The sequence below is a fragment of the Pseudomonas sp. BS-2016 genome (genome assembly GCF_001806145.1).
Lineage (GTDB): Bacteria > Pseudomonadota > Gammaproteobacteria > Pseudomonadales > Pseudomonadaceae > Aquipseudomonas > Aquipseudomonas lundensis.
In genome coordinates this window covers 229,031-286,231 of the sequence record NZ_MLCT01000019.1, presented here as the reverse complement: position 1 = coordinate 286,231, position 57,201 = coordinate 229,031, and the positions used below count along the sequence as shown (strand labels likewise).

Sequence of the window (57,201 nt, the reverse complement as noted above, 5' to 3'; positions counted from 1 at the left end):
GGCTTTCTTGAATTCACCGTCGAAGACTACCTTGCCACTGGTCAGATAGAAGGCCGCTACGAGATTCAGGTCAATAACCTTGATCCGCGCTTGCGCCTCGCTCAGTGCGACAAGGAATTGACAGCCACCCTCGAAAGCCCGGCGCAACCCATGGGTCGCGTGACGGTGCGTGTGCGCTGTGAGGGTAGCTCGCCCTGGACCATTTTTGTCCCGGCACAAGTAAAGTTATTTCGCGAGGTGGTGACCGTGCTCCACCCCCTCAAGCGCGGCACGATCATCAGCGATGACGATGTGGTGTTGCGCGAGCGCGACGTGGGCCTGATCACGCAGGGTTACATGACCGCCGTGGAACTGGTAGTTGGGCAAAAACTCTTGCGACCCATGGTCACCGATCAAGTGCTGACCCTGACGCACCTGGAGCAAGCGGCTGTGGTGCGCAAGGGCGATCAAGTGGTGATCAATGCCCGTAGCGGCACCTTGACGGTGAGAATGCCCGGCGAAGCCCTGTCCGACGGCGGCCTCAGTGAACAGGTGCGGGTGAAGAACCTGAACTCCAAACGGGTTATCAAGGCGCGCATTACCGGGCCGGGGCAAGTGGAGGTGGCTTTGTAGGACAGTTGGCATACGACTCTCAACTTTCCTACACTGTCGCTTGACGCAGATCAGTACGGTTGCGCGTCGCCGTATGATTAATCGTGCCTAAAGTTTTCTCGGGTATGGCCGAAAACATGGCAAGCGTCCAAATACCCAGAGGTTTTCCATCATGGTCATCGACTTCAGTCGCCTTAACAACGCCGCGCCTTTAACCGGCACTGCGCGCAGCAACAGCAGTCAGGAAGCAGGCAGCGCCACTAAATCGGCCCCTGCCACTCAGGAGCAAGCGGGCGTCAGCGCCCCGAGCGGTGAATCTGTGCACCTCAGTGACGGGGCACAACAATTGCAAAAAATCAGCGATTCGCTGCGCGATCAACCGATTGTCGACAAAGGCCGAGTGGCCGAGTTGAAACAAGCCATCGCCGACGGCACCTACACCGTCGACAGCAATCGGGTTGCCAGCAAATTGCTTAACTTGGAAGCCCAGCGCTAGCCCTTGGGGCAAGCGCCAGGCTTTTGGACGCTTAAATTCCAGAGCCAGCCATGCACGACACGACTTTATTGCAACTGATCAACGACGACTTCGCCCCTGCCGAGAAACTGCTCGCCTTGCTGCAGGACGAAACCATTGCCCTGCAAGGGCGCGACATGTTGGTGCTCGAAGACATTCTGGCGCGCAAACAGTCGTTGATCATTCTGCTCGATCAGCATGGCCGCAAGCGCAGCGAAATCCTGGCGGGGCTTGGATTGCCGGCCAACCGCAGCGGGCTTGAGCAACTGGCCAGCCACTCGGACCTCGGCCCGCAACTGCTCGCTCAAAGCGAGGCATTGAATCAGGTGCTGGCCGATTGTCAGGCCGCCAATGTGATCAACGGCCAGGCCATCCAGACCCAACAACTCATCACAGCCAATCAGCAGCGCATTTTGCACGGCGGCGAAGCCCATACGCTGTATGACGCCCGCGGCACCACCGCACTGGTCAACAAACCACGCGCTTTCAGCCAGGCGTGAGCCCGCGTGACCGCACTATCCTAAAGACGCAACATACTGGCAAAATGCCTCTTTTTTGCGTGTTGTTGTATTTTGTCTGGAGATTGATGAACCGTGTCCCATGCTGAAGATGCTCCGCAGCCTCCCAAGGTGCTTACCACACCTTTGGAAATTTCCGCCCATTTGCGGATGCTACAAGAGAGCCACGACCCGCTGATCATCACCTTCCACGAACGCAGTCAGCGTTTTCAGAGCTATCTGGTCGAAGTTGATCGCGACACCGCGACCCTGGCTTTTGACGAAATGATCCCGCGCGACGGTGAGCGTTTCCTTGAAGCCGGTGAGCCGTTTCGCGTTGAAGGCTTTCATGACGGCGTTCGCATTGCCTGGGAGTGCACCACGCAACTGACCATTGACGACAAAGACGGCCACCGCTGCTACCACGGTGCGTTGCCGACCGAAATTGTCTACCACCAGCGCCGCAATGCGTTCCGCGCCGCCCTCAAGCTGGCGGATCTGGTGAATGTGAAAGTCGATGGCGACAAAATCAAATTCCCGCTGGAAGGCAAGTTGCTGGATGTCTCAGCCACGGGTTGCAAACTGCGCTTTGAAGGCGACGTCAGCGAGCGCCTGCAACTGGGGCAAGTCTACGAACGCTTCAACGCCGCCCTGCCCTTCGGCCCTATGACCACGCCCGTGGAATTGCGCTACCTGCATTTTGAAGAACGCCTCAACATCACTTTTGCCGGCATGCGCTTTCACAACATGAGCGGCGGCGTGCAGCGTCAGGTCGAGCGTTTCGTGTATCAACTGCAGCGCGATGCGCGACGGTTCGATAAAGACGACGACTATTGAGGCAGCGCCTCACCCTCTCCCACCGGGAGAGGGTGCAGATTTCACAGTGATTCAAACACGCGGCTGATCAGCGCCTTCTCCCTCGGGGTGAGGGCCTTCGGCGCTTTCAGGGACGGCCGTCGGTTCTACGTTGTCCTGCATCTGATCCTGCACCACCTGCTCATCGACCCGAGGGTCAAGCGCCGCCACCAAAGGCGAGCTGGACATGCTGTCCGGCATGGCCACGTGCTGCAGCGGCGCATCGTCGACCTGATGCAGGTTGGTCACCGCATTCGGACGAATGCGCCACACCAGCACCAGGCCCGTCAGGCTGAAAAACGCGTAGAGCATCTGACTGCCCAACACCTTCATCAATACCCCCGCCACCAACGGCCCGATACTGGCCCCGATGCCGTAGGTCACCAGCAGCATCGCCGTCAGTGACACCCGGCGATCCGCTTCCACGTGGTCATTGGCAAACGCCACGGCCAGCGGGTAGATGCAAAACTGCACCAGCGCGCTCAACCAGCCCGCAATAAACAGCACCTCCAGGGGGACTGAGGGCAGGATCGCCAGCGGCAGCGACACCACCGCCAGAATGAACGCGAACACGCGAATCAGCAGGGGCCGGTCATAACGGTCGGACAACCAGCCCAGTGGCCACTGCGCCAGCAACCCGGCAAAAATGCAGCAGCCCATGTACAAGCCGACCAATTCGGTGGACAAGCCCTGCTGCGTGGCATACAGCGGCGCCAGACCGTAGAACGAACCCACCAGCAACCCCGCCCCCAGCACGGCAATCAAGGACTGCGGCACCCGCTGGATGAAAAACTTCGGGTCCATCGGCGCAGGGTGCAACGGCGCCGGGTGAATGCGCCGGGTCATGGCCACCGGCACCAGGCACAGCGCAAAACACAGTGCCACCAGCATCAGCAGTTCCGGGCCAAGGGCCGGGTGGATGACCAGAATCAGTTGCCCGAGCACCAGGCCCAGGTACGAGGCAATCATGTACAGGCTAAAGACCACGCCACGCTGTTTGGCATCAGCCTGCTCGTTGAGCCAGCTTTCAATGACCATGTACTGGCACATCATGCCCAGGCCAACGATCACCCTCAGCAGCAGCCACACCGGCAGCCAGTCGGTGAGGCCGTGACACAGCACCGCCGCGCCGACAATACCGGCGCAGGTGGCATACGCGCGGATGTGCCCCACCCGCGCAATCAACCGGTGACCAATCTTGCCCCCCAGCACCAGACCAAAATAGTTGGCCGCCATGAGGGCACCGATCCACAGGCCGTCGACATTGTCGGCAGCCAGACGCAAGGCAAGGTAGGTACTGAGCAAGCCCGAGCCGATCAACATCATCAGCGAGGCGAAATACAACGCTTTAAAAGACTTCCAGATTTGGCGCATCGGCGTTCCCCGCGACTCCATGCAGTGGCGTGCGCGCTGCCCCAAGGCAGCCCGCACGCAGCAGGTTCAAACGGTTGAGCCGAAGCCTGTGCCGTCTGGACGATTAAGCCTGAGCCGCTAACACGCGGCGTTCCCAGGGTGTGATTTCATCAAAGAAGCTGGTGAGCTCCATCGTCTTGGACGCAATGTAACCTTCGATGAACTCCTTGCCGAACAGTTCCTTCGCCAAGTGACTGCGTTTGAGACGCTCCAGAGCGGCATGCAAGGTACATGGCAATGACAATGCCTCAGGCACCTCGAATTCCCCTTGAATCGCAGGGGTCGGCTCCAGTTGGTTTTCGATGCCGTGCAAGCCCGCTGCGAGGCTGGCCGCAATCGCCAGATAGGGGTTGGCGTCGGCACCCGGCAAACGGTTTTCGACACGCCGGGCCACCGGCGAACTGGCAGGAATGCGCAAGCCCGCAGCGCGGTTGTCGTGGGACCAGCACGCATTGTTCGGGGACGCGTACGGGTGGCAGAGGCGCTGGTAGGAGTTGACGTTTGGCGCAAACAAGGCGGTGAAGTCCGCCATGCCGGCCTGCTGACCGCCGATAAAATGACGGAACGTCGCGGTCGGTTGGCCCGCCGCATCACTGAACACGTTACGCCCGGTGCCCAGCTCCACCACGCTTTGATGAATGTGCATCGAACTGCCGGCGGTTTTCGCCAGCGGTTTGGCCATGCACACCACCGTCAGGCTATGCTTGAGCGCGACCTCTTTGAGCAGGTGTTTGAACAGAAAGGTTTGGTCGGCCAGCAACAGCGGATCGCCATGCAGCAAGTTGATTTCGAACTGACTGACGCCCATTTCGTGCATGAAAGTGTCACGGGGCAACCCGAGCGCGGCCATGCATTCATAGACTTCATTGAAGAAGGGACGCAGGCCGTTATTGGAACTGATGCTGAACGCCGAGAAGCCGACTTCACGACGACCGTCCAGGCCCAGCGGTGGCTGGAACGGCTGGGTCGGGTCGGTGTTGGGCGCAAAGACAAAGAACTCAAGCTCTGTGGCCACCACAGGCGCCAGGCCGCGGGCGGCATACCGGGCGATCACGGCTTTGAGCTGGCCCCGGGTCGACAGGCGCGAACTTTCGCCCGTCAGCTCGTCGGCGTCACAGATGGCCAGCGCCCGGGGTGGAGTGCTCCACGGCAGGCGATGAATGTGCGCGGCATCGGGCACCAGCGCCAGATCGCCGTCATCGCTGCCGTAAAAGCGCGACTCCGGGTAACCGCCCATGATGCATTGCAGCAGCACCCCACGGGCCATCTGCAAGCGTCGCCCTTCGAGGAACCCCTCGGCGGTCATCACTTTGCCGCGGGGAACGCCATTCAAATCCGGCGTCACACATTCAATCTCATCAATGCCGGTCAGTCGCTGCGCGAGTGAACCCTGGCCATCGGTCGTCATGACTCTTTCCTTGTTGTTGTACAAGCCGCGAACGGCGACCCGTACAAAATACGCACCACCTGTTCGGTATTTCAAGCGCGCGTGGGTTAAATCCCTGAAATCCTGCGCCCGGTTCCCTATGCATTTAGGGCGCAAGCCATTAGGGTGGCGATTCTACTTTTTCGCGCAGTGCCCGGTATGCCTAAAGACGACGCCCATTTAATCACCGCCCACGATGTGGCCCGCCACGCCGGGGTGTCGCGTTCTGCGGTTTCGCGCACGTTCACGCCGGGCGCCAGCGTTGCGCCCCACACACGCGACAAGGTGCTGGCCGCCGCGCAGGCGTTGGGCTATCAGGTGAACTTGATCGCCCGCACCATGAACAAGGGCTACAGCAACTTTGTCGGGGTGGTCACGGCCGGGTTCGAAAGCCCGTTCCGCGCCAGCCTGCTCAGCCCAATCACCGACGCCCTGAACAAACAGGGGCTGATGCCGCTGCTGATGAATGCCGACAACCCTCAGCAACTGGAGCAATCGCTGCACACGTTGTTGAGTTATCAAATTGCCGGGGTGATTCTGACCTCGGCCTCGCCGCCCCTGTCGGTGGTGCAGCACTACCTCAAGCATCACATCCCCGTGGCGATGATTAACCGGGGTCACGAACTGGAGGGCGCCGACATCATTGGCAGCGACAATCGCGGCGGCGGTCGGCTGGCGGCGCAGACGTTACTGGCCAGCGGTGCCAGGCGCCCGGCGTTTATCGGCCAGGGCCTGCACAATTTCAGCAGTCGCGAACGCTGGCTGGGCTTCAGCGAGGGCCTGGCCGCAGCAGGCATCACCCCGTTGGCGGTGCAGGATGCAGCCCCCGGCTATGAAGGCGGACTGGCGGCGGTCCGGCACTTGTTCAGTGGCGCGGTGCGGCCCGACGCCCTCTTCTGCGCCACCGACATGCTGGCCCTGGGCGCCATGGACGGTGTGCGTATTGAGCACCACCTGGCAGTGCCCCACGACGTGCAAATCATCGGCTTTGACGACATTCCCCAAGCCGCCCATCTGGCCTACCGCCTGACCAGCTTGCGTCAGGACAGCCGCGAACTGGCCAACAGTGCCGTCGCGGCGATTGTCGCCCGTCGGAAAAATTTTCTTCTGCCAACGCCGCACCGCTCTATCCCGGTCACGCTGGTCAGACGCAACAGCACTTTGGAATAATTGTTTTATTTTAACCTTGAATTGAATTTTTATTTCGTGTTGTATGGCCTCAACAGTGGGTCGTCCCTGCACCCTCTCTCCTGCAGCCGGACGACTCACTTTTTTTGAAACCCGATTGCACACGTGTGCAAACCTGAGGATGTCAGCATGCCGAACCGTCTTTCTGCCCTTCTGCCGCCCGAGCCACTCGCCCTTGATGAACGCTACCGTCAGGCTCAGCGTATCGCGGTGCAAGCGGCGCAACTGGGGCTCGACTATTACCGCCAGCGCGCCAGCCTGGAAGTCAGTCACAAGGCGGGCGTGGGGCAAGACGTGGTCAGCATCGCCGACCGCGAGCTTGAAACCTTCATCAAGCAGCAACTGAGCGAGCACTTCCCGCAGGACGGCTTTGTAGGGGAAGAAACCGGCGCCAGCGATTTGCAAGCACGCTGCATCTGGGTGGTCGATCCCATTGATGGCACCAGTTGTTTCGTCAACGGCTTGCACACCTGGTGCGTGTCGATTGGCCTGCTGGTGGACGGCGAACCGTGGCTGGGCGCCGTGGCCGATGCCAACCATGACGAACTGTTTCATGCTTGCCGGGGCCACGGCGCCTTTGTGAATCAGACCCGCATTGAAGTGAACCCGGCCACCGACCTGACCCAGGGCTTGACCGGGGTCGGCACCTCCCACCGGCGCGGCAAAGAACACTTTTTGCCGTTCCTCAATCGCCTGCTGGATGAAGGCGGCATGTTCATTCGTAATGGTTCGGGCGCATTAATGATTGCCTACGTCGCGGCAGGCCGTTTGCTCGGCTACTACGAAACCCACATCAACAGCTGGGACTGCCTGGCCGGGCTGGTGCTGGTTCGCGAAGCCGGCGGGCACTGCAGCGACTTTTTGCGCGACGACGGCCTGACCGACGGCAACCCGTTACTGGTCGCCGCCCCGCAGCTCTACCCTGCGCTGGCGCAATTGATCGGACCGTCGCTGAGCGCCTGACCCACAGCATTGCCTGACCTGAAACAGCGCGTGCCTGCAGGGCGCGAACTGAAAAACAATAAACAGGAAACCTTGCGCCATGATTTCTTTGCTCAATGCCTTCAAGGCAGCGCCCGCCCGGCCAGGCCCGGCCAACCCGGACATGGATCGGTTCAAGCGGTTGCGCTGGCAAACCTTTTTATCCATGTCCTTAAGCTACGCGCTGTTCTACGTGTGCCGCCTGTCGTTCAACGTGGTCAAGCCCGCGCTGGTCGCCCATAACCTGCTCAGCCCCGCGCAACTGGGGATCATCGGATCGGCACTGTTCTTCGCCTACGCCATCGGCAAATTGGTCAACGGGTTTCTCGCCGATCACGCCAACGTGCGGCGTTTCATGATGCTGGGCCTGCTGCTCAGCGCCCTCGTCAATGCCTGCATGGGCCTGACCACCAACACCGTGATTCTGACCCTGATCTGGGGCCTCAACGGCTGGGCGCAGTCGATGGGCGTCGGGCCGTGCGTGGTCTCGCTGTCACGCTGGTACAGCGACAAGGAACGCGGCACGTTTTATGGCTTCTGGTCGATTGCACACAGCCTGGGCGAGGCGCTGACCTACGTGGCCGTGGCCGCCGTGGTGGTCACGTGGGGCTGGCAGTATGGCTACGGGCTGGCAACCCTGATGGGGCTGGCCGGGCTGGCGTTGATCTTCTTTTTCATGGCGGACTCGCCGCAAAGCTGCGGCTTCCCTCCCGTGCACCATGAAGCGCAAACGCCCACCCCCGGCGACTCGCCCGCACCGAGCATCTTCAGCAAACAATTGGCCCTGCTGAAAAACCCGGCCCTGTGGTTGCTGGCAATGGCGTCGTGCCTGATGTACATCGGCCGTTACGCGGTGATCTCCTGGGGCGTGTTTTTTCTGGAGAATGCCAAGGCGTACAACACCTTGAGCGCTTCGACCCTGATCTCCATCACTGGCGTGTTCGGCATCATCGGCACCGGGCTCAGCGGCTTGATCTCCGACCGTTTTTTCAATGGCAAGCGCAACGCACTGGCCATGCTGTTCGGCCTGATGAACACCTTGTCGCTGAGCGCATTCCTGTTCGTTCCGGCGGGCCACTATTGGCTCGACGCAACCGCCATGCTGTTTTTCGGCCTGTCGATGGGCGCGCTGCTGTGCTTTTTGGGCGGCTTGATGGCCACCGACATCGCCGCCAAAGGGGCCGCGGGCGCTGCACTGGGCATGATTGGCATCGCCAGTTACGCAGGAGCCGCCGCCGGGGAAATCCTCACCGGGGTGTTAATCGAACACGGCACCACAGTGCTCAGTGATGGCAGCAAGGCATATGACTTCCAGACATTGTCGATTTTCTGGGTCTGCGCCTCACTGGTCTCGGTACTGATGACGGCCCTGTTCGCCCTGCACCTGCAACAGCGCAGGCCGCCGACCTTGCCCAAGCGCAAAGAAACCCTGGTGCCGGTGCAGCCCTGAACAGCCTGTTGATTTTGAAACAAAAAGTGACATATCCCTGAAACATTCACCCCGCATAGTTGGCAGATGCCAGCAAGGAGTTGTGTTAACCAAGCCCCTCAAATCCCGCGTATTTGTCTTGGATCTAACAACAACAATAAATGAGCCAACACGATGACTAACCCATTGAGCACGCCCCGAATTGCACACGTGTGCAAACCTGTTTACAACCACGCCCTGATGGCCGCCCTGTGTGCCGCCACCCTGCAAGGCAGCCTGTTGCTGATGCCTGGCGCGGCTCAGGCGCTGGAACTGGATTACCAGCACCAGTACAACGAAAAAGATCGCGATCACACCGACAAAGTGATGATCACCCAGGCCCTGGATAACGGTCTGGCGTTCTCTTTCCAGTTCGTCGCCAGCCCGGCCGAGAAAAGCAATGGCCAGCCGGGCCAGCCGTTTGAACACATGACCAAGGACTCCCTCAAGGGCAAGGTCAAGTACTCGCACAAACTCACCAAACACTTGAAGTTCAAACCCAAGTTCACCTACTCACAGGGCAAAGACAAAAAGTCCTACAAGCCTGCGTTGAAGTTCCCGTATGAACTGGGTTACGGCTTCTCGGCCACGCCCGGCTATTACTACAAAGTCACGACCTACAAAGACGGCAAGGAAACCAAACGCGACAACGTTTGGTCCTTAGGCGGTAAATACAAGACGGAACACATGTCCATCGGCGTGGCGCGCAAAGAGATCTACAGCAACCAGATCGCCTTCGATGGCAAAAAACGTAACTACAGCAACAAGCTGTATATCGACTACAAGCTGACCCACTCTTTCACCCCGTACGTTGAAGTGGCGGACGTCTACGTCGACAAAAACACCGACGAGCGTCAGGCCCGCTACCGCGTGGGCTTCAAATACAAATTCTGACCGCGCCCTGCCCTTCAATTTCTGCTGGAGACTGCGAATGAACGTTTCTCTCTCACGCCTTGCCCGCCTGGGCGGCCCCCTGTTGAGCGTCGCCCTGGGCCTGAGCAGCCCACTCACGGCCCACGCTCAAGACGAAGGCCATTACGTGCTTGAAAAAGCGGTGCAGGTCAGCCGCCACGGCATACGCCCGCAAACCGACACCGCCAAACTGGTGGAGGCCACACAGCGCCAATGGCCCACCTGGCTGGTCCGCGACGGTGAACTCACCGGCCACGGCTATCTGGCCGCCAGTTTGATGGGCGCCTGGCAAGCCGAGCAGTATCGCCAGGCCGGTCTGCTGCCAGCCGGCTGCCCGCAAAACGGCACGCTGTACGCGGTTTCCAGTCCTAAACAGCGCACCCGCGCCACCGCCGCCGCATTGATGGACGGCATGTTCCCCGGCTGCGGCGAGAAACCCCACGCCAGCGCGCAGTCCCTCGATCCGCTGTTTCAGACTGACAAGATGGACTTCGCCCGCGTCGACCCGGCCATCGCCAAGGCTGAAATCCTCACGGCGCTGGGTGGCGACCTGCAAGCGGCCAAGGCCCGCCTGCAACCCGACCTCGACCTGCTCAAGGCCGCTGCGTGTGTCGAGGGCAAACCGTGCCCGTTTTACGACGCGCAATGGGTCATCAAGCAAAACGATGAGGGGCGCCTGAAAATCAAGGGGCTGGATAAAGCCTCTTCGTTGGGCGAAACCTTCCGCCTGCAATACAGCGAGGGCAAACCCATGAGAGAGGTAGCGTTCGGCCACGCAGCCGATGCCAAACAGGTGATGGCACTCACGCGCTTGCACCGGGCCAAATACGACTTCGTCAATGACACGCCACACATCGCCCGGCGTGGCGGTTCGCAACTGATGAATCAGCTGCGCCTGGCGCTGGAGCAAGGCACGCCCCTGGAGCAGGCCGATCCACTGGGCAACCCGCCAGCGGCACCGTTGCTGGTGATCGTGGCCCATGACACCAACCTCTCTCAGTTACGCACCATGCTCGGGTTTCACTGGACGCTGGGCGAGTACCAGCCGGGCAATATCCCGCCCACCGGCACCCTGGCATTTGAGCGCTACCGCGACGCGGACAGCGGCGAGCGCTTCATTCGCACCACGTTCGTCACCCAGACGCCGGATCAAATGCGCCACCTCACGCCGTTGAATGCCGACAATCCGCCGCTGCAGGCTGACTTCAGCCTGCCCGGCTGCAAGGTCACTCAGGTCGGCACTTTGTGCCCGCTCAAGGATTTTGCCGAGCGCCTGAACACGGCCATCGACCGCACCGCCCTGACCGCGTACCGCTATCCCTGACAACGGGGGCGCGGGCTGCGACATTAAGTAGCCTGCGCCAGCGCACACAAAATGCCGCGCCTCTGGATTTGGCCGACTAGACTTTGTCGCCACTTGTGTCGGGGAAGAACCGGCTGGTTCCCCTGCGCCGCGTTGCCAAAAGGAAATCCCATGAAAGACTCCGCGTTCTCTGTCACCCGTTTCGCGCTTGGCCTGTTGCTGGGCAGTGCACTCACGCCCGTCGCGCTTGCCCAAACCGCCAGCAGCGATGGCTACGTGCTGGATAAAGTGGTGCAAGTCAGCCGCCACGGCGTACGGCCCCCGACCGCGTCCAATGAAAAACTGCTGACGCAGGTCACGCAGCGCCAATGGCCGACCTGGCTGGTGCCCTTGGGCAACCTGACCGGCCACGGCTACACCGGGGCGGTGGAAATGGGCCGCTATCGCGGCACGGTCCTGCGCAACGCCGGGCTGATCCCCCAGGGTTGCCCGGACGCCAAAACGGTGCTGGCACATGCCAGCCCCCTGCAACGCACCAAGGCCACGGCCCAGGCGTTACTCGACGGCATGTTCCCCGGCTGCGGCTTCCAGCCCACCTACGTGGCGGGCAAACAGGACGCCCTGTTCCAGGCCAATGAAATGAGCTTTGCCGCGCTGGACGCCGAAAAAGCCAAGGCGCAGATCCTCAAGGCACTGGGCGGCAGCGTGGAGGCCGCCCAGAAGCGTTACGCCCCGTTTGAAGAAACCCTGCGTGAAGTGGCCTGCTTGCCAGACGTGAACTGCCCCTACGGCCACGAACCCTGGAAACTGGTGCAAAACGAAAAGGGCCGTTTTTCGATCAAGGGCCTGAGCGCGGGCGCCAACATGGGCGAAGTGTTCCGCCTTGAATACAGCCAGGGCCTGCCGCTGGATAAAGTCGCGTTCGGCCACGCCCCCACGGCTGCGGACGTGTCGGGCCTGATGGTGCTGACCAAAGCCAAATACGATTACCTCAACGACATCCCCTACATCGCCAGCCGGGGAGCGTCGGAGCTGATGAACCAGATTGCTCTGGCACTCAAACAAGGCACGGCGCTAGCCGCCAAAAACGTCACCGACACGCCGCCTGACGTGCCGCTGATGCTGCTGGTGGCCCACGACACCAACATTTCTTACCTGCGCACCATGCTTGGCTTTGGCTGGAAGCTGGGCGACTACATTGAAAACAACATTCCGCCCGTGGGCACGTTGCAGTTTGAGCGCTACAAGGAAGTCAGCACCGGGGACTACTTCTTGCGCATCGCGTTTGAAGCCCAGTCGATGGACCAGATTCGCAACCTGACGCAGCTGCAAGGCCAGGCAAAACCGCTGAACAGCGAGTTCAAAAGCGCCACGGACTGCCGCACCACCCGCGTCGGCCTGCTGTGCCCGCTCAAGGCCGCGATGGCGACTGTCGAGCGAAACATCGACCCGACCGCGCTCACGCCCTACCGCTTTCAGTAAACCGTCACGCCACGCGGCAGGCGCAATGCCTGCCGCTTATTGCGCGTTTCGACTGAAGATGCGGATGACTTCGTCCAGATGGTCAGCCATTGCCTGACGCGCGCCTTGCGCGTCGTGCTGCTCCAGGGCATGCAGCAGGGTGCGGTGCTCGTCTTCGGAACGGTGTGGCATGTCGTCTGAGGTGTAATGGCTTTGCAGGCGCTGGAACAGACTGCCGTAACGATGGCCCAGCAAATGTTGAATCATCAGCGCATAAGCCGGGTTGTCAGACGCTTGTGCAATCCGGATGTGAAACAGGCGGTCGCCGGGGTGAGTGTGCGAGCCTTCGCGGTTGTCCTGCACGTTGCGCTCGAACGCCTCACGAATCCCGGCCAGCTCTGCATCACTGGCATTCACGGCCGCCAGCGCCGCGGCTTCGGGCTCAATCAAACGACGGGCCTGGAGCAAGGCAAACGGCGGAATTTCCGCGCTGAAATCCACCTCGATGCCCAGTTCCGGGTCCAGTTCTTGCCACTGATTGCGCGTGACTTGCGCCATCACGGGTTCATCTGACACGGGTTTGACTGGCGGCTCACACACTAAAACGCCATTGCCTACGCGCACGTCGACCAGCCCGATCACTTCCAGCGCAATCATGGCTTCACGCACGGACGCGCGACTGACGCCCAACAACTTGGCCAGTTCACGTTCGGCGGGCAAGCGGCTGCCGGGTGGAAATTCTCCACTGTCGATCAGGGCGCGCAACTGATCTGCGATCTGTCGATAAAGCCGTTGGTTATCAATCACTTGAAAAGGCATGTCGGTTTTTGTCCTGCTCAATTCGGCGCTCTGCACGCCACGCGGCCGTAAAAAGGCGCTTGTTGCGGTGCAACGTGCATGCTACAAAAGGTTCAATGGCCTGACCATTGGATGGGTAACGTACAGCGATCATAACGCAAAGCGCCGCCCAATCCTTCCCCGGTTTTGCCAGGCGCACGCCTACAATGGCCTGACCATTGGGCCAAATAACAATAATGAACAGTGTCACGGAGCATCCATGGATCTTTCCGGCAAACGCGTCCTCATCACCGCGGCAGCCCAAGGTATTGGCCAGGCCAGTGTGCAGGCCTACCTCGCCGCTGGCGCCGAGGTCTTCGCCACCGACATCAATGCCACCGCCCTGGACTCACTGCACGGCGCGCACAAACACCTGCTCGACGTCACCGACCCGCACGCCATTGAGCGCCTCGCCGCCGAGCTGGGCCCGCTGGACGTGCTGTTCAACTGCGCGGGGGTGGTACACAGCGGCAACATCCTCGAATGCAACGACACCGATTGGGCCTTCGCCCTCGACCTGAACGTCACGGCCATGTACCGCATGATCCGTGCGTTTCTGCCAGCAATGCTGAGCAACGGCGGCGGTTCGATCATCAACATGGCGTCGGTGGCGTCCAGCATCAAAGGCGTGCCCAACCGCTTCGCCTACTGCGCCAGCAAAGGCGCGGTGATTGGCTTGACCCGCGCCGTCGCGGCCGATTTCGTCAGCCAGAACATTCGCTGCAACGCCATTTGCCCCGGCACGGTGGACTCCCCCTCCCTGCGCCAGCGCATCACCGAGCAGGCCCTGCGCGAACAGCGCAGCGAAGCCGAGGTGTACGCCGCGTTCGTCAGCCGCCAGCCCATGGGCCGTATCGGCTCGGCGCAAGAAATCGCGCAACTGGCGCTGTACCTGGGGTCCAGCGCCAGCGGCTTCACCACCGGTACCACCCAGATCATTGACGGCGGCTGGAGCAACTAGCCCACCGCTGCGCCCTCTCTTTACCTCTTCAAGGAGCTTTTATGAAACTGCTGCGCTTTGGCGAAAAAGGCCAGGAACGTCCAGGCCTGCTGGATGACAACGGTGAGCTGCGCGATTTGTCTGCCGTGGTCACGGACATTGCAGGCCAGGCCTTGAGCCCCGACAGCCTGAACCGCCTGCGAGACATCGACCCCGCCTCGTTGCCCCGCGTACCCGGTTCGCCGCGCCTGGGTGCGTGTGTCGGTCAAGTCGGAAAATTCATCTGTATCGGACTCAATTACGCCGATCACGCCGCCGAAACCGGCGCACCGATTCCGGCCGAGCCGGTGGTGTTCGGCAAATGGACCAGCGCCATTGTCGGCCCCAACGACGACATCGAAATCCCGCGTCATTCGCACAAGACCGACTGGGAAGTGGAACTGGGCGTGGTCATCGGCAAGGGCGGCCGCTACATCAGCGAAGACGATGCGCTGGAACATGTGGCCGGGTATTGCGTGATTAACGATGTGTCCGAGCGCGCGTTTCAACTGGAGCTGGGCGGCACATGGGACAAGGGCAAAGGCTGCGACACCTTTGGCCCGCTCGGCCCGTGGCTGGTGACGCGCGATGAAATTCCCGACCCGCACCAGCTCGACCTGTGGCTGGAAGTGGATGGCAAGCGCTATCAGAACGGCAACACACGAACCATGATTTTCCAGATCCCGGCCATCATCAGTTACCTGAGCCGATTCATGAGCCTGCAACCCGGTGATGTGATTTCCACCGGCACCCCGCCCGGCGTCGGGCTGGGCATCAAGCCCGAGCCCGTGTACCTGCGCGCCGGCCAGCAGATCCGCCTGGGCATCAGTGGCCTGGGTGAACAACACCAACGCACGGTAGATGCCGACTGACAGGGAGTTGAGCCATGACCACCATTACCGCCGTACGGGTCGAAGACATTCGCTTCCCCACCTCGCAGTCGCTGGACGGGTCCGACGCGATGAACCCGGACCCGGATTATTCCGCGGCCTATGTCATCCTCGAAACCGACACCCCCGGCCTTGAAGGCCATGGCCTGACGTTCACCATCGGCCGCGGCAATGAAATCTGCTGCGCTTCGATCAAGGCGCTGGCCAGCCTGCTGGTGGGCTTGAAACTGGACTGGATCGCCGAGGACATGGGCCGTTTCTGGCGTCACGTCACCAGCGACAGCCAACTGCGCTGGATCGGCCCGGACAAGGGCGCTATCCACTTGGCCACCGGCGCGGTGGTCAACGCCGCGTGGGACTTGTGGGCCAAGGCTGAAGGCAAACCGGTGTGGCGCCTGGTGGCCGACCTGAGCCCCGAGCAACTGGTGCGTTGCATCGATTTTCGCTACCTCACCGATTGCATCACCCCCGACGAGGCGCTGAGCCTGCTGCGCGAGCGCGCCAACGGCAAGGCCGAACGCATGGCGCTGCTCGAAGCCCACGGCTACCCCTGCTACACCACATCCGCCGGCTGGCTGGGTTACGCCGACGACAAGCTGCGCCGCCTGTGCCAAGAAGCCGTGGATGCGGGGTTTTCCCACGTCAAATTGAAAGTCGGGCATGACCTACAAGACGACATCCGCCGCGTGCGCATCGCCCGCGAAGTGTTGGGCCCGGACCGCAAATTGATGATTGATGCCAATCAGGTGTGGGAAGTCGACACCGCCATTGATTGGGTGCGCGAATTGTCCTTCGCCAATCCGTGGTTTATCGAAGAGCCCACCAGCCCGGATGACGTCGAAGGACATCGCACTATCCGACTGGGCGTCGCGCCGGTCAAAGTGGCCACCGGCGAGATGTGCCAAAACCGCATCGTGTTCAAGCAACTGATCATGCGCGAGGCTATCGACGTGGTGCAGATTGATGCCTGCCGCCTGGGCGGGGTCAACGAAGTGCTCGCGGTGATGCTGATGGCGGCCAAGTACAACTTGCCGGTGTGCCCGCACGCAGGCGGGGTTGGCCTGTGCGAGTACGTGCAGCACCTGTCGATGATCGATTACCTGTGCATCGCTGGCACCCATGAAGGGCGAGTGGTGGAGTTTGTCGATCACCTGCATGAGCATTTCGAAGACCCGTGCGTGATTCGCGATGCCGCGTACATGCCACCCCAGGCACCGGGGTTTTCGATCCAGATGAAAGCCGCATCCCGCGAGCAGTATCGCTACCGGGGTTGAAACCCAGTCATCAGCGGACGGAGCACAACAATAATGTCGTCCCGACACTCACTACGGCTGGATGCCCACCAGCATTTCTGGCGCTACGACGCGGCACGCTACCCGTGGATCACGGGCGACATGCCAGCGTTGCGTCAGGACTTTCAGCCCGATGATTTGCGGCCCTTGCTGGACCGGGCCGGGCTTGATGGCTGCATTGCCGTGCAGGCACGCGCCTGCAAAACCGAAACGGATCGCCTGTTGATACTGGCCCACAGGCATCCCTGGATACGGGCTGTGGTGGGCTGGACCGACCTGCGTTCGGCCCGCCTTGAGCCGTCCCTTGAACAATGGGCAGATGCCCGCGTGCTACGCGGGTTTCGTCATCAGTTGCAAGACGAACCCGTGCCCGCCGTGTGGATGCAGGACGCAGCGTTTAATCGCGGGCTCAGCACCCTGCAACGCAAGGGTCTGGTCTATGAAGTCCTGATCAAGGCGCGGGATTTACCTGCCGCGACCCGGCTGTGCCAACAGCACGACGGGCATCACCTGGTGCTCGATCATCTGGGCAAGCCCGACGTGCAAGCGCAGGGCCTGCGGGAGTGGGCGCAGCAACTCGCGGGGCTGGCGGCGCTGCCCCATGTCAGCTGCAAGCTCTCGGGGCTGATGACCGAAGGTGACTGGCAATCGCGCGACTGCAGACCCTTACTGCCCTACCTGCACACCGCGCTGGAGCTGTTCGGCGCCGATCGCCTGATGTTCGGATCGGACTGGCCGGTGTGCCTGCTGGCCAGCGACTACATCAGCACCTGCGCCCTGGTTGAGCAGGCGGTGCAGCCACTGAGCACGTCCGAACAGGCCGCCATTTGGGGCGGCACCGCGTGCCGTGTCTACGGGATTGAAGGAGTTAACCCATGAATCTGTATTTGCAGGACAAGGTGTTTATCGTTACGGGCGGCGGTTCGGGGATTGGTGCGGCCATTTCACTGGGGCTGGCCGATGAAGGCGCGATCCCGGTGATTTTCGGCCACAGTCCGTTGCCGGATGAGCTGGCGCGGGCACTGGACCAGCGTCAGGCGCAAAGCCTGTTCATTGAGGTGGAGTTGCGCGATGAAGACGCCTGCCGCACCGCCGTGGCCCAGGTACTCACACGTTTCGGACGCATCGACGGGCTGGTGAACAACGCCGGGGTCAATGATGGCGTGGGGCTGGAAGCCGGTCGGGCGGGGTTTGTCGAGTCGTTGGAAAAAAACCTCATCCATTACTACGTCATGACCCACTTGTGCGTGGATGCGCTCAAAGCCAGTCGCGGCTCTATCGTCAATATCAGCTCCAAAACCGCCCTCACCGGCCAAGGTGGCACCAGTGGCTATACCGCCGCCAAGGGCGCGCAATTGTCGCTGACCCGGGAATGGGCCACGTCGCTGCGCAATGACGGGGTACGCGTCAACGCGGTGATCCCGGCCGAGGTCATGACGCCGCTGTACGCGCGCTGGATCGACACCTTTGCCGACCCTACGGCCAAGCTGGCCAGCATCGTCGAGAAGATCCCCTTCGGTCAGCGGATGACTACCGCCGAGGAAATCGCTGACAGCGTGCTGTTCCTGTTGTCGTCCAGGTCTTCCCACACCACCGGGCAATGGCTGGTGGTCGATGGCGGCTACACCCACCTGGACCGGGCGCTGACATGACGGCGCAACGTCATTGCCTGGCCCTCGACCTCAAGGACGACCCGGCGCTGATTGCCGAATACGAAGCCCTGCACCGCCAGATCTGGCCGCAGATCAGCCAGCACCTGCTCGACAACGGGGTACTGGACATGCAGATCTGGCGACTGGGCACGCGCCTGTTCATGGTCATGGACACGGCCTGCGGGTTCGACCCTGAAGCCTTTGCCCGCGCCGCGGCCAGCGACCCGCACGTACAGGCATGGGAGGCGCTGATGTGGCGCTTTCAACAGCCCACGCCATGGACGGCCAGGCACCAGAAGTGGACGCCGATGGCACAAATATTCAGCCTGCACGCGCCCCACACGGGCGCCACGGGCGAAGCGCGAGACCTTTAACACCCGGCAGCAACGACACAACAACAATAAGCAGGAGATGCGTTATGTCACTCAAGCATTCCACCGTTGCAGCGTCGCCCCTTCCGGCGGCGGTTTCTTCTTATCGCCGGGCACTGATACTGGTGACCTGTCTGTTCTTTTTATGGGGGTTGTCCTACGGCTTGCTGGATGTGTTGAACAAGCACTTTCAAGACACGCTGCACGTCAGCAAGGCGCAATCAGGCTTGTTGCAAAGCGCTTATTTCGGCGCGTACTTTGTGATCGCCCTGCCCGCCGGGCTGCTGATGGATAAATACGGTTACAAGGCGGGCATCCTGCTCGGCCTGTGTCTCTATGCCATCGGCGCGTTGCTGTTCATGCCCGCGGCCTCGGCACAGAGCTTCGCGTTTTTTCTGTTTGCGCTGTTCGTGATTGCGTGCGGCCTCGGTTGCCTGGAAACCGCCGCCAACCCGTACGCCACCGTATTGGGCGCACCGCAAGGCGCCGAGCGGCGCTTGAACCTGGCGCAGTCGTTCAACGGGCTGGGGCAGTTTTTTGGCCCGCTGATTGGTGGCGCGCTGTTCTTCGGCGGTGCCAGCCATCTCGAATCCACGCAATCGCTACAGATGACGTACCTGGTGATCGCCGGACTGGTGTTGCTGGTGGCACTGCTGATTGGCCGCACCCCGTTGCCGGATTTGCGCGAGCAGGAAAGCGCCGTGCAACAGCGCAGCGACAAAACCCTGTGGCAGCATCGCGAATTCGTCACGGGGGTCATCACCCAATTTTTTTATGTCGGCGCGCAAGTCGGGGTCGGGGCGTTCTTCATCAATTACGTGACTGAGCACTGGGCGCAGATGAGCAACCAGCAAGCGGCGTACTTGCTCTCGGTGGCGATGCTCAGCTTCATGTTCGGGCGATTTTTCAGCACCTGGTTGATGGGCCGGGTAAACGCGCAGCGCCTGCTGCTGACCTATGCCCTGATTAACACCGGGCTCTGCGTCGTGGTGGTCAGCGGGCTGGAGGGGGTGTCGGTGATCGCGCTGGTGGCGACGTTCTTTTTTATGTCGATCATGTTTCCCACGCTGTTTGCCATGGGGGTCAAAAACCTCGGCCCGCACACCAAGCGCGGCAGTTCATTCATGATCATGTCCATCGTCGGCGGCGCGTTGTTGCCCTACGTGATGGGGCTGGTGGCCGACCATTCTTCAACGGCAGTGGCGTACCTGCTGCCGACAGGCTGCTTTTTGATTGTCGCGGCCTACGCCCGCAGTGCATTGCGCGCCCGGCCCAACTGACACCTGATGTTGTTGCACTCCACAAAAACAATAATCGGAGTTCTACATGTCCACTCCCGTGTTGAAACAAGCCCTGAGAAAGATCCGCTGGCGCATCCTGCCGTTCGTGGCGCTGATGTTCGCCATGGCCATCATCGACCGCTCCAATATCGGCTTCGCCAAACACGCCTTCCAGGCTGACACAGGCCTGAGCAACGCTGCATTTGCCCTGGGGGCCGGGATTTTCTTCATCGGTTATGCGGTGTTTGAAGTCCCCAGCAACTTGATGCTGCACAAGATTGGCGCCCGCGTCTGGCTGAGCCGGATCATGGTCACGTGGGGGCTGGTGTCGGCAGCCATGATGTTTGCTCATGATGAAACCAGCTTCTACATCCTGCGCTTCTTGCTGGGTGTGGCTGAGGCGGGTCTGTCGCCGGGGGTGGTGCTGTATTTGACCTACTGGTTCCCGCAGAACCAGCGGGGTTCGGCATACGGCATTTACTACTTTGGCGTACCGCTCTCGCTGATGATCGGCGGCCCGGTCTCGGGCTGGTTGCTGGAAAGCAGCCAGTTTGGCCTGACAGGCTGGCAATGGATGTTTGTGACGGAAGGGTTGGCCGCCTCGGTGATCGGCGTGGTTGCGTTCTTCTACCTCAATGACCGCCCGCGGGATGCGAAGTGGCTGAACATCGAGGAAAAGGCAGCGATCGAGCAGGCGCTGGATGCCGAACAGCGGCAAAAAGCCAATCAGGGCCCGTCGTCCTGGCGCGCCGCCCTGATCAACCCGGCCGTGCTGTACTTCACCCTGATCTATTTCACGATTCAGGTCAGTGTGTATGGCGTTCTGTTTTACCTGCCCACCCGGATTGCCGAGCTGCTGGGCACCGGGATTGGTCTGCACGTGGGCGCGCTGACCTCGATTCCGTGGATGGCCACGGTGTGCATGCTGTACGCGGTGACGCGACATGCCGACCGCAAGGGTCAGCAAACCCGCTATGCCGCCTGGATGCTGGCGCTCGCGGCACTGGGGATGGTCGGTTCGACCCTCAGCGCCAGCCTGCCGCTGGTGATTCTGGCGTTTTGTCTGGCGGCGTCGGGGTTTATCACCGTGCAACCCTTGTTCTGGACCCTGCCCACGCGGCTGTTGAGCGGCGCGGCGGCCGCCAGCGGGATTGCCGTGATCGGGGCGCTGGGTAATCTGGGCGGGTTTCTGGCACCGACGGTGAAAACCTTTGTCGAGCAACACTTCGATAACCCCCATGCGGGCATGTACTTCCTGGCCGGAACCGCCTTACTGGGTGCGCTGATGCTGTTGCGCTCAAGCCGGGCCAGTAGCGGGCCAGCGCCACAGGGTGTGCCCGCCCCCAGCCGTTGACCATTGCCCGGTTTCAAGACACCTGAAATCCGATTGAACGATCAAACCGTGCTCCAACTCCGATTTTTAGAGACGCGCAACAGCGCTTGTTCTTTCAATCTGAGCTGGAGCAGCCCACATGACGACCGAAAACCAGTACGCAATGCAAAACCCGGTGACGCAATACCCTCAGCCGGGCTTTCCTGAGCAACCGCAACCGGCTCCCGGTTCAGTGCATAAATTGAAGCCGCATGCTGACCACGGCGAAACATCCTACAAAGGTTTTGGCCGACTGGCGGGCCGCAAGGCGCTGATAACCGGGGCTGACTCAGGGATCGGCCGTGCCGTTGCCATTGCCTACGCCCGCGAAGGCGCGGACATCGTGCTCAACTATTTGCCCGAGGAAGAAGCTGACGCACGGGAGGTGGTCGCCTTGATCGAAGCCGAAGGTCGCAAGGCCCTCTGCATTCCGGGCGATTTGTCCCAAGAAGCGTTTTGCCAGACATTGGTGAGCCAGGCCGTCCAGGGGCTGGGCGGGCTGGATATTCTGGTGAACGTGGCGGGTAAACAAACCGCACAAAAAGCCATCGCCGACCTGACCACCGAGCAGTTTGACGCGACCTTCAGAACCAACGTTTACGCCTTGTTCTGGCTCTGCAAAGCCGCGCTGCCGCACTTGCCAGCCGGTGCCACCATCGTCAACACCACGTCGATCCAGGCCTATCAGCCATCTGAAACCTTGCTCGACTACGCGCCGACCAAATCAGCCATTGCTGCGTTTACCAAAGCACTGGCCAAACAGGTCATTGGCCAAGGCATTCGCGTCAACGCCGTAGCACCCGGCCCGTTCTGGACACCACTGCAACCCAGCGGTGGACAGCCTCAGGAAAAAATCCCCACCTTCGGCGCCGAAACCCCCATCGGTCGTGCAGGGCAACCGGCCGAGTGCGCACCGCTGTATGTGCTGCTGGCCAGCCAGGAATCGAGCTACATCACGGGTGAGATTTTCGGCATTACCGGGGGGACATCCATTGCCTGAGGCATAAACGTTAAAACGCGAACAAGGCCGCCGGTGCGGCCTGACCGCTGAAACGTGCACAGGTATCGCGGTCGGGGTCACGGGTGGGTTACATTCAATTCTGGTTGTAACAAAAACAACAGCCCATTCTTCCAGTAAGGGTCAACCGTGAATACCAATCAAAAACTGCGAACCTTCGACCGCATCCGTGAAGCCGTGCTGCCGCAATACCGCGAACGTGTCGCCGAGTACCTGACGGCTTACGAAGAGGTGCTTCACGACGACCATGCCTGCCCTGACGCTCAGCGCACCGCGGCCAATCAACTGATGGGGTATATACGCGGCCTGAACACCACACGTGTGTTGGGCATGGCGGACCTGGAAGAACTCGAACGCCGCATCACCGAGTCCTGGCTCAAACACGCCGAGCTCGAAGGGCAGGAAGAGACAATCTGAAGGGGAGACACTGAAAGGCGATGACGTGAAATGGTGTCCCAGGCGGGGTTCGAACCTGCAACCTTCCCCTTAGGGTGGTCATATGAAGCCTAGCCATCATTGATGAAGCCAGTATTTTTTGGCCAATGTGTCCGGTTGTGTCCGTAAAAACGACCCCGTATAGTTCTTTTTGCACCCACCATGCACCTACGGGAACAAATCGAAAGAGAAGCTAACAGCCAAACCGCTTGGATAACTGGAGTCCAAGCATATTGATCTCGCCGGGGTCATCCTGGACGATGACTGATGAGGTGTGAGTTTACTTTCGTGAAAACCAGCGTCTCGGTTTTTCTTTGCTGCTTGAGTCCTTTGGTGTGAGAACCTAGTATCTACCAGCGGTGCGTACTCACTCTCTTGCTTCAAGCGTTGCACTTACTCGATGAATTGAGGGTATATTGGCTTATGAGTTTTTAGCTAAGGGGTTTTATAGGACATGTATACGATAAGATATCTGGTAAGCTTGGGGTTGGTTGTTATCGGCTGCTCTATGGGCTATACAATGGCTATTGTGTGGGGAATAACAAAAGTGTTCCCCCTGAAAGGCACCCCCTATTGGGTTGTCAGCGGCGTTGTGTTCCTTATTATCGTCACCTTAGGCTTGCGCTTTTATATCCCCAGACTACGCAATACGTGGTAATTAATATCACCACTCACGATATCACTTACCTTCTACTTCAGGTCTTTCTTCTGAAATCATAGAATGAACTGTAATTGAATCAACTAAGACTTCAAAAAATAAAGCTAACTTTCCGGTTTGCTGGTATGCCGACTCATAATTCAAAGGGTCTCGCCTGAAAAGTTGTAATGAATCCGTCTTGCGTATTGGCCGCATCATACCACCAGCAGACAAAATTAAGTCGATGGTTCCATATGCCATACCCCCTTTATAATCATCCCCCATAAAGAATTGATAGGCACGTCTAGTAGGCCCCTGTACTGCCGGACCATCAGGGCCGTTATAGATATTCATCCCACCTTCATACATATTATTCACGCCGTGTCCGATAAAAAACGCACCTACTGGCGCCCCCAAACCATATGAAGCCCCCGTAACCGTGATGCCAACCTCAACCTGCATGGCTCCGGCAACAACCCCGATGCCGTTTTTAGCGTAAAAAATGGCCTTGGAAGATAGGTCAGCATATTCATCCCTTATCTCTTTCACTCCCTCCCAAGCACTTATTACACCGTCATTAACATCCTTTATAACTTCGCTCACATAATGAGAGATAATTGAACTGAACTGAAGCTGCATAAAGCCTTCATAGAAATTCGTAGCGCCAATCGTACACCCTAATGCCACTAGGTCAGAACCTGCTTTGGCTACATCATGAATATCACATGACTCTTCATTCACCTTCGTTCCCCCAAGAGCTATAGGCGCTTGTACTTGCTTGGTGGTGTACCCAGCTAATCTCACGATATCTAATGGCCATAAACTCCTGTGGCTGCGCGTCACCCATATGAATGGCATGCGGTACTTGAACGCTTAAATTGGCAATACGGCCACCACCTAGCATTACAGTAAAATATTTTTCGTGAAAGCCAGCAGGAGAGGTTCGATAAAAGTTAATTTTACATTCAACTTCTTCGCCTTCATGAAGAGCACTAGCTAACAAAGGCGTAGATTTATCAATATTTTTTGTAATAACGACGGGCATATGTTTGCCACGGCCACCTGACGTGGTTCCGTCATTACCAGCGGCCATATTATGAGAGTAAGCCAGCACCATAATTTCGTCTTCATGTCCAGCCTGGCACTTGTTCCCTATAGAGTCCTGACTGGAACAACCAGCGGAAATCAAACCTTGTTTTTTTCCGATAATGGTCATGTAGCTGTGATTAGCCATACGTTTCACTCCTTGTGGTCAGAGTGGGCAGTCTATTGCGAAGGGGGGCATATCGGATGTAGGGTATTTCCGAAAAGATATCCGAAATATGGGGCACTCAGCTCCAGCGGCAGCTACGTGAAAGACCTGATCAGGCAAATCTGTGGGCATGTCGCGAAACTAGGATCAATGCCTCTGAAATCAGGCGTGTTGCCTGACAAAGGGCTGCGCGTAAAGCCTTGGCAATCGCGAATTGGCGCACCTGCCGGAGCAACTGCCCGCCCCTGCCATGCCGGACGTGTTGAGCGATGAGCTGCCACCGTGGGTGATAACGCGGGTCAACTCTCAACAGGGCAAGCTGAACTTCCTGTCGACCTTCACAGCATTTGGCAGGCCGCAGGATGTCACGGTGACCTCCTTGCGCATCGAGCACCTGATACCGGCTGACCCGCACACGCGGCACACCCTGCGCCGAGCGTCTGGGCAGGCCAGTCAGTCACGCCCCTTAGCGAACCAGCATGGCCGCACCGGCTGCCACCATGATCGCGGCCGCACCACGAAACAATCGCTGTTGCGCGCGCAGGCTCGACAACAGGTGACGAATACGCACCGCACCCAAAACAAACAGTGCCCCGACACTCAACAGCACCAGCACCGTTAACGGCACCAGCATCAACCCCCACGTCGCCAGTGATACGGTTTCAAGGTTGATCACCAACGGCAGCAAGGCCAGGTAAAACGCAATGGTTTTAGGATTGCCCAAGGTGATGGTCAAACCTGAGACCGCCGCTGACAGCAGTTCTTTACGCTTCACAGGCTTACCGACTTCAATCGCCTGATGATCGGCAAACCAGAATTGCCAGGCCAGATAGAACAGATACAGCGCAGCCCCCCAACGTACCAATTGGAACAGCTCGTTAAAGTGCTCAGCGATCATCGCCAGACCAAACACGGCAAATGACAGGTACGTCAAATCCCCCAGAATCAAACCCAACAACAAACAAAACCCGGTCAGTGCACCGCCACTGACACTTCTGGCCACCAGTGCAGCCATGCCTGGCCCCGGAATGGCTGCGGCGATACCTAATGCCGCGCTGTAGGTGAGTACCTGTGTCAAATCGAGCATAGCGTTCCCCCTCGGGACATAAATTTTACGTAGGGCCAGGGCTCAAACCGGTCTGTTTCCTCAGCCCGATGAGGCGAGCCACTGGCGGATTACCTCACGAGAAAACACCAGGTCCTGCACCGCCAACCCTACGGACTTGAAGAGTGTGACGCCCCCTTCCGCCCACCACAGTCGATCAGTCGGCACAGCACCGATTTCAGCGCCCACGCCCTGCGGGTTCAAAACGCCTTGGTTGACCGCTTTGATCACGCATTCACTGGCGGCCAACACCGACTGATTGCAATCGGTGAACAGAAGGCTGTCTTGATACACATCCTCATGCAGCTCCTGAAACCCCAGCGCCGATGAGCCGATTGCATTGACGTGGCAGTGCCTGGGTAGATCACTGCGCCTGATAATCGGTGACCTGGCGGCCGTGTTCAGGCACACAATGTCGCGGTCATGGACCGCCTCTGCGGCGCTGGCGCATACGCTCACCGGCAGATCGCAGGTGCTCTGGATCCATTGGCCCAATTCACGGGTGGCTCGCGGGTTACGGCCCCAAATTGAAACGTGCTTGATTGGCCCTACGCTTTGCATGGCCAACACGTGAGCACGTGCTTGCCACCCGGTGCCGAGTATTGCGAGGCGTGAAGCCTGGCGATGCGCCAGCAACTCGGTGGCATAGGCCGAAGCTGACGCGGTGCGAATCTGCGTGATTGCACCGGCATCCACGGCCACCACGGGTGACGCACCGGGTTCGTCATAGATCAACACACTGCCACTGTGCGACGGGCCTTTGGCAGCCTCGCCCAACTTGACCACCACGGACTTCAGGCCGAAGCCCTGATAGGGGCCGGACTTGATGTACGCAGAATGCAATTCAGTAGGGCCTATCACCCCCACAATGTGACGTTCACCGCGTGCGCCAGATCTAAACGTTCAGGCTTGAATAATGCTTACACATAACCTCCTTGTTATTTGAAGAGCGCGAGATTGCCGGTCAACTTACTGATTAACTTTTTCGGCCCCACCAGGCCAATGGCAACTAACTCAATGGCCGGACTGTCAGCCTCGGAAATACGCGACTCATATTCCTCATAGGTTTTGCAGGACTGCGCCAACGCACTAAACGGCATCACATGCACGCCTTCATCCGCCAGTGCCTTTTCTTGCAGGCTGTGCAACAACGCATTGTCAGACACCAGAATAGGCAACGGTGCGTAAATGACACCGGGGTAGTTAATACCATCACGGCTGTGCAGATCAGGACCTACCAAGCCTTCGATCGCCCCCCCGAAACTGACCCCGATCACACTGATGGCATTGGCTGCATGCCCCAGGGCCTTGTCGACAACAATGACGCACTTGTGAATGGCCGCATCAAACTTCATGTGTCTCTCCCTGGACTTGCCGGCTTTTCAAAATATCCCACTGTTTTATATGGCCACCCACGCCCCCGGCCAACCACCCGGAAAAACTGGAGGTTTGGCTGTCCACTTCACTATCCACCACCGACCACGTCGCAATACGCCGCCACTTATGCACGCCACACATATGATCCGGGTGTATCAAGTAAGCGGACAAGTGTGCGTGATCTTCAAACAACCCCATGACCACAAAATCCATAGCCTGTGCGCGCTCACTTATATTGCGCCCACAGGCCCAACCCCGAATCTCATCAATATGTAAAGGGTGTTGGCGGGTCGTTAATTCAGCATCAATAACTTCTTCATCACCCCATTGATACGGCTCAATAAACTTGAAAAACACCAAATGAAGAATCATGCAATCCCCTGAACATGCACCCCACGGCGCACATCGCTGTTATTTTTATATAAGCAAGGGTTAACCCTCACCACGAAAATTATTCAAGGTGTGCGTGCAAGTTGACGATTAAGGCGTTAAAAAATACTAAACCTTTAAGCAGAATAATTATTTCTATTTTGATTGCCGCACGAATCGATTTGGGTAGAATCTTGCGCCTGATGACAGGGAGTTGGAATTTATGACCACGCCGGTGCTAACCACTACAGATGTGCGCATTCTTACGGCCTTGCAACAGGACGGCCGGATCACCAACCAGACCTTGGCCGATCAGATCGGCATGTCTGCGTCCCCCTGCTGGCGCCGCGTGCGCCAACTCGAAGAGCACCGCTACATTCAGGGGTACCGCGCGGTACTGGACCGACGCAAGATCGGTTTAGGGGTCATGGTGTTTGTGCGTATCAGCATTGGTCACCACAGCGAGGCAGAAGCCAAAAAGTTCGAGGAGCAAGTCCTGCTCCTCGAAGACGTTGTAGCCTGCTACAGCATCGGCGGCGACGCCGACTTCTTGCTGCAAGTGGTCGCCCGTGATCTGGACTCTTTTGCCGATTTCGCCATGTCAGTCGTCAGACGATTGCCGGGTATCAAAGAGATGCAGAGCATGTTCGTATTGAAAGAAATAAAACCCTTTGTCTCTTTCCCGGTTAAAAGCGCCCAAGACATCTAGCGCGACGCCCCACCATTGGGTTCACCTTCAGGACGATCATGAACATATGAGCGCAAAGGCAGGGCTTCGCGTTCATCGATGAGTGAGAGCCCTTGGCCAGCCATCCCCGGATCAGGGTGCAAACCATGATCCGGGAGGACAAGAACAAGGCGGATGACAGCTGACACAGCAGCTTGTCCAGCGTTAAGGGGGACGAATTCACCCGCCGGATGCTGGGGGCGATCAACTCAATGCGAATGGAAATAATGGCCGCGATCGCGCGCAAGGATTATGAGCAGCGTCAGGCTCAGGGCATTGAGAAGGCGAAAGCTGCAGGCAAGTATCAGGGGCGACCGGTAGATGAGGAGCTGCACAAGCGGGTGAGGCCTGGGAATGTCCAGTGGTCATGACCCATGTAAAGAGGAGAGTCGTCAGTAAATGAGTCGCCAATGGCTTGAATGAGAAGCTCAAGCTCATCGGTGATGGGAATAGAGGGTTTTATGCATGAGATGACTTCGCTAGGCGTGCCAATTCTTTGCAAACTGAGCGCGCGGAGTAGCCACCCAAGAAGGCCTCACCTATCAAACGCACCCACCTTGCACACACAAAGCAAACTGTGAAAACCGCGTTTAACGTTAGAGCCTTGTGAAATATGGTGTCCCAGGCGGGGTTCGAACTCTTATCCGGAGCCATACCCGTATCGAAAATTCATGCCCCTCTCTAAACTCTTGATCTATATGAATTTGATTGAATCCAATCTGACCGCTTTACGTGCATTCAGATGCACGCGCGCGAACAGGGTAGAAACTTTCAGGATAGCGACGCCGGCAACTGAGGCGTCAGGCTGAGCACATTCCTGGATGACTTGAGCTTGACATTTTGTAAGAGCGTCTTGGATTCATGAGGGCCCCGCTTAAATAGGCCAGAGTGGTTTCTGTAGTGGTCTAATGAAACCGGACACTCATTTAGGCGAGAATGCTCGCCATATCGAGGTGTCAGATGACCAAGCAACGTCGTGTCTTTTCCGCTGAATTCAAACGCGAGGCTGCTGACCTCGTACTCAAACAAAATTACAGCTGCATCGAAGCCAGTCGTTCACTCGGCATTGGCGAGTCGGCCCTGCGCCGTTGGGTCAGTCAGCTTCTGCAGGAACGCACAGGCGTCACCCCGCAGAGCAAGGCGCTCACCCCAGAGCAGCAAAAGATCCAGGAACTGGAAGCCCGAATCGCCCGTCTTGAACGAGAGAAATCGATATTAAAAAAGGCTACCGCGCTCTTGATGTCGGAAGATCTCGAGCGTTCGCACTGATCCATCAGCTAAGCGCCCATGAACCTGTTGACTGCTTGTGCGAGGTGTTCGAAATCACCCGTTCGACTTACTACGCCCATCACCTCAGGCGGCGTTCTCCGGGCGTTGAGAGAATTCGATTACGCAGTCGAGTCAACGAACTGTTCACCCAGAGCCGAAACGCTGCTGGCAGCCGAAGTATCGTGTCGATGATGCAGGATGATGGCGAGCAGATCGGGCGTTTCAAGGTGCGAGGCTTGATGCGGGAACTGGGGTTGATCAGCAAGCAGCCTGGCTCGCATGCCTACAAAAAAGCAACGGTCGAGCGGCCTGACATTCCAAATACACTGAATCGTAAATTCGATGTTCCCGAGCCAAACAAGGTTTGGTGCGGTGACATCACCTACATCTGGGCGCAAGGGAAATGGCACTACCTGGCCGTGGTTATGGATCTCTATGCTCGCCGGATAGTGGGCTGGGCGTTATCAGGAAACCCGGATGCTGACTTGGTCACCAAAGCACTGGATATGGCCTATGAGCAACGCGGGAAGCCTCAAGGGCTGCTGTTTCATTCGGATCAGGGATCGCAATATGGAAGTCGCCACTTCCGTCAGCGTCTGTGGCGGTACCGCATCAGCCAGAGCATGAGTCGCCGGGGCAATTGCTACGACAACTCGCCGATGGAGCGAGTATTTCGCAGCTTGAAAACCGAGTGGATACCTTCAGTGGGTTATATGTCGGTTCAGCAGGCACAACGAGACATCAGTCATTATTTGATGCATCGCTACAACTGGATACGGCCTCATCAATTTAATGGCGGGCTAACGCCGGCTCAGGCCGAGAAAAAACTTAACGTCGTGTCCGGGATTAGTTGACCACTACATTCCACTTTAAGTACACACCATGTCGTGGCTTTGCGGGGCTGAGCAGATGACTTGGCCGGACGGATACTTTGAGTCGACACCTCATGCCAGTGTCAGTAGTGAACTCAGAGTGAATGATCTATAGGCGATTGGCGTACTCTCTGCACAAGGCTTCACTCGGTCCTGTTTCCTGTTATGCCTCTATTTCTTGGTAACACTTTGAAGCACCGCGGCCCCAGCTTATCCCGTCAAAGTATCTCAGGTTCTATCGCCTAATTTGAAGCTGAGCTATGCGTCTCAGTAACGGGAGGCACGACTGCTGTCACAGACCTACCCAGTTGATAAACGCCACCAATCCCCAACGCGCACGCTAACGCCAGACCGCATAGTCCTGCCAGCTGTTTGCGCAGCATCCAGCTCAAGCGCGCCTCACTGGCCTGTTGTTCGCTGCGCAACGCTTCCAGCGTGGCCGTATGAATGACCTTGTTTTCCTCTAATTCGGTACGTAATGCTCGCTGTATCTGACCTTGCATGTCCAAAGTAGCCCTAAGCCGCGCTACCTGCTGCTCTTCATCGACACGCTGCGCTTCAATGCGGCTAAGTATCTGCTGCTGTAGCTTCTGTTGAAGATCTTCAAGCCGTAAATCCATCTCACTGCGCAATTCCGCCAACTGTTGCTTTGCCCTAGTAGCATGAGATTCCTGCAACTGCCGGGATAGCTCGTGCTGGTTTTCAAGAAGGTCCCGTGTCGCTTCCATGCGTCTGTCGAAGTCAGCCAGCAACGAGTCCCGAGTCGTCATCACCTCCTGAGCGATTTGGATAAGCATCTCACCGTGCTCACCCGTAAGCCCTTGCACATCAAGCAAATCGGTCACGTAAATGCGAAGCTTGTTGGATTGATCTCGAATAACCGCCTGATGCTGCTCCAATCGACCGTTTTGCCGAGCCAGCTCCAAAGCCTTTGCCTCCAGATCTTTCTGTTGCTGTTGAATCAGCTCCTGCTGCTTGGTCAATTGCTGCGATTGCAACGAACTGATTACCATCAGTTGCGCCAAAGTTTTAGAGAACTCTGCCTGAACTTCCTGCGCATCCAGCTGCGCGTCCTTCAGTTCGCTACGATTAAACATACGACCTAAAAATCCGCGCCGCTCATGCTCGTCACGAATTTTCTTGAAGTCATCCAACTGCTTGAATGTGTGGTGAAACTTTTCATATACCTCGGCAATATCGATCTGCGCCAGTAGATCATCACTCGGTACCATGTCGGCGAGTTGGGCTATGACGTTGGACATTCGTTACTTTTCCTTTTTGAACTGCTGAAGCAACGAACCCAATCGCTCATTTAAATGCTTCTTGGCATCGATGGCTTGGACCAACACCTCCATCGTGGCATCTTGGGACTGCACCGTCGCAAATGCGTGGGCAATCGATACATCGGTGGCCTGTCCCGCTCTATTGAACTGCGCGTTGATCTGTTCGTTGGTCCGGGCCATCTCACGGTAGCGCGCAGAAATCTCGAACTGCACCTCAACTTGGGCAATCATTCGCTCAGCAAGCTCAGCGCTTGCCTCCAGAGCATTGATCTGCGCACTGATAAAATCGGTGCCCTTGTCTAGCATCCAGTCGATCAGAGAATCGATGCCATACATCAACAGAGCATTGGCCAGCCCGGTCATCAGTCCGGTAAGCACTGGCGCAATCATCCCGGCAATCGGCGCGAGTACAGGAATACCCAAGATGAAAGCATTGATTGACTGCTCCCAAAGCATTCCCGCACCTAGAGTGAACAAGCCAGCCAGACTTTTGCTGACTGCACGGGCGACCTCTGACCCGGGCATGTTCTCTGGTGGCCAGAGCAGCAGCTTCATCGCCTCGAAAAGCTTCTGCATACCCTCACGAATGATCGTCACCACCTTTGCCGATGTCGTGATCAGATTGTTAATTAAGAAGGTGAGTAGATTGCTGATCAGTCCTTGCAAACCACCCTCGAAGAACGCATTGAAAGCATCTTTAAACTTGCCTTGCACCCGCTTGAGCACTCGTTCGATAGCTGCAAGTACTCGGTCGAGTAGTTTCTCTTCGCTGTCGCGCTGGCTCACCACCTTGTGCACCTCGACAAAGCTACCGTTGACCACTTCGAATAGCAGCACGCCCATGGCACGCCGTAATCCGGTCTTGCCAAACTCTTTGGCTCCAGTAAGGCCCAGATCCTTGCCGTGGTAACGCACGCGCTCACCGGTGCCAGGCAAGTGACCATCGATTGCTTTACGGGCTTTGTCGATAATCGGTCGGGTGAGGGATTCGTCGTAGCCATTCTTGGTGGACAGAGTCGCTTCGGCGGCTTTGTGGCTTTTTGCGCGATTGTTCTCGAAGGTGGTGTAGTGCAGGTTGTCTTTTTCTGAAGCCAGCTTCTTGCGATGCTCGGAAGATTTCATCCAAGCACCCTCTCGATGCGCCTGCTTAAGCGGGATGGTGTGGTCCAACTCAGCATTCATCACAACCTTGCCCTTTTCGTTCACTCGCTTGGTCTGTGCTGCTGCACCTGTGTAAGCATCGGTGAAGGTCTGGGAATTCATTTGGCCACTATCAAAAGCCTCTTTGAGCTTCTGCTTTTTGGCGGCTGTGTAGTCATAATCCTTCTTCCGGTTGTAACGCTCCGATCCCTTGGCGTAGATATCAAGGTTCGCGTTGTGCTGGGTGGTGACGTTGCCACCATTGATATCCGAAAACATTGCAGGCGTCAGGCCAAATGGGCCCACCACATTTTGCAAGGCCTCTTCACGGCAGCGGCCGAGCAGCTCCTGCAAACGTTTATTTTTCAATGCCTCGCGCTCGGATCGAGGAGACTCCAGAGGGCGCAGGATGCGCTGATCTTCTTCCACTACCGAGCCAAGTAGCGCGTCTAAGTTGGCTTTAAGAAGCAGGTCAACTTCTTCAGTCAGCCGGGTTGGCATGGAGGCATCCTTGTCAAGAGGGGGGATTAATTGGAGCAGCGATACGGCAACATCATTAAGCCACTATCAATACCCCCTTACAATAAGGCTTATAGATGGTTGCGGATCCGTTACCGCTTAAGGTGGCCCAACGAAGAACGAATGCCGGCGCCTGACCGTCACTTGGACGATCAGCCAAAACGTAGTTGTCACGTGTTGCGCACAGAAGATCTAGAGTCGACATTTATCTCTCCAAAAACCAGGGCGCGTAGCACCGTATCGCCCCAGGCAATAGGTTATGGTCAGCAGGGATTTGGAGAGAGATGGTTAAGAAACCCTTTGAGCTGATCAATCAAGGAAGCGACTTCTTGACCGTGGTTGCTCGGGGACCACTCACCATCGCGGCGATGGTGAGCAGTCTAAGGCTCAATATAGAGTTTTTTCAATAACATCCAATGCAAGTTCGGTACGCATGGCAGACTCAACATTTACCTATCAAAACCACAGATCAAGCGCAATGTTCACGGCCGAACCTTTACTCGCTTGCAGCGGCCTATAGGAAGCAAAGTCGTTGGACACTTCAGTGTGTGGATGGCGGTATCCCCTGTGAAGAGGATTGGAACTAAACACGCTGAATATCGGCTTTATTTTACCGGCCAACCCGGCGTGCCAATTTGCCTTAGCCCCATGATGCATCACCTGTAGGAGCGCGAGATTTTTCACGCGGTGAGAGCTTAGAAAGGCCTGCATCTTTTCAAACCGTGCTGGAGTATTGAGGTAACCATCACCGGTGTAGAGCACACTGCACACCGAAATCGGCCCACGTAGCCTCCAAGGGGACGGTGGCCTAACTGCTACGGAACCCCACATCCAAAATTCGTCCGATTTCGGTCCTATCGGTCCGCCGTAGAGAAACAGCGAGATTAGGTTCTGGTTCTCTTTCTGGCCCTCGAAGTTAAATTCTTTCGCATACAGAGCCTTTAAATCCTTCAATGCACGGGTAGTAACGGCTTTTACACCACCAAGCAGTTTGCCGCGAAGATGAGAAACCTGATCACGAAATGCCTGAGAAGCCATCGGTGCCAACTGCGCATCGTTGTATGGCAAAAACTCCCAACACCCTGCAAGCATGATCCCTGTTCCGTGGGTCATGAATGCTACGCTTGTTCGTTTCCCTGCTGCCCCTGCCATGTTTTCGCTATCAAATCTTTTGTCATCCGCATCACCGAGCCCCCTCAAATCCTCGGTATCAACCTTGACGGGAATGGAACCAGAGCCTTGGGGGGTTGCATCCCTTTCATCTGCTGCTGGTGGGGGTCGTCGGGGCGAGGCGTCCCGTTCTAGAAGTGGCTCAGCAGCAGAAGGCCCGCCTGAAACGAACAAAATACGTTTGACGTTGGCTTCTGGAACTTCGGTGATGAATGCAACTGGACTCACCAGAAATCTCGTCAATTGTGAGCGGTGAGCTCGGTGGGCGTGAAAGGCAATAACAAGCCGTTGCCAAAGGGGCACGTACGGTAACAGAAGATCACCAACATCGAAGCGCGCCAGCAACTTCACAAGGCCGCTGATGTGATCCGTATCGAAGTGGGAAATGGTGACCAGGTCAAGGTAGGGTCGCCGTCCTCCGGACGTCGGGATGCTACGTTCCAAGCCGTTTAGCGAGCTGTCGAGATAACGCTGCTCCGAACCAGTTCCACAATCGTAGACCCAATTGAACTCACAATCACCAGACTGCGAAAGCAGACGAATGCTTCCCGAACTGAATAAACCTTGGCCCACGCCATGAAACCCATACCGGACTTCCATATCCCATCCCATTACGTTTGAAATCCTGTTTCAATGCAGAAAAGTGGCTAGAACCATAATGTAACTGCGTGTCGACCTGCATTGATAGCAAAAAGCCAGACATCTAATCCAATCTTGCGCCGCCGCCCTATTGATTTCCGGAAAGCTGGTCGACGTAAACCTACTTGTCGATGCAGTTAATCCCGATCACCACGCCGGTAATGACATTAATCTTGAGTTAAAAAACTGGAGTTCGTGAACATCCGCCAATGGTGCTACCGTCAGAATGCAGTTCTGATCAGTTTGATCAAGGAGGCCATCGGGAGTGGAGAGCAATGGCGGATTTTTTCGTTCTTCACAGGATGCTGAGCGCCGACGCACAATTCGGCTTGGCTACCGAATACGCTAGCGAAAGCAGTCAAAAGCCTAATGCGGCATTGGCCGCAATCTTGTTAAAGGCAGCTGCTGAGCGGGGTCATAGGGCCGCGCAATTTAATCTCGGTTGTTGCTATGACAATGGGACGGGTGTCGTCCGAGACGAGAAACGAGCCGTCTATTGGTACCTGCAAGCCGCTAAACAGGGTTTCATGCTTGCCGAGTATAACTTGGCCTACTGCTTCGATAACGGCTTAGGCGTGCCGCAAAACTCAATGGAAGCTAACCGGTGGTACCGCAAGGCGGCTGACAGGGGCTATGCGCCAGCTCAACTCGCTATAGCTATCAACCTGGAAGAAGGCCGGGGCTGCCAACGCAGCATGGATCAGGCCGTTCTTTGGTACTTGAAGGCGCTTTCTCGGGCAAAGCTGGATCGGACACTCGCGAAAGCAGTACAGGATCAGGTCCATACCCGCGCCCTTGCCTTAAGCCGATATCTTGAGGCATCTCAGAAGCCAAAACCTGAGACGGTGAAATGCCCGAAGTGCGGTATGACAATCAGATATTCGGTAATGACCGCTCACATGAGCGAGATGCACGGGAATCGGCCAGATAAGCCAAAGCGTGGAACTCACAAGAAACGTAGACCTGCGCGCATCGTCAAACCGCAGCCTCAGCCAGTTATTACCTCGCGAACGTCGGGTCCATCTATTACATCAGTTTTGCCATCATTAGCTCGCTCCCGAAGGGAATGCCTCTGTCCGAGGTGTGGAGGAGACGGAGGAGTCCGGGGTGGATGCACAAAATGCGACGGTACAGGGTGGGTAGCGGCGAACGACTCAAGAGAAGAGCCCTACCGGCCCGCTCATTCTCACGCACAAGCTAACCTGGTTTCCAACGCCAATTACCAGGGAGAAAACCTCGGTGCCCATTTTAGAGATTCAGATGGCAGATTTGGTAGCTTGCCGTTGCATGACGATTTTGGGGATGAAGGGTTCTCCTAGATCTACAAGGATATAGCTTGCCTCAGCGATGTAGGCAGAACGCGCCCCAAAAAATCAGGAGTCTGCCGATTTGCATTCGTTTGCATGCAATACAGCTACCAAACGCCCGAAGACACCCAAGGAAGATTAAAAATAAGTGGTGACTGAGGTAGTGACCAGCTGAAGAGAAAAATCTAACCCTAGTCTGCTCATGTCCTGGATTCCAAAGCTCAAGACACATATTCAGCTACTGAGATTTGTGATTGAGGGTTGAGGGTTGAGACAACGACCTAGTGTGCAGTAGTCGCGCAAGCAAAACGAATACCCCCCCTAGCTACACTCTCTAGAGATCACTTGGTAGGTGGAAGCCGAGGTTCAGCACTCACGAAAACGAGGATCAATTATTCCCACCTTCGCGCCAGTCCAGGTATTTTTGATACAGGGAGCGAGGAACAATCATCCTACGGAGTACCGTTGGCTCGACCAAGTCGCCTTCATCTACGACGTAGAACTCTTTAAAATATTCCAAGAGTAGCTCAGCCACACGAAAACCAATACTTTCGCTAGGTGAAAGAATTGTTACGGTGTCGGCCTGACGTTGGTGTTTCTGAAACTTTAGCAGCTTACTCTCTAATAATTTGTACTGCCGCCCTAACTTGAGCAAATCATATCGAAGACGTTCCTCTATCTCCCGATCAACTTTCTCAGCCTTAACACCCTTACCCATCCATTGATCGAGAAGCCCCCGATAAATAGGCCGAGTCAATAAGGTAGTATAAGCACACCCAGTGGACGAACGAGATTCAAATTTTTCCCGCTCGGTAATCACCACAGCTAAATATTTGGCCAAATCAGTAACGTATTTAAACTGAACCTTATGTTTCGTCGCGCTACCGAGAGCGTCCTCAATGCATTGCAAACGAAATTCAAGATTAATTAGACGAGGTTCATAAGTCATCGCTATCCCAATAAATCAAAAAATGAGTCGCTGATAGAATTTTGACTTTTAGATTCGAACAACATATCGCGCCAGCTTTCAGATTCCAAATAGACGAGTCTGACAAACTCATCCAAATCAAGCTCATTGAACTCGATTTGTGAGCGAATCATTCCTGCGAGTCGCACGGGTGTAGAAAATGACGAAGGCATCATGACCGCATCTACCACATCTTTACGTTTCAGCAACAACAAACGAACGGCTTTCTCTGTGAGATACTGGAACTCCTGTGAGTTGGAAAGTGGAAAATTTATTACCTCGCCCAGTCGCAAAAGAAATCCTTCCGACGAATCAGATTCAACCTCATATCGATGGACCAACTGAAACGAATCGTCGCGCAGGCCCGTATGAAAAGCGTCACTCGAATCAGATTGCTGCATCTTAATTACGGTCCAAAGTGATTCCTCAATAGTCATCCAACCTATTAAATCGCGGGCTTTCCTCTTAAGCTCTATGTCTAACACCTTCAGTTCAGCATCCGACAGTTTCTTTCCGCTTGTATAATCCGTTATCGCAGATTGTATACGACTAAGCTCCTCACCTTGCTTAACTCTCTCGGCAGCCACCTGTGCAATATTATTAGTTGAAAAAATAGCATAAGGACATAATGCACATCGCCGTTCGCCTCCTAACTCCGCAACGACTTCATATGGACAAACAAAATTAAATGGGCACAGATGAGTGTACACCGCCCCAACATTACATGAGCTTTCTTTGGCAATCAACTCCAACCCATTATATTTAAACTTCCCAGGCGACTCGTTCCTAAGTGAAAACAAACCTAAATTTTTTATTAAGCTGCTGAAACCGTTCGGTCGCGAATCTTTAATTAAAGACAAAATTCCGGAAGAGGATATTGAATCAGCAAAGGTATTTGACAGACACCACTCGACCGCCTCACCACTAAAGGCACCTTTGAGTTTTTCTCTCAGTATATTTCCACCCTTATTGTATCTGCGAAGGGACGATTCTTTCTGGCCAGTGCAAAAAACTAGTGCGTCAGGATCAAGCAACGTACTCATCGCTGTGATAAATGAAGCGCGCGCACCGTGAGGTGTAACGCTGGGGCGCAGCCTTAATGGACAATATGGCCCGCCATAAAGACTTCCACCGTCGGACGTTACAACTTTAACCTTACTTTCATCCAAACCTCGAATCCAATCTTCCCATTTGAAACTACTTTTTGGTGAGTTTATATGTAACGGCAAAAACGCAACCAACGGCTTACATGGTATCTCATTAATCCCAAGCCATTGTTGAAATGCATATATCTGCGTTACCCAAGCATCAGCATAGGCATGATCAGTGATAGGATGCCCAGTTCTTGGATCAGCGGCAAACAAAGGAAGTATCTTTCCCCACTTTGAACTAGTTGAATTATCATAATAAACGTACTCAGCAAAACCTGAGCAACCAGCGTCAATCATCGAATTCCTCCAACGCCATTGATTATCTAGCATAAAGAGAACCCGCATTATGGAAACAATTATAAAAGGCGACTCTTGAATTTTATCGGTGTTGAGGATTATAGACGTGAGTTGTTGAGGCTCTGTCGATGATCTATCGGCAACTCGATCATACATGTTTGCATCAAGCCATTGCGCTGTTTGCCCCCTAGCTCCAGTTTCCAAAATTAGCAGTGAGAATCTTATGGAGCCAGGATTATAGTAAACCTTCATCTCATTCCGAACGAAGGAAAACAACGTGGCAGGAGCAGATAGAATCGGTACAGCCCGCCCGTTCCGCCAGACAATCGGGACGTAGCCGAGCATTGAAAAGTCAACATCTACCGCGTTAGACAAACATCTAGAAACCTCCGCATCTATGTCTTGAGAATTTTCACACCCCCATTCCGAGAAAGATTCTAAGGCGTATAAGTAGTCCACAAACAATAGCAATAAACCGTCCGGAAAAATATTCTTTACAACTTGCGCTCGCTTGATTGACTGTGGAACTCTTTTAACCGGCTGTATTAATCCGATGCACCCTTCGAGATCTGGAGCATAAATAATCAGATGATCAAAAAACCTCCGATAAATCGTTATGGTTTGATTGTTTTCTGTAAACCCTAGATGCCGATAAAATTCAATTAGAGACAACGGACGAAGAGAACCCTCACATGTACAATGATAGTGCACAGAAGAGGAGAATTTGGCAGGCTCGTCTGGATATACCACAACTGAATCTGGATTGTCGCGATTCCACAATGGAAGGTAGATGAAAAGGTAGAGATTAAGTCTTCCAATTGCACTTCGGTGAGATTTATCCTTTTCTAAAATACGGAAATTGAAGTAGTTTTCCTGTGCAGAAATCCAAATGGTGAAACTTCTTTTTATATCAATACCGATGTCTTTCATGACGCCTACGACGTCGTACACATCAATCGCACGATAAGAAAAATTCGTAGCACCACCAGTCCTCACTAGCAATTTTTTAACAGTATCCAGCGCTGAGGATTTTTCCGATATTACAAACCGCACAACGTCGTCTGTACTACCGTGGACGATAACTCTACTATTCCCGGACGTTATGTCCTCTACCCATCGTTTCACATCAGGACTAAGCGCATTGGGACATTCCGAATGAACTGTTTTGATTATTTGAACCAAAGGGATAGGTGAAATATTTTTTCCGAAAGGTTTAATTTCTCGGTCCGAGTAATCACGTAATTGAGCTAACCGCCAAGCATTGAGATCTCCAACATCGATAGAGCTAAGATTATGCCAAGAAGAAGCTAGAATTATTTTTGTGGCTGTCTGAAACACACGTCTGTTTTGTCTCTCCTCAGTGTCATACTCTAATTTGGAACCGCTACCGGTATGAGCGCGATTATCTAGCCTGCGAAATAGTTTCACTCCATCTGAATATACAGCATCAGCCCCTTCTAGATCGTCGAGCCATCTCGCGGGAGGACGAGAAAAGAAATAAGGCAGCACCACTGCTTCGTCTTTATATAGGCACAATAGCAGCACTTTTAAACCAAACCTAAGGTTGTTGGCCGCTGACTCTGACAACGTTACTTTAAATTTTGGAATGACCTTCCTAATACTCTCACGATGAAGCTTCACTTCTTCCGTATTCAAACTTGAAAACCAATATGCAAATTGAACGAAAGCTTCGTTATTTTCAATCACTGTGTCTTGATGTGTAAACACACGAACAAAATCGTATAGATCCTTACGTACCGCCGGCATACTGCATTTTTCTGAAATAATCCTAATCGTTTTGTCTAGGGCATTCTTCACTATCGAATTCAGTTCATATCCTTTTTTGAGGACAACTACTTCGTTTGACAAGTTAATCATGTGCTCTCCCTTACAAAACGCTACAATACGGATAATCTTATACAACCTGTTTCCTTACAAACTGGATTATGCGCAGCGAATTAGTCAGAATTATCTTTATCTTTACCCTTGCCCCTACTTTTCTCCTTCGCTCCACGTTCTTGAGCGAGCTTCGCCTTAAACACCTCAAGCTCTTTTTCAAGAAAACCAACATGGTATTCAATAGCTGAAAGTGGCTCACGCTGACACCGCGTGGAGAATGCACTTGCAAGTTTTGCCAGCACTTGGTTTTTGTCAGCCTTAGCATATCTCCGCAAGTTTTCTACTTCGATGTGCCCAGTCAATAGCATCAATTCACTTTCAGTAAGTCCGAAGCCACCAGAATGCTCCAGAAAATTTTTCATGAAGTAAATGTAACTGTGACGTAGACTATGAGGCCCCATAGAAACATGAGGCAACCCGCATGCATCCAGAATGGGTCTCGCGGCAGTTTGGAAGGGCTTTAAGATCGTCTTTGAGTAATCAGACAAATAGAGAGGTGCACCAGATTTGGTTTGAAAGACAAAACGATGGCCACTCCCAACCTTATACTCGAATTTCAAGTATAACTCTAAATAGTGAAAAAACAGTGTTTTATACGGTTCCAGCATAAACGTAAACTCTGTACCCCTTCCTTTCCACTCAAGCTTTAAATATTCTTCCTCGCTAATTCCCGCGTAAGCCGCAGACAAGTTTTGCCTGGAAGCTGGCTCGACTATTAATACCTCTTGCGCAACTAAGTCTATATCCGCCCAAATCACCTGATCTGCTTCAGATTCGCGGCAGGCTGTTGCGGCAATTAACGACCAAAGAGCTGAATTTCTGTATGACGTTGCAGATTTTATTAGCGGAACAATCTGATCCAGCGGAAAATACTTCGTTTCATCAATAGGATCTGCACCGCTTTTTATGAGAGGTAAATTGGGAAACAGCGTTGATTTAAAAGCCATTCCTTGCTTTTGAGTTGTTATCTGCTTTTTATTGCGCTTCGATAACTCTGAAACATTTAAGTTAGAATTTACGTACTTCAGCGCGCCCAACATCTCCAAGTCATATTTCGACGCCACCTCTAGCCCAGAGGCAGCATAATCAATTAAACTGGTCAAGTAGCTATGACTTTCCTGAATAAATCCTTGTACCGGAGCGTGGTATCCAATCGAGGAGCTTGCGCTGATCAACGGTGAGGTTTTAACCAAGCAGATTTTTTTTACTATCTCGCTAAAGGATTTCTCACCTAACGTCAAATATGAATCGTAACTTCTGCATAGACTCACGACATTTGTCGTGGTTAGCGGTATCAACTCAAAACCCACTGCCATGAAATCAAGAAAGATGGGGAGCCGATAACCGGATGCTTTGATTGAATTCCAAGGCACCCTTCTATCAACCAAACTACGCATATACATAGTGTATGGTTGGTACTCCTCACCAAAGTTTTCGTCCTTAAGCGAATGCAGTGTCCAAATCGGGACACCATTATAGAATGATTTCTGCCGGTAATATTTTATGAGCGGACTGGCCATGACACATTCATCCAGACAAGATGAATGTATTAAACATGCCCGTTAACTTCTAGGCAACAGATTACTACATTCACAACGCGCAGCTTTTAATGTAATAATAAAGCCTAATATATGCTTGCCAAGCATACGTAAACACACACGTTACAGTCAATCGCACTGACACTTAACATCCGCAAATGTTAAATCAATAGCCACAACAAAGACTTAACTAACCACCAACTCACGACTTGACACGCATATAATATAAATAAAACAAACGCCATGCGTATGCGTCAGACAAACATCCTCTCACCCCGCAAATTCAATCGAAATAATACGACCAACTCTTAGTTCCAATAAAACTAGAGTGCATACAAAAATCAACCACAGAAGAGAAAAGCCTACGACAATATCTGTCATATTTTGCACACAATCCAGCTAATGCAAAGAGCACTTACAGCCGATAAAATTTATTATATCGTTCCATTTTAAGATGCGACGCTATTACAGTCTAAAAAGTTCATAGTCTTTTCCGACGAAGACAGACCGACTGGAGTGGGATAAACCAGAGACTTTCGGGGCGAAAAAAAAACGAGAGAACTATTTGGCAAAAAAAGGCCCGTTTGGGCCAGTGTTTATACGGCAACTGCTATTTTCGCCACGTTTCAACCGTGTCTGCACCATGCTTAAGCTTCCACTGCTTCAGTAGGCGATGATTGCCCCCCTTCGTCTCAACTCGTTCCCCCGTCTCTGGATGTGTGTAAATTTTGACTTCACGTGGCCGACGAGTATTGCGACCTACCTGGGTAGCATTGCCTTTGCGCCGACTCCCTTGCGGATCAAGCAGGCTGATAACGTCTGGCAAGCTACGCCCGTATTCGCTCAATAACTTACGAAGCTTGTTTTCGAACTCCATTTCCTCCTGAAGACCGGAGTCTTTCTTCATATGCTCCAGCTCCGCCAGCTGCGAGGCTAGTTCCTGCTCAAGCTTTCGGTATTCGGCAAGACGAGACATGGTAAGACCTTCTCTGATTAGTGATGGTTACTGCCGGTGACTCTACAGTTGTTGAGGTGCGGGTATGGGATACCGATAAACGTGGGGTTGGAACTCACCCACAGACGTGGCTGGCACCTAGATTAGATCAAATGAAGGCTGAAATGGCCTCAGAAAAGATACCCACACGCCTGATACTAGAACAACGAAAAATGATATGTGAGATTTTTTGTGCTCTCCGGACTCACAAGATAGAAAGTCAATGAGCATATATATCGGTATTTGCTATGGGTGCCCGACAGACGAGCCATTCAAATGTGGTCAGATTCGGCGGGGGCGTTACCGAGGCTCCCTACTTTGCAATTTTACTATTTGATGTGCTTGCCTATCTCTCGTAACTTTCCGATCGTTATCACGGACGCCCAAGTGACTTTGCCGGTGCCAGAGCATTCACCTTGCAAGAGTCATCTTAAGGCTTGCCGAAAACCACCCGTGCTTTGAATTGATTGCGAAGGATGAGATATGCCACGGTGACACCGATCAGGCAGTAGATAATCATCGAGAAACCTATGAAATGGGTCGACTTCAACACGCCAATAAAAAGTGGGCTCAAAAGAACCATGATCCCTGCACTGAGCGCGACGACCATCGAGACGGGCTTCACGGGCGACCGCATGACCACCTCACCATCTGCGAGTTTTGCAGCGTAAAGGGTATGCGCCCCCAAAATGCCTGGAACCAACGACAATTTTACAGTCCGCCCTACTTTCAAAAACGATCTCATAAAATCATCGCAAACAATGTTTGTTACGCGCCTCCCATTAACCTTGATGAAAGACAGCGTTCTTTCGCCCTCGGAATACGAACCAAAGCCAATTTCTTCAACAACACCATCAAGAATTATTATGCCCACAGTTGGATCTCCCCATTCCAAGCGATTAGGACGGATCTAATCATGTTATTTGGAGTGGGCGTAATTACACGCCCCAGTAGTCAATGGAAATTGAAGGTCCAGCAAAACCCGCGTCAGTAGCGCTCAATGCGCCCAAATCACAGATCAGTACCGCTCAGGATCAACCCAGAACCCCAGTTCATTTATAACGTCGTTGAGCGAACCCACAATTCTCGGCTCTGCGTATAACTCCGCTGCTGTATACGATAAAGCCATTGCCAATCGCATCTCTGCTTCGCCGAGACTCGCGGGGTCAAACGGCCACACTTGAACCTTCGAGACGCTGGCGTCATTCATGTGAAAGACGTCAACCAACTCAACCCGCTCGTGGATGCTTATCCAACCGTGCAACGAGATTCCGTAGGTGCGCTGTGGCCAATCGGCAAGCATCGTCCTTTTATCTAAAAATGTATCTCCAACATGTACTAGCCCTTCAATCGGCAGCTGACGAACCATGAGATCGAACAACCTGGGCGAAGACACGCACTGTTTCACGTCCTCTAGCTCGATGAGACTGCCATCCCTATGAAAGTAACTCTTCAACTCATCGATGAGCCCATGCCGATTCACCATCCCAAACCGAGGCGGTTCAATTGCCATAGTGGGTCTCACAACGAGGATGGTGGTAATGCAGCCCCCTGTTGGGCGCGCGATTGCCACAGATGGTACAAATATGAACGGAGGCTGATTCCGCTAAATTGAAAACACCTTCAACAAAATCGTCGCCTCCACGGTAATGAATCCTCAATCCACCGAATTTTTCCTTAACCTCCACGACGGTCACTTCTCCGCAGCCAGGACTAATATCGGTTCTCCCTGAAACAAGGGAAAAAGCATGATTGAGAATGTCGAACCATCCATCCCCGCAGTCAAAGCCCCAAAAAAGTGATCGTTCACTATCACGGCATTTGGAAAAAGCGAGAGATTTGGTTTGCAGAGCAAATGTTCTAGATCGGGGCTCACTTGAAATATCTCCTACCGCACCGGCCATATGGTTTTTCCCGCGGAGGTATTCCCTTTCCTTGCCGGATAAACGTTTCCACCCGCGACTTCGTACGAGTACTTCCTACCTTCCTCACCGGGTATGGCGATCAATTTTGAAAGCGCCTCCATGCGCCACCCGTCCGTACCGTTCAACCATCCCGGCGATACAAGCTGTACCCCACTGACAAAAGCGCTGTCCGAGTCTGATTGCACCAGGCTCATCAGGCCGATGACATCTGGGATCATGTACTGCTGAGCACACACGCAGTCGGGATCGCCATCCTGAAAATATTGGTGCGTCACATAGAACCATTCACGATTTGCGGACTGAGCGATGAACGCCCAGCGCGTCTTGTTCTGCTCGAAAGACGGCAGCATCGGCAGCCTCGCTGCCTCATAGGTTTCGAACATATAATTTCTCTAAAAGTGAAAATGAGCAGTATAGTGCGTGGCAGTATAGTGCTCATTCAGTGCTTCATCATCCCTTTTGTGGGATGAGAAAATGGAACTGAATGCCGCTTTCGCGAATGCGCTGAAAAAGTTACGAAAGCGACGGAAGCTCACTCAGGAAGATTTTGTCTCGGTGACGAGTCGGGGATACATGAGTCAGCTTGAACGTGGGATGAGGTCTCCAACGCTCGATAAGGTCGGAGACCTTGCTGCTGTCATGAACGTCCACCCGGCAAGCGTCGTGATTGCGAGCTACCTAGAAGCACGGCCAAACGAAGACCTTGAATCGCTGTTCCGACAGATCCAGTCGGACCTTGGTTGGCTAGCTTCAACTGAAGAAGACGAGACGCCTTTGGATGATTAGGTAATGATGGGCACTCAAATTCGTGCGGTTCTCTCGGGGCACATGAATGATCGACCACATGAAAGAAGGCGAAGAAATAAAGCTCCCATCGGACTCGTTTCTGAGCATGCTTGATGCTCGCTCAGATTGGTTGACGACTTCAACGCTCATACGCGAAGGACTGCCTTCGTCCTTTTTCAGCGACCTGAGTTTGTTGGTCGGGCTTTCTCCAGCAGCCCTGGGGAGGCTCCTTGGCGTAAAAGTTTCCACGCGCAGGCGCTGGCTGAAGGCACAGATGTTGAATCCAACTGAAAGCGATTACCTCTACCGTAAAGCGGTTGTCCTCAGCAGTGCGCTGGGGTTATTCGAAGGTAACAACATGGCCATGCGTAACTGGCTGGAACGACCCGCCCTGGCATTGGGCAAGAAAGCGCCAGCAGAGCTGTTTTCCACATTCGTCGGGCTAAACTTTGTTGAAGCTCTAATCTGGAAAATAGAGCACGGCGTCGTTGCATAAATTTGAGTACATGCAAAAAACCATCATCGTCTTCTGTCGCCCCATCGATGCCAATGCTGGCTTACCCGAATGTTATGAAGGCGATGAGGTACTTACGGATATGCTAGCCAGATATTTTTTAGCAGCATAGTTATCTCCCCCCACGCGACTATAAAGTTTAACGGATTACTCCTTCTCTTTGTTCATGGCCGCGAGGAACATACTATTTTCTAGCGGAGTTAACTCATTATCAACATCCGCAAAAAAAAGCGAACTGAGAAGACTATAAGGTTCGTAAAGTTCTATTTTCTTATCAAACGGATAATCAGAGTCTATCTCTGACCCCAGTATCATCTGAGCATCTTCAGGCAGTTTCTCTGATACAAATTTTATTACTTTAGGTAAATTGATAGCATCTTGACCCTGCTGATTGGGTGAGTCGATAACTAAGGGAACTGTGAAGGCGCCATTTTGTCCGTAGCAGGCATCCCAAATAGCGGAGTAATACGCAAGTATAGATCTTGGTCCACCGCTACCAGAAATATTAGGCCTGCTTGTCAGTAATGGCTTGGTCTTTTCACTGGGAGGTAAATTCAAATCAAAAAGTGCAACCGAGTAAGATTCTCGATACTGCTTTAGTATTTGAGCGGAGCGTTTTCTATCAGTAAGACTGCTCATTATAGAGTTGAAAATTTCGACTTTTCCTGCATGGCCAGCTATTTCACCATCAAGAGATGCCTGCTCTTCCTCGAATGCCTGAAACGCCTGTTCGGCGCCTAGACTTTCTATAACCTCACGAAATTGAAGATCCCCTCTTCTAATATTCAAAAGCTCTGAGATTTGATAATATTGCTTTTCCAAAGCGCCAATTTCTGCCAGCGTCTTTTGAAGCTTAATATTAATACCTTTTGCATCGCCCTCAAGCCTTACCGTAATATCACGTAAAGAGCGCGCATCGTCCGCATAAGTAAGCAGATCCATGAAAGACTCAGAATGCTCAGCATTACATACAGGACAAACAAGCGCCTCCCTTTGTTCCGTGCGCAAGTATTGGGTATCTCCTTCATAGGTGCGCAATGCTGCTGTCGCTAAATGGATCTGGAGGTTTATGTTACTTAGGAGTTCTTTCTCTGATACGCATTTTGACCGAAGCACCTCTTGCGTACTATTGAGTTGCGTGACCTCTTCAGTCAATCGTTTTATTTCGTCATTGAAATTTTCAGACGTGATTTTGGGGCCAAAAAAAGAAAGCTTTTTTCCAAACCTTTCTCTAGCTTTTACCAAGAAGCTATATTCTCTTTTCAAGTCCTCTAAGAGCCGCTGTTCGGCATCTCTGCCAGCCTTTGCCTCGTAGTACTCGGGGGGTTTAATACCAGTAAAATATTCAAGAATTGAGGCTACCGGCTTATTGAATTGTTGCAAGCCAGTGAAAGTGGTCCATGTGGATTGCCAACTGCCATCTTGATTAATGTAGAACGGTAGAAAAAAACACTTAGGGTCAGCGGGGACACTTTTCCCACTTTTGTCCATTAGAACGAGATTGAATCCAGTAACAGAAGCGAAAGCGGCACTCCATTCAGCGTGATCCGTAGCTACAGTTATTAATTCCCCCCCTTCGTTAAAAAGCGCTCGTACTCCCGCACTATGAAGCACACGGAGTTTTCGCCCATTAATGCGAAAATCTACCAGTGATACAGTTTGATTATCCCACTGACCCAGCTCTCCCTGCGGTTTAGCGCCAAACGTCAGGTATAGAGATTTGAGCAGGCTTGATTTCCCCGTGTGATTCCTGCCCCAGATCAGATTTTTGTTCTTGTGGAATGATACTTGACGCGCTCGTCCGTCCTGCCGGGAGAGCAGCCAAATACTTTCGAATAGAAAGCTTCTCATATGATTTTGTCCGTAGGCTTCTTACAAGCTTTCTTAGGTCTGGGCCACGCATTTTTTGAGAGCCCTTAAAAGGAAAAGTGCGGTAAAATCCGGGTCACGGATAAGTGGAAACTTCGAGGCTAAGTCGAGCTTGGCGCTTTCAAGAAACAGCGAAATTTTTCCCGACAAAGAATTTGATTCAAGCCAATCATCAATTTCGATTACAAGAGGAGCGATAATAGGATCCTCCCCATTCATCACTTGAAGCCTAAAAATTTTTGATGCGGCTACTCTTACACCTGTTTTTTCAAAAAAGTTAATACTGCCCTCTAACTCTAACTGACTTAACCAGTCCTCCAATAAGAGCAGATAATCAGGAAGGTGTTCCAACTGACTTAAGGCAGACGCAAACTCTGAACGAGAGTAACCCCGCTCTTTTCTAAGCTCTTCAAATGTTGAGCACTTATCTGTTTTTGCGCCGAGAGGGCCAACTTTTGCAAGCAGCGCCTCAACCAATGACTGGGCTTGTCCCGCGTGGCGCGGGCTTCTAGAAGTTAAAAATACAACTACCGTACCTATCAAATACTTGATCGGAGCATCCGGATTTATGTGAACTTTCCCTACATGAATTAGCGAAGGATCAGCAGACAGTGTCCCTGAAGCATGTAATGTCTCAAGCCCCAACTTAAGACTTTTCAAGTGCTCCGTTTCAAGATTGGAAAGGTCGCAAGGGAGAGACGTAGCAGCGTTGCCTCCACCTACTAACGGGAGATCACAACCACTGTTTGAAATAAATTCGCCGTTTGACCTCAGACCTTCGAATGCTAAAACAGAAGAATACAACTTCCCAATTGGGCTATCTTGAATCTCTGGAGCTGGGTGCTTAGACTTTCTTCTAATCTTACCTGGCTCTACTAAATTAGTAAGTTCTCCCCATTTCCACTCACCACGATCCTTCTTCTTGACTTGGTAAATACGAATGGACGATGGAGATACTGATGAATCTAATTCCGCAACATCTTGAATTGTTTCAAAAAGAAAAAGAAAGTCTTCTTTTCCAAGGCTCTCAAGCTCAAACATCCGGTCAAGCGCCCAAGTACGCTGGAATTCTATGCCTTTTTGATTGTGCCCCCCACCTGACTCCGTAAGGTCTTTACGGCGAGCCACATGTAAAATCTCTTCGGCTTGGTCGCTGTCCATATCAAAGCCACTATCGTCCACCAATTATGGCCAAACAATATCATGCGTGACGCAAAATGGGGTATGACTTTCAGGTGGTGAAAATGGCTTCTGACAGGTATCAGCGTAGGTAGACATGTCTCCCGCCATCGACGCCTCTAAAAAAGGGAGCGTCTCCCCGCCCGGCATGCTTTTTTTTACCTGATGATTTTGGCAGCAGCTTCGCCCCTCCTACCAATTGGATCTCGGCTTTTTCCAACGCAGTCGCTGCGCAGCGCTGCCAAACCGATTCAAGAGGGCGCAGATCAGATTCGATCACCGCCTTTTGACACCATTGATAATGGTCATGCCAAGAACACGAAACTCTGAAAAGACTTCCAGATTTGGTGAAATACTCACCTCGCACAAACTGAACGGTTGAGCCCCGATGAAACAGATGTCCTTCGCCGATGCCGAGCATGCCGGCAAACGTAAGCAGACCCGCCGCGAGCGCTTCCTGATCGAGATGGATGGTGCCCTGGGAGGGCTTGGTTGCCTTGATCGAACCGTATTATCCAAAGGACGACGGTGGCCGTACGGCCTATCCATTGATGGCCATGTTGCGGGTTCATTTGATGCAGAACTGGTTCGGTTACAGCGATCCGGCAATGGAAGAAGCGCTTTACGAAACGACGATCCTGCGCCAGTTTTCAGGGTTGCATTGGGATCGAGTTCCTGACGAAACCACGATTCTCAACTTCCGGTGCCTGTTGGAGAAACATGAGTTGGCGGGCGGAATTTTGCAGGTTATCAATGACTATCTGGGTGATCGTGGCTTGATGCTGCGCCAAAGCACGGTGGTCGACGCAACGATCATTCATGCGCCGAATTCAACCAAGAACAAGGACGGTAAACGCGATCCTGAAATGCATCAAACCAAGAAAGGAAACCAATATTATTTTGGAATGAAAGCACACATCGGGCGTCAATGCCGAGTCGGGTTTAGTCCATAGCTTGGTGGGCACGGCGGCCAATGTGGCGGACGTGACACAGGTCGATCAGTTGCTGCATGGCGAGGAAACTTACGTCTACGGCGCTGCGGGTTACACCGGAGCGGACAAGCGCCCGGAGCATCAGGGTCGCAAAATGATCTGGTCGATTGCGCCCCGCCCAAGCAGCTATAAAAAGCACGCGAAGAAAAGTTTGATCGGTCGCCTGCGACGCAAGATCAAATACGCGAAAGCACAGGTACGGGCCAAGGTTGAGCATCCATTTCGCGTGATCAAGCCCCAGTTCGGCTATACGAAAGTGCGCTTTCGTGGCTTGTCGAAAAACATCGCTCAGCAGACGACGTTGTTCGCCTTGTCGAATCTATGGATGGTGCGAAAACGGTTGGTGGGTATGGGCGAGGTGCGCCTGTAATGTGGACTAATCACCCTGGAACAGTACGATTAGGAAAGATCCATGAGTTAAGGACACGAAAGGTCTGTTTTTCGACCGACTAATGATTTTTTGAACCTCAAGTAGCGAGGGCATGAAAAATCGGTGGGTACTTCAGACCTTCCCTAAAGGCGATTGCAGGGCTTTGAGAGAAACCGCAGCTTTGCGAGAGAACAAAAACTTCAAAGTAGTCATCGGGGGTAGGTATGCTGAGTGCCAGGCTATTAGAGCTAGCGTGCAGGTATGTAACCAAAGCTTCAGGATGCCAGTACCGGCGTGAGAACCCAGCACCTACGAGGTGCTAAAAAATAAAAGACGAGGAAGTCGAAGAGTGCGCACCTTTCCAAAAGGATCAGAATGGCGATTATGGGATCTCCACATCCATACCCCAGCCTCCTATAGCTATAAAGGGGGAAGCTTTTCAGGTATGTCGCCGGAAGAAAAAGCTGCTGCAATTACTAAAATCGTTTCCAATATCAATGAAAGCGATGTGGCAGTGTATGCCATCAACGACTACTGGACTTTCGACGGCTATCTTGAACTTCGCAAGGCGCATAAGGCTGGTGAAGTAATCCACAAAACGGTCTTTCCAGCGATTGAGCTTCGAATCGAATCAGCAACGAAACATCGCTTAAATATTCATGTAATTTTCTCGGATAAGCTGACAGACCAGCAGCTCAACGACTTCAAGGGCCAACTCCGGCTTCGGCTAATAGACCGTCCACTCTCTGACGAGGCTCTGATTGAGTATGCTCGCCGGTTAGATTCGGTAAAAGCGAAGAAGCACGGTGCCAAAGACGGTTACTTGGGCGATCCAGTTGCGCTTGCGCGAATTGGGGCGGAAACGGCCGAAATAACCAAAGCATCCTTCGAAGCTGCCCTCAAAGCCATTCCCGATGATCTCCGCCTAGTTATGGTTCCCTATGACTGCTACGGCGGGATGGAAAAGATTGATTGGAAGGTTCAGCCGTCCGAAGACATCTATTTCATGCAGCTGGTGGACATTGTTGAGGAACGTGATCAAGAAAACATCGACTTGTTCGCCTGCCGAAAAACACCGGCGAATGAAGCGTTCATTGATAATTTCGTAGCAACTATCGGAGGCCGACCGAAACCTTGCGTCTCAGGTAGTGACGGACACTCTATTGCCTCTTTCAAGACGTGGCGTGCTGAAACTAAACTCAAGAAAACATGGATCAAGGCTGATCCAACTTTTGATGGCCTCCGGCAGATCATCTTTGAACCGACCGCTCGGGTGCGAGTGCAAGAGTCGAGTCCAGCTGAAAGCTACATAAAACCTTTTGTGAGTTCGGTTTCAATCGCTCAGGAGCTTTCACCATTTCCCGATAATCCGCTGTATGAAAACCCTCGTTTTGGCGCCGAGCCTGAGCTTGTCATGAATAGTGATCTTGTCTGCCTGATTGGTGGGCGTGGTACAGGTAAAAGTTGTTTGGTGGACTATCTGGGAAAGGCGTTCGGCTCAGCTACCAAAACTTCACCGTATGTTTTAAGCGAGCATTTTTCCGTCGTCTTCAACAAGGATCTCACTAGCACAACGACGCATCATGCAAAAGAAGGCGCTGAGCTGCCCTTTGTTTATATCTCACAGAATGAGGTAAAGACGAAGGTAACAATGGGAACTGTCGGTGACGAGATCAAGCAGATGCTCGGCATTCAGGGTTTGTCGTTTGACAGTGAGGTGGATGCCAAGACCCGCGAAATCCTGTCTGTGGTGGAAAAGCAGAAGGCATGGTTTCAGCAGACGGATGAAAAAGGTGAGTTGATTTATGATCGGGTAAGCATTGAATCTCAAATTTCCAGAAGCCAGAGCCTGCTTGACTCAATTACGACTGAAACAAACAAGGAAAAGCTTGAGCGTTTCACGGCCAATGTGTCGAGGGTATCGGTTGCTCAAGAAAAGATACGACGTCTCGCTTTGTTGAAAGAGGAGCTGGAGGTATTCAAGACGGGATTTGATCCGAAGGCGACAACCATCGATCCGAGTATTCCGTTGCTTGAAATCACCGCACAATTGGACGCCATTCGCCTACTCAGTGAACAGGCAACGATAGAGATTAGGTCGTGCGAAGGAGACAACGACATAATTCGCGCTGATTTCGCCCTGGTTTACACCGGAGATCTTTCTGGCCTGCTACAGAATGCGGAATCTTACCGAAGTACCATCGAGGCGTTGAGATCCAAGCTCACAGCGATCCAGGAGAAACAACGGGAACTCGATGAGGCAATCCTTAAAAGAGCGACGATACCTGCATTGATTGAGGCGGAGATAATCCGTCAGAAAGATGCAATTGAAGCTAGATGGAAAGCTGTACAGCAAGGCCACCCTGATTGGACTCTGGAACAGAAAGATCTGATGAAGAGAATTCTATCAGACCGGCAGATCACCCTTGAAGGCCGTATCATTTTCGATCAGGCGTTGTTCCTTGCGAAGCTGAAGGAAGTCTTGAATTTAAGATCGTTTCGGGCAACTGCCGAATTTTCCACCGAGGATAGAATTCGGGAGGTCTTCCCGATCACCGACGCGACTTCGTTCTTGAAATTTATGCAGGAACGTCTCCATCTTGTTGAGGAGGACGGCTATGTTTCTGGCAACCTTGCATCCCTGTTTTACATTGTTGCTCAACGCTCAGTATTTCTCCGTGTTGAGCCTGTGATTTCGTATGGAGGTCGTCCTCTCGAACGTCTGTCGGTTGGGCAAAAGGGAACTGTCTACTTATGCTTGAAACTAGCTACCCAAGCGTTTACTCAACCGTTGATTTTTGATCAGCCGGAAGACGATCTCGATAACGAGTTCATCATTGAGGAACTGGTTGAGATTTTTCGCGGCATAAAACAGTTTCGACAGGTCATTCTCGTGACTCATAACGCAAACCTCGTGGTAAACGCGGACGCCGAACAAGTGGTCGTTGCAGAGAACGAAAATGGAGTACTGAAATACACCTCAGGCAGCCTGGAGGCCGGGGCGACCAACAAAGCGGTTCGTCGAGTTCTAGAGGGTGGTGACGAGGCATTCTTGAAGCGAGAGCTTAGGTATAACCTTAAGTAAGAAGCGACCACTCCTGCTGCCAAAAATCGCCCGAGCGACACTTATTCGGGTCTAAATGAGACAGTTGTGGTGCCCATTTTTTGTCGAAACCTTCTTTCAAGCTGAGGGGAATGACATTGAATGTGTCCGTCGATATAGGCTCAAGATCTATTTGGACACCTAAAAGAAAATAAGAAGCTGGCCCCTAACCCGCCCCGGTCATCGAGGGCGGGATTGGTGGCTGTGCACTAGGCTTTGCAACAACCCGGCGAGGTACGACCTCAGGGGGTGTCTCCCCAGTGTCGCAGCACGACACCGGAATAAGCGACGCCTCTAAACGATCATCAGCCCCATCGAAATCCGAGTTGCATACGCCAGTCTCCGGGAGGACCTGCTCAACCTTTTTGGCCGCATCCCAACCGCCCACCAATGCCGCCACGACAGACCGTACCTGCTCATACCCCGTCATCAACAAGAATGTAGGCGCGCGGCCATAGCTCTTCATCCCCACAATGAACAAACCTTCCTCAGGATGGGCCGGCTCCACTGCGCCATGGGGTCTGACCGTACCGCAGCTGTGTTCGTCGGGACCAATCATTGGAGCAAGCAACACTGCGCTTTGGCGAAGTTGTGCGTTGCCAGGACGGTTCAAAGTCTTGGCGCGAGCTAAGTGAGATTGCTGTTACATCGACTTGACCGATATCACTTCCACATACCTGAACTTTTTTCTCGCAGCCTTGGTAGCTTCTTGCTCTGCTAGGAGGGTGCTCAGCGTATCGGCGTTATGGATTATCTCGTAAGTTTCACCTTCGAATTCATTTCCTACCCGGAGGGTGACCCTTAGCCTCGGTGTGAAGGCTTTCGCCCCCCCCTTTTTTGTCGCTGCCTTTGCTGGCGGCACGGTCATGCCGGCCGGATGGACTTCTTGCACACCGGGCATGTTAACCGGCGTAGGTACCTCTGCGTAACCGAACAGCGCTCGGCGCATCTCTTCTTCCGTCAATTCTTTAATCATGCTCTGTCTCAGAGGGGCGCTTTGTGAAACCTGCCCAATTCTATCAGCATGGCTGGTGCTCCCAGTATTCAGGCGCGGGACGGGCTCAGAGCAACCTTGGCTCGCAAGGCCGAGGACTGGTCGATTAGCATCGACGACCGCCACCAACATGTCGGAATGCGTTCATCCGACGATCCCGATCCACCTTACTCAGGCTCTCGTCCATTTATTGGTCGCTTCGGTCTCCAGCTGCTTTCGCTCGTCACGATTGGTGAAACCTTGTTTTATGGCCTCCTCAGCAATCAGCAATACTGCGCCATGCACTAAGCGGTGACGGGTATTCGCTAAACCGCTTTATAGGGAGTTATAGAGCGATTATAGAGAGGCATCCTGAGACCGATCTAAACCTCCCCACCCCCCACATCGCGGCGAGAGTCTGCTGTTTTATGTTCAGAGGCGGACGCTTGGTGCGTGCGCGGAAGCCTGTAGTTCACTACGCTCAAAACCACCATCTACCAAGCTCATCTACCATGACCAAAACCTTCAGCTGTAGCCAGGCACGCCGATGATTCCGGCGCCTTTTGGCTCTAATCGCCACGGGGCAGAGTTTCGTCATAACTAAAAACGGGAGGCCAATGTGCCTGCTGGTGTGTGCGGAGGCAAAGGAACACTCATAAATCGGCCCATCACGAAAGGCCGCAATCGGCCCAGAGTGTGTAAAAACGCTTTGCCAAAATTGAAGTGTGCGAGTCTACGTTAAATCTGAAATTTATCGACACGTCAGGCAGATGTGGATTTCGCGTAGAAGCGCGATTTACAGTCCAGTTTTAAGTACCCGCCGTGCTCAAAAACGTTTTTACACAGCCTCGGCCAAAAGCGGTCACCGGCCAAACTGTTGACGGCCTACTTAAAGTAGGGCTTCAAGCAAGCGTCGCGCGCTTGATAAAGAGGATGGACTGGAGCCCCTGTCTTGTTGAAGCCGAAACAAAAGACATTCGCTGGGTCGCACACCTCTCGCAGAATTCTCTCCACCTCAGCTCCACGACCTCGCTTGTGACCGCGATTCCCCCAACTCACTACAACTCTTCCTGCCCCTGCCGCGATCCGCCGAATGTGCTCATCGTTCTCCGGGAGGTTGACTACTGATGCTGTGGCAAGGTGCGACGAATAGGTACCGCGAATTGACATCACGTTGAGCTGGTAATAGGCGCCGAAGCCCCAGTCCTTTGCTCTGCGTACCATGCCATTAACAGTCGGATCGCCCACGTCTTCCGCCGCACCTGAGGGGTTCATACTGATTCCGCACGCGTAATGCTCTGGGTTGCCCCAGTGCCGGTAGAGCGTGAATCGGTGAGTTCGGTCGGCGCTGAAAACTGTGCGCTCCTCGACAAGTGAATCCACGGGTTGATTAGGCAGCGGGGCCGCAGATCCGATGGCAGCGGTAACGGATTTAGACATTAATAAATCTCGAACGGAAAAGGAGGAAAGGACAGGACTTATTTTTCTACTCTAGCATCGGATCATCGCCGGCCACCTGGAGTCGACAGCTACAACGAAGACAAGGTTCTTCGTCTGGTGACTGGCAAAAAGCAGTCGCTGATGAGCAGATCCGTACCAGTGATCTGATGGCCCCCAGCAGAAAATGAAACTGCTTGATTGAGTGGGCTTCTCTGATGCCAGCTTCTGGCCGTTACCTACCCTCGCCACCGGCTTCTATGGGTCGTTTTTTGCCGGTCGCAATAGGAAAAAATCGGCCAATTGCAGCCCTTCAACGCTCATTCTGGCGACATGAGGACGGCCAGGGTGAGCTTAATGAACTCTTCATTCTTGTCGATCGTATCGAGGGCGCCGCGCACGTTGTCGGCAAATTCGACTGCTCCTCGTAGCTCAACCCATTTTGATAGTTCGAGGATGGCCGCCTCAAGGGCCAGCTGATTTCCGTTGATTTTGAAGAGCAGGGAAGGAAGCAGGCCTGAATTTGGCATCGCAAATCCTCTGTGGAGATTTCAGCGTAGCAGTGAAACCTCCGGACTCGGAAGTGAGCCTTTTCACCAATAGCTCTTCGGAAGAAAATGTTACCCAAAAATTCCGCCACCACGAACTGCCGCAAAGGCCAAACCGTTGAACTTTTGAACGTTTTACTGACGTTGATAAATTTTCGCTCCTACGATTCTCTGGAGACTGCGGAACATCACATATAGACTCCAAAATGGAGCGATTTCTTCGATCAATGGTAGACGGAATTTAATCTTTTCAACCGA

54 protein-coding genes and 3 pseudogenes (2 of these 57 only partly in view) are annotated in these 57,201 nt (G+C 53.9%); 30 read left to right on the top strand and 27 right to left on the bottom strand.

Annotation, left to right across the window (positions count from 1 at the left end):
• The 4 genes from flgA to BKD70_RS11680 form a co-directional block, all read left to right on the top strand.
• Positions 1-612, top strand: partial view of a flagellar basal body P-ring formation chaperone FlgA gene (gene flgA, locus BKD70_RS11695; RefSeq protein ID WP_047276827.1) — the 3' portion only. 159 nt of this gene lie to the left of the window's left edge; 612 of the gene's 771 nt are visible here — the last part of the coding sequence; its start codon lies off the left edge, out of view; its stop codon occupies positions 610-612.
• Between the two features lie 151 nt (positions 613-763).
• Positions 764-1,087: a flagellar biosynthesis anti-sigma factor FlgM gene (flgM, locus tag BKD70_RS11690; protein ID WP_047276829.1), complete on the top strand. Its 324-nt coding sequence runs from the start codon at positions 764-766 to the stop codon at positions 1,085-1,087.
• 50 nt (positions 1,088-1,137) lie between these two features.
• Complete coding sequence (locus tag BKD70_RS11685; protein ID WP_047276830.1) at positions 1,138-1,605, top strand: flagella synthesis protein FlgN; 468 nt, start codon at positions 1,138-1,140, stop codon at positions 1,603-1,605.
• A 93-nt stretch (positions 1,606-1,698) separates the two neighbouring features.
• Entirely contained in the window at positions 1,699-2,439 is a 741-nt protein-coding gene (locus BKD70_RS11680) for a flagellar brake protein (protein ID WP_047278066.1), read from the top strand.
• Positions 2,440-2,490: 51 nt separating this feature from the next.
• On the opposite strand, the gene BKD70_RS11675 is transcribed toward BKD70_RS11680, so the two are convergent.
• Positions 2,491-3,831 (bottom strand): MFS transporter, encoded by a 1,341-nt coding sequence (locus tag BKD70_RS11675; protein ID WP_047276831.1) that lies wholly within the window; start codon positions 3,829-3,831, stop codon positions 2,491-2,493.
• A gap of 103 nt (positions 3,832-3,934) precedes the next feature.
• Complete coding sequence (locus tag BKD70_RS11670; protein ID WP_169835827.1) at positions 3,935-5,176, bottom strand: glutamine synthetase family protein; 1,242 nt, start codon at positions 5,174-5,176, stop codon at positions 3,935-3,937.
• 279 nt (positions 5,177-5,455) lie between these two features.
• Between BKD70_RS11670 and BKD70_RS11665 the strand changes: the two genes are divergently transcribed.
• From BKD70_RS11665 to BKD70_RS11640, 6 genes are all read left to right on the top strand, one after another.
• Positions 5,456-6,466, top strand: coding sequence for a substrate-binding domain-containing protein (locus BKD70_RS11665; protein WP_047276835.1), 1,011 nt, complete (start codon positions 5,456-5,458; stop codon positions 6,464-6,466).
• 147 nt (positions 6,467-6,613) lie between these two features.
• Positions 6,614-7,447 (top strand): inositol monophosphatase, encoded by an 834-nt coding sequence (locus tag BKD70_RS11660; protein WP_047276837.1) that lies wholly within the window; start codon positions 6,614-6,616, stop codon positions 7,445-7,447.
• A gap of 79 nt (positions 7,448-7,526) precedes the next feature.
• The gene (locus tag BKD70_RS11655; protein ID WP_047276840.1) at positions 7,527-8,915 is read left to right on the top strand and encodes an MFS transporter; all 1,389 of its coding nucleotides are present in this window, start codon (positions 7,527-7,529) and stop codon (positions 8,913-8,915) included.
• A gap of 153 nt (positions 8,916-9,068) precedes the next feature.
• Positions 9,069-9,827, top strand: coding sequence for an oligogalacturonate-specific porin KdgM family protein (locus tag BKD70_RS11650; RefSeq protein WP_047276841.1), 759 nt, complete (start codon positions 9,069-9,071; stop codon positions 9,825-9,827).
• A gap of 37 nt (positions 9,828-9,864) precedes the next feature.
• A complete protein-coding gene (locus BKD70_RS11645; RefSeq protein WP_047276843.1) occupies positions 9,865-11,169 on the top strand; it encodes a histidine-type phosphatase in 1,305 nt (434 codons plus the stop codon).
• Positions 11,170-11,319: 150 nt separating this feature from the next.
• Positions 11,320-12,630, top strand: coding sequence for a histidine-type phosphatase (locus BKD70_RS11640; RefSeq protein ID WP_047276845.1), 1,311 nt, complete (start codon positions 11,320-11,322; stop codon positions 12,628-12,630).
• 36 nt (positions 12,631-12,666) lie between these two features.
• Here BKD70_RS11640 and BKD70_RS11635 read toward each other — a convergent pair whose 3' ends face one another.
• Positions 12,667-13,428 carry a FadR/GntR family transcriptional regulator gene (locus tag BKD70_RS11635; protein WP_047276847.1) on the bottom strand — a complete coding sequence of 254 codons (762 nt, stop codon included), beginning with the start codon at positions 13,426-13,428 and terminating at the stop codon, positions 12,667-12,669.
• On the bottom strand, positions 13,409-13,657 hold the full coding sequence (locus BKD70_RS24740; RefSeq protein ID WP_139047520.1) for a hypothetical protein: 249 nt from the start codon (positions 13,655-13,657) through the stop codon (positions 13,409-13,411). The genes BKD70_RS11635 and BKD70_RS24740 overlap by 20 nt, the downstream gene beginning before the upstream one ends.
• 9 nt (positions 13,658-13,666) lie before the next feature.
• On the opposite strand from BKD70_RS24740, the gene BKD70_RS11630 reads away from it, so the two are divergent.
• From BKD70_RS11630 to BKD70_RS11585, 10 genes are all read left to right on the top strand, one after another.
• Positions 13,667-14,407: an SDR family oxidoreductase gene (locus BKD70_RS11630; protein WP_047276849.1), complete on the top strand. Its 741-nt coding sequence runs from the start codon at positions 13,667-13,669 to the stop codon at positions 14,405-14,407.
• Between the two features lie 41 nt (positions 14,408-14,448).
• Entirely contained in the window at positions 14,449-15,297 is an 849-nt protein-coding gene (locus BKD70_RS11625; RefSeq protein ID WP_047276851.1) for an ureidoglycolate lyase, read from the top strand.
• Between the two features lie 14 nt (positions 15,298-15,311).
• Positions 15,312-16,589, top strand: coding sequence for an L-fuconate dehydratase (locus BKD70_RS11620; protein WP_047276854.1), 1,278 nt, complete (start codon positions 15,312-15,314; stop codon positions 16,587-16,589).
• A 33-nt stretch (positions 16,590-16,622) separates the two neighbouring features.
• On the top strand, positions 16,623-17,486 hold the full coding sequence (locus tag BKD70_RS11615) for an amidohydrolase (protein ID WP_047276856.1): 864 nt from the start codon (positions 16,623-16,625) through the stop codon (positions 17,484-17,486).
• Positions 17,483-18,259: an SDR family oxidoreductase gene (locus BKD70_RS11610; protein ID WP_047276858.1), complete on the top strand. Its 777-nt coding sequence runs from the start codon at positions 17,483-17,485 to the stop codon at positions 18,257-18,259. The genes BKD70_RS11615 and BKD70_RS11610 overlap by 4 nt, the downstream gene beginning before the upstream one ends.
• Positions 18,256-18,633: an L-rhamnose mutarotase gene (locus BKD70_RS11605; protein ID WP_047276859.1), complete on the top strand. Its 378-nt coding sequence runs from the start codon at positions 18,256-18,258 to the stop codon at positions 18,631-18,633. The genes BKD70_RS11610 and BKD70_RS11605 overlap by 4 nt, the downstream gene beginning before the upstream one ends.
• Positions 18,634-18,677: 44 nt before the next feature.
• The gene (locus BKD70_RS11600; protein WP_047276861.1) at positions 18,678-19,910 is read left to right on the top strand and encodes a sugar MFS transporter; all 1,233 of its coding nucleotides are present in this window, start codon (positions 18,678-18,680) and stop codon (positions 19,908-19,910) included.
• Between the two features lie 46 nt (positions 19,911-19,956).
• The gene (locus tag BKD70_RS11595; protein WP_047276863.1) at positions 19,957-21,264 is read left to right on the top strand and encodes an MFS transporter; all 1,308 of its coding nucleotides are present in this window, start codon (positions 19,957-19,959) and stop codon (positions 21,262-21,264) included.
• Positions 21,265-21,382: 118 nt separating this feature from the next.
• The gene (locus tag BKD70_RS11590) at positions 21,383-22,282 is read left to right on the top strand and encodes an SDR family oxidoreductase (protein ID WP_047276865.1); all 900 of its coding nucleotides are present in this window, start codon (positions 21,383-21,385) and stop codon (positions 22,280-22,282) included.
• A 165-nt stretch (positions 22,283-22,447) separates the two neighbouring features.
• Entirely contained in the window at positions 22,448-22,717 is a 270-nt protein-coding gene (locus BKD70_RS11585; protein ID WP_186348467.1) for a hypothetical protein, read from the top strand.
• Between the two features lie 697 nt (positions 22,718-23,414).
• Here BKD70_RS11585 and BKD70_RS11580 read toward each other — a convergent pair.
• Both BKD70_RS11580 and BKD70_RS11575 read right to left on the bottom strand, forming a co-directional pair.
• Complete coding sequence (locus BKD70_RS11580; RefSeq protein WP_047276868.1) at positions 23,415-24,113, bottom strand: DUF4225 domain-containing protein; 699 nt, start codon at positions 24,111-24,113, stop codon at positions 23,415-23,417.
• Positions 24,106-24,606, bottom strand: a complete 501-nt coding sequence (locus BKD70_RS11575) for an Hcp family type VI secretion system effector (RefSeq protein ID WP_047276870.1) — start codon at positions 24,604-24,606, stop codon at positions 24,106-24,108. Before BKD70_RS11575 ends, BKD70_RS11580 begins: the two co-directional genes overlap by 8 nt.
• A gap of 164 nt (positions 24,607-24,770) precedes the next feature.
• Here BKD70_RS11575 and BKD70_RS25340 point away from each other — a divergent pair.
• Positions 24,771-25,063, top strand: a pseudogene (locus BKD70_RS25340) (transcriptional regulator); the annotation flags it as partial.
• Between the two features lie 27 nt (positions 25,064-25,090).
• Here the strand turns inward: BKD70_RS25340 and BKD70_RS11570 are convergent.
• The 4 genes from BKD70_RS11570 to BKD70_RS11555 form a co-directional block, all read right to left on the bottom strand.
• Positions 25,091-25,711 (bottom strand): LysE family translocator, encoded by a 621-nt coding sequence (locus BKD70_RS11570; RefSeq protein ID WP_047276872.1) that lies wholly within the window; start codon positions 25,709-25,711, stop codon positions 25,091-25,093.
• Between the two features lie 60 nt (positions 25,712-25,771).
• Positions 25,772-26,572: an ornithine cyclodeaminase family protein gene (locus tag BKD70_RS11565; protein ID WP_052892193.1), complete on the bottom strand. Its 801-nt coding sequence runs from the start codon at positions 26,570-26,572 to the stop codon at positions 25,772-25,774.
• A 95-nt stretch (positions 26,573-26,667) separates the two neighbouring features.
• The gene (locus BKD70_RS11560; protein WP_047276874.1) at positions 26,668-27,084 is read right to left on the bottom strand and encodes a DUF2000 domain-containing protein; all 417 of its coding nucleotides are present in this window, start codon (positions 27,082-27,084) and stop codon (positions 26,668-26,670) included.
• Positions 27,074-27,478 carry a Dabb family protein gene (locus tag BKD70_RS11555; protein ID WP_047276877.1) on the bottom strand — a complete coding sequence of 135 codons (405 nt, stop codon included), beginning with the start codon at positions 27,476-27,478 and terminating at the stop codon, positions 27,074-27,076. Before BKD70_RS11555 ends, BKD70_RS11560 begins: the two co-directional genes overlap by 11 nt.
• 220 nt (positions 27,479-27,698) lie before the next feature.
• Here BKD70_RS11555 and BKD70_RS11550 point away from each other — a divergent pair, with 220 nt between their 5' ends.
• The 3 genes and pseudogenes from BKD70_RS11550 (at position 27,699) to BKD70_RS24220 (ending at position 30,325) form a co-directional block, all read left to right on the top strand.
• Entirely contained in the window at positions 27,699-28,184 is a 486-nt protein-coding gene (locus tag BKD70_RS11550; protein WP_047276878.1) for an Lrp/AsnC family transcriptional regulator, read from the top strand.
• A gap of 182 nt (positions 28,185-28,366) precedes the next feature.
• Positions 28,367-28,546: pseudogene (locus BKD70_RS11545) on the top strand (serine recombinase); the annotation flags it as partial.
• A 616-nt stretch (positions 28,547-29,162) separates the two neighbouring features.
• Positions 29,163-30,325 (top strand): IS3 family transposase gene (locus tag BKD70_RS24220; RefSeq protein WP_087148787.1). Its coding sequence is split into 2 segments (ribosomal slippage): positions 29,163-29,418 and positions 29,418-30,325, totalling 1,164 coding nucleotides; the frame shifts between segments, so codons are not numbered across the junction.
• Positions 30,326-30,585: 260 nt separating this feature from the next.
• On the opposite strand, the gene BKD70_RS11530 is transcribed toward BKD70_RS24220, so the two are convergent.
• The 3 genes from BKD70_RS11530 to BKD70_RS11520 form a co-directional block, all read right to left on the bottom strand.
• Positions 30,586-31,605, bottom strand: a complete 1,020-nt coding sequence (locus tag BKD70_RS11530; RefSeq protein WP_047276883.1) for a hypothetical protein — start codon at positions 31,603-31,605, stop codon at positions 30,586-30,588.
• A gap of 3 nt (positions 31,606-31,608) precedes the next feature.
• Complete coding sequence (locus BKD70_RS11525; RefSeq protein WP_047276885.1) at positions 31,609-33,267, bottom strand: hypothetical protein; 1,659 nt, start codon at positions 33,265-33,267, stop codon at positions 31,609-31,611.
• 474 nt (positions 33,268-33,741) lie between these two features.
• Positions 33,742-35,067, bottom strand: coding sequence for a hypothetical protein (locus BKD70_RS11520; protein WP_047276886.1), 1,326 nt, complete (start codon positions 35,065-35,067; stop codon positions 33,742-33,744).
• 236 nt (positions 35,068-35,303) lie between these two features.
• On the opposite strand from BKD70_RS11520, the gene BKD70_RS25645 reads away from it, so the two are divergent.
• Positions 35,304-36,413, top strand: a complete 1,110-nt coding sequence (locus BKD70_RS25645) for a tetratricopeptide repeat protein (RefSeq protein ID WP_080960367.1) — start codon at positions 35,304-35,306, stop codon at positions 36,411-36,413.
• 376 nt (positions 36,414-36,789) lie between these two features.
• Here BKD70_RS25645 and BKD70_RS11510 read toward each other — a convergent pair whose 3' ends face one another.
• From BKD70_RS11510 to BKD70_RS11475, 8 genes are all read right to left on the bottom strand, one after another.
• Complete coding sequence (locus BKD70_RS11510) at positions 36,790-37,350, bottom strand: hypothetical protein (protein ID WP_047276888.1); 561 nt, start codon at positions 37,348-37,350, stop codon at positions 36,790-36,792.
• 2 nt (positions 37,351-37,352) lie between these two features.
• Positions 37,353-40,694: a hypothetical protein gene (locus tag BKD70_RS24735; protein ID WP_139047521.1), complete on the bottom strand. Its 3,342-nt coding sequence runs from the start codon at positions 40,692-40,694 to the stop codon at positions 37,353-37,355.
• Positions 40,695-40,774: 80 nt separating this feature from the next.
• The gene (locus tag BKD70_RS11500; RefSeq protein WP_052892195.1) at positions 40,775-42,235 is read right to left on the bottom strand and encodes a tyrosine-type recombinase/integrase; all 1,461 of its coding nucleotides are present in this window, start codon (positions 42,233-42,235) and stop codon (positions 40,775-40,777) included.
• Between the two features lie 628 nt (positions 42,236-42,863).
• Positions 42,864-43,229 carry a histone-like nucleoid-structuring protein, MvaT/MvaU family gene (locus tag BKD70_RS11495; RefSeq protein ID WP_047276892.1) on the bottom strand — a complete coding sequence of 122 codons (366 nt, stop codon included), beginning with the start codon at positions 43,227-43,229 and terminating at the stop codon, positions 42,864-42,866.
• Positions 43,230-43,677: 448 nt separating this feature from the next.
• Complete coding sequence (locus BKD70_RS11490; RefSeq protein ID WP_047276895.1) at positions 43,678-44,121, bottom strand: hypothetical protein; 444 nt, start codon at positions 44,119-44,121, stop codon at positions 43,678-43,680.
• Between the two features lie 144 nt (positions 44,122-44,265).
• A complete protein-coding gene (locus tag BKD70_RS11485) occupies positions 44,266-44,760 on the bottom strand; it encodes a hypothetical protein (protein ID WP_052915056.1) in 495 nt (164 codons plus the stop codon).
• Positions 44,750-45,151, bottom strand: coding sequence for a hypothetical protein (locus tag BKD70_RS24730; RefSeq protein ID WP_139047522.1), 402 nt, complete (start codon positions 45,149-45,151; stop codon positions 44,750-44,752). Before BKD70_RS24730 ends, BKD70_RS11485 begins: the two co-directional genes overlap by 11 nt.
• Positions 45,136-45,555, bottom strand: coding sequence for a hypothetical protein (locus tag BKD70_RS11475; RefSeq protein WP_047276902.1), 420 nt, complete (start codon positions 45,553-45,555; stop codon positions 45,136-45,138). The genes BKD70_RS24730 and BKD70_RS11475 overlap by 16 nt, the downstream gene beginning before the upstream one ends.
• A 91-nt stretch (positions 45,556-45,646) precedes the next feature.
• Between BKD70_RS11475 and BKD70_RS11470 the strand changes: the two genes are divergently transcribed.
• Both BKD70_RS11470 and BKD70_RS11465 read left to right on the top strand, forming a co-directional pair.
• Positions 45,647-45,958, top strand: a complete 312-nt coding sequence (locus tag BKD70_RS11470) for a helix-turn-helix transcriptional regulator (protein ID WP_047276904.1) — start codon at positions 45,647-45,649, stop codon at positions 45,956-45,958.
• A 58-nt stretch (positions 45,959-46,016) separates the two neighbouring features.
• Complete coding sequence (locus BKD70_RS11465) at positions 46,017-46,454, top strand: antitoxin Xre/MbcA/ParS toxin-binding domain-containing protein (RefSeq protein ID WP_052892196.1); 438 nt, start codon at positions 46,017-46,019, stop codon at positions 46,452-46,454.
• Positions 46,455-46,619: 165 nt separating this feature from the next.
• Here BKD70_RS11465 and BKD70_RS11460 read toward each other — a convergent pair whose 3' ends face one another.
• Both BKD70_RS11460 and BKD70_RS11455 read right to left on the bottom strand, forming a co-directional pair.
• Positions 46,620-48,323: a hypothetical protein gene (locus BKD70_RS11460; protein ID WP_047276906.1), complete on the bottom strand. Its 1,704-nt coding sequence runs from the start codon at positions 48,321-48,323 to the stop codon at positions 46,620-46,622.
• A gap of 33 nt (positions 48,324-48,356) precedes the next feature.
• Positions 48,357-49,502, bottom strand: a complete 1,146-nt coding sequence (locus BKD70_RS11455) for a dsDNA nuclease domain-containing protein (RefSeq protein ID WP_047276908.1) — start codon at positions 49,500-49,502, stop codon at positions 48,357-48,359.
• A gap of 406 nt (positions 49,503-49,908) precedes the next feature.
• Here BKD70_RS11455 and BKD70_RS11450 point away from each other — a divergent pair.
• Positions 49,909-50,882: pseudogene (locus BKD70_RS11450) on the top strand (IS5 family transposase).
• 349 nt (positions 50,883-51,231) lie between these two features.
• Entirely contained in the window at positions 51,232-53,967 is a 2,736-nt protein-coding gene (locus BKD70_RS11445; protein ID WP_139047523.1) for a TrlF family AAA-like ATPase, read from the top strand.
• A gap of 661 nt (positions 53,968-54,628) precedes the next feature.
• Here the strand turns inward: BKD70_RS11445 and BKD70_RS11435 are convergent.
• Positions 54,629-54,961, bottom strand: coding sequence for a hypothetical protein (locus BKD70_RS11435; protein WP_047277316.1), 333 nt, complete (start codon positions 54,959-54,961; stop codon positions 54,629-54,631).
• A gap of 96 nt (positions 54,962-55,057) precedes the next feature.
• Here BKD70_RS11435 and BKD70_RS24725 point away from each other — a divergent pair, with 96 nt between their 5' ends.
• The gene (locus BKD70_RS24725) at positions 55,058-55,267 is read left to right on the top strand and encodes a hypothetical protein (RefSeq protein ID WP_139047524.1); all 210 of its coding nucleotides are present in this window, start codon (positions 55,058-55,060) and stop codon (positions 55,265-55,267) included.
• A 576-nt stretch (positions 55,268-55,843) separates the two neighbouring features.
• Here the strand turns inward: BKD70_RS24725 and BKD70_RS25640 are convergent.
• The 3 genes from BKD70_RS25640 to BKD70_RS11420 all read right to left on the bottom strand — a co-directional run.
• On the bottom strand, positions 55,844-56,398 hold the full coding sequence (locus BKD70_RS25640) for a DUF1643 domain-containing protein (RefSeq protein ID WP_047276914.1): 555 nt from the start codon (positions 56,396-56,398) through the stop codon (positions 55,844-55,846).
• 317 nt (positions 56,399-56,715) lie between these two features.
• Positions 56,716-56,925: a hypothetical protein gene (locus BKD70_RS11425; protein WP_047276915.1), complete on the bottom strand. Its 210-nt coding sequence runs from the start codon at positions 56,923-56,925 to the stop codon at positions 56,716-56,718.
• A 268-nt stretch (positions 56,926-57,193) separates the two neighbouring features.
• Positions 57,194-57,201: the end of a hypothetical protein gene (locus BKD70_RS11420; RefSeq protein WP_047276917.1), read on the bottom strand. Its footprint extends 598 nt past the window's final position; only the last 8 of its 606 coding nucleotides appear in the window; its start codon lies beyond the right edge, outside the window; it ends in the stop codon at positions 57,194-57,196.

Excerpts from the sequence above, each read along its gene's own strand:
- flgM (WP_047276829.1), top strand. The coding sequence starts at position 764 with ATGGTCATCGACTTCAGTCGCCTTAACAACGCCGCGCCTTTAACCGGC.
- BKD70_RS11685 (WP_047276830.1), top strand. The coding sequence starts at position 1,138 with ATGCACGACACGACTTTATTGCAACTGATCAACGACGACTTCGCCCCT.
- BKD70_RS11675 (WP_047276831.1), bottom strand. The coding sequence starts at position 3,831 with ATGCGCCAAATCTGGAAGTCTTTTAAAGCGTTGTATTTCGCCTCGCTG.
- BKD70_RS11670 (WP_169835827.1), bottom strand. The coding sequence starts at position 5,176 with ATGACCGCCGAGGGGTTCCTCGAAGGGCGACGCTTGCAGATGGCCCGT.
- BKD70_RS11665 (WP_047276835.1), top strand. The coding sequence starts at position 5,456 with ATGCCTAAAGACGACGCCCATTTAATCACCGCCCACGATGTGGCCCGC.
- BKD70_RS11660 (WP_047276837.1), top strand. The coding sequence starts at position 6,614 with ATGCCGAACCGTCTTTCTGCCCTTCTGCCGCCCGAGCCACTCGCCCTT.
- BKD70_RS11655 (WP_047276840.1), top strand. The coding sequence starts at position 7,527 with ATGATTTCTTTGCTCAATGCCTTCAAGGCAGCGCCCGCCCGGCCAGGC.
- BKD70_RS11650 (WP_047276841.1), top strand. The coding sequence starts at position 9,069 with ATGACTAACCCATTGAGCACGCCCCGAATTGCACACGTGTGCAAACCT.
- BKD70_RS11645 (WP_047276843.1), top strand. The coding sequence starts at position 9,865 with ATGAACGTTTCTCTCTCACGCCTTGCCCGCCTGGGCGGCCCCCTGTTG.
- BKD70_RS11640 (WP_047276845.1), top strand. The coding sequence starts at position 11,320 with ATGAAAGACTCCGCGTTCTCTGTCACCCGTTTCGCGCTTGGCCTGTTG.
- BKD70_RS11635 (WP_047276847.1), bottom strand. The coding sequence starts at position 13,428 with ATGCCTTTTCAAGTGATTGATAACCAACGGCTTTATCGACAGATCGCA.
- BKD70_RS11630 (WP_047276849.1), top strand. The coding sequence starts at position 13,667 with ATGGATCTTTCCGGCAAACGCGTCCTCATCACCGCGGCAGCCCAAGGT.
- BKD70_RS11625 (WP_047276851.1), top strand. The coding sequence starts at position 14,449 with ATGAAACTGCTGCGCTTTGGCGAAAAAGGCCAGGAACGTCCAGGCCTG.
- BKD70_RS11620 (WP_047276854.1), top strand. The coding sequence starts at position 15,312 with ATGACCACCATTACCGCCGTACGGGTCGAAGACATTCGCTTCCCCACC.
- BKD70_RS11615 (WP_047276856.1), top strand. The coding sequence starts at position 16,623 with ATGTCGTCCCGACACTCACTACGGCTGGATGCCCACCAGCATTTCTGG.
- BKD70_RS11610 (WP_047276858.1), top strand. The coding sequence starts at position 17,483 with ATGAATCTGTATTTGCAGGACAAGGTGTTTATCGTTACGGGCGGCGGT.
- BKD70_RS11605 (WP_047276859.1), top strand. The coding sequence starts at position 18,256 with ATGACGGCGCAACGTCATTGCCTGGCCCTCGACCTCAAGGACGACCCG.
- BKD70_RS11600 (WP_047276861.1), top strand. The coding sequence starts at position 18,678 with ATGTCACTCAAGCATTCCACCGTTGCAGCGTCGCCCCTTCCGGCGGCG.
- BKD70_RS11595 (WP_047276863.1), top strand. The coding sequence starts at position 19,957 with ATGTCCACTCCCGTGTTGAAACAAGCCCTGAGAAAGATCCGCTGGCGC.
- BKD70_RS11590 (WP_047276865.1), top strand. The coding sequence starts at position 21,383 with ATGACGACCGAAAACCAGTACGCAATGCAAAACCCGGTGACGCAATAC.
- BKD70_RS11575 (WP_047276870.1), bottom strand. The coding sequence starts at position 24,606 with ATGGCTAATCACAGCTACATGACCATTATCGGAAAAAAACAAGGTTTG.
- BKD70_RS11570 (WP_047276872.1), bottom strand. The coding sequence starts at position 25,711 with ATGCTCGATTTGACACAGGTACTCACCTACAGCGCGGCATTAGGTATC.
- BKD70_RS11560 (WP_047276874.1), bottom strand. The coding sequence starts at position 27,084 with ATGAAGTTTGATGCGGCCATTCACAAGTGCGTCATTGTTGTCGACAAG.
- BKD70_RS11555 (WP_047276877.1), bottom strand. The coding sequence starts at position 27,478 with ATGATTCTTCATTTGGTGTTTTTCAAGTTTATTGAGCCGTATCAATGG.
- BKD70_RS11550 (WP_047276878.1), top strand. The coding sequence starts at position 27,699 with ATGACCACGCCGGTGCTAACCACTACAGATGTGCGCATTCTTACGGCC.
- BKD70_RS11530 (WP_047276883.1), bottom strand. The coding sequence starts at position 31,605 with ATGTCCAACGTCATAGCCCAACTCGCCGACATGGTACCGAGTGATGAT.
- BKD70_RS11525 (WP_047276885.1), bottom strand. The coding sequence starts at position 33,267 with ATGCCAACCCGGCTGACTGAAGAAGTTGACCTGCTTCTTAAAGCCAAC.
- BKD70_RS11520 (WP_047276886.1), bottom strand. The coding sequence starts at position 35,067 with ATGGGATGGGATATGGAAGTCCGGTATGGGTTTCATGGCGTGGGCCAA.
- BKD70_RS25645 (WP_080960367.1), top strand. The coding sequence starts at position 35,304 with ATGGTGCTACCGTCAGAATGCAGTTCTGATCAGTTTGATCAAGGAGGC.
- BKD70_RS11510 (WP_047276888.1), bottom strand. The coding sequence starts at position 37,350 with ATGACTTATGAACCTCGTCTAATTAATCTTGAATTTCGTTTGCAATGC.
- BKD70_RS24735 (WP_139047521.1), bottom strand. The coding sequence starts at position 40,694 with ATGATTAACTTGTCAAACGAAGTAGTTGTCCTCAAAAAAGGATATGAA.
- BKD70_RS11500 (WP_052892195.1), bottom strand. The coding sequence starts at position 42,235 with ATGGCCAGTCCGCTCATAAAATATTACCGGCAGAAATCATTCTATAAT.
- BKD70_RS11495 (WP_047276892.1), bottom strand. The coding sequence starts at position 43,229 with ATGTCTCGTCTTGCCGAATACCGAAAGCTTGAGCAGGAACTAGCCTCG.
- BKD70_RS11485 (WP_052915056.1), bottom strand. The coding sequence starts at position 44,760 with ATGGCAATTGAACCGCCTCGGTTTGGGATGGTGAATCGGCATGGGCTC.
- BKD70_RS24730 (WP_139047522.1), bottom strand. The coding sequence starts at position 45,151 with ATGGCCGGTGCGGTAGGAGATATTTCAAGTGAGCCCCGATCTAGAACA.
- BKD70_RS11475 (WP_047276902.1), bottom strand. The coding sequence starts at position 45,555 with ATGTTCGAAACCTATGAGGCAGCGAGGCTGCCGATGCTGCCGTCTTTC.
- BKD70_RS11470 (WP_047276904.1), top strand. The coding sequence starts at position 45,647 with ATGGAACTGAATGCCGCTTTCGCGAATGCGCTGAAAAAGTTACGAAAG.
- BKD70_RS11465 (WP_052892196.1), top strand. The coding sequence starts at position 46,017 with ATGAAAGAAGGCGAAGAAATAAAGCTCCCATCGGACTCGTTTCTGAGC.
- BKD70_RS11460 (WP_047276906.1), bottom strand. The coding sequence starts at position 48,323 with ATGAGAAGCTTTCTATTCGAAAGTATTTGGCTGCTCTCCCGGCAGGAC.
- BKD70_RS11455 (WP_047276908.1), bottom strand. The coding sequence starts at position 49,502 with ATGGACAGCGACCAAGCCGAAGAGATTTTACATGTGGCTCGCCGTAAA.
- BKD70_RS11435 (WP_047277316.1), bottom strand. The coding sequence starts at position 54,961 with ATGATTAAAGAATTGACGGAAGAAGAGATGCGCCGAGCGCTGTTCGGT.
- BKD70_RS25640 (WP_047276914.1), bottom strand. The coding sequence starts at position 56,398 with ATGTCTAAATCCGTTACCGCTGCCATCGGATCTGCGGCCCCGCTGCCT.
- BKD70_RS11425 (WP_047276915.1), bottom strand. The coding sequence starts at position 56,925 with ATGCCAAATTCAGGCCTGCTTCCTTCCCTGCTCTTCAAAATCAACGGA.